Genomic DNA, 56,993 nt, shown 5'->3' on the forward strand with positions numbered 1-56,993 from the left:
CTCCTCTCTCCTGCGCTAAGGCTCTTCCCAAACAGGAAAAGCCTTCTCTGCTGTCTTTTCTTCTTTCCTTCCCTTAAACTGTCAAATAACGACTTTATAAAAACACAGTTTTTACTGCTTAAGATTCATAAAAACACCGCTTTGTTTTCAAAGGGTGAGATAGACTATACTGTTCTAAAAAAATATTGTCAATAGCTAAAATTAAAAAAAATAATTTTTTTTCCAGGAAAATTTCGGCCCCGCTAATTTTCTTCGTAATCTCCTTCGTCAGCCTCTTCGTAGTCCCCGCTGTCATAAACATCATCGCTTGGAAGCTCAACTATCTGAGCACTTAATGCCTTTTGAATTTCATCATCCGACAACGCATCGACAAGATCCTTTGCCTGAGCCCTAGTGAAATACAGAAGATTTCCGCCGTATTCAATCTGGACATCACCTTTTTTCTGGGATGATTTTGTAGAAGGTATTTTTATACAGAAATAAGGCGATTTTCCAACAAAAACATAGCCCATTGAAATTTTTGGATCAGCATAGGAAGAAAACTGAAATGGCCCCCATTCAACTTTGGCGCGGGCATATTCGTATATAGCCTTGTATTTATTCTGTTTTCTGTCTAATTTTTTTTCCTCAAAGTCCTTCAAATATGCATTATATGAATTTATAACAGCCTTCCGCGCATCCTTGTCCAGGAGCAGCCTCTCTTTATTCGGAGTGTTTTTATACACAATTCCCGCTGTGCCGTTTTTCGGATAGAGCATCACGGAAAAATCCTTGGCCTCAAGTTCGTTTTTAAGAATTTTTTTCAGCCTGAATGTTCCGGAGCCAAGCTCAACGGGATCAAATTTTCCCATTTTTACAGTTTCGATTTCATCCTTCACGCGCGGAGTTCTCGCAGCAAACAAAGAAGAAGCCGCAGCTCCAAGCATTACAAAAAGAATCAGTTTTTTCATTTTTAATTTCCCCCTAAAGCCAAATCAAAGATCCTGCATTTCATTTAAAAGATTTTTAAGAGCAGAAAGCTCTTCCTTTGTGAAAGTCACACCTTTTCCCATTTTCTGATGGTCGGAATCCCAGGAGCGTATGTCATATTTTGCCGGTCGGCCGCCCCAGGATACAAAATTCAACTCAAGATTCCAGCCGGACTTTGAAGTGGAAAGCACGCCTATGCTTTTCTGTATATCCGGCGGAGAAAATCCTTCAGACATTGCCATAAAATCCTCCGTAAAAACCTGCAATTCTGCCTTTGTTATAGAAAACAACAGAACACGCAATAAAAAGTTACAGCGGGAAGTCCCGAAAAACCTCAGCTGTTCGAGGAAATCCCGGCAAATTCCAGCATAACCAAGATTTCAATAAAATAAATATTAACCGCGATTCAGTTTTTTGTCATGCAAAACATCTGCGGAAAATACGATTTTTAACAAACCGCTCTTTTACCTGCCGCTTTTATTGCCGAAATATAATTAGTAGTATATATTTATATTATATTCTATCAATAGGGAATCTCAAAAAACTGTGTTTTTCCGAGATGGCCTTTACTTTTATTACGGAGGAAAGATGATTAAAAGTAAACTTGTATTGGCTGCGGCGATTGCAGTCATACCTTTCGCATTAACCTCATGCGGCTCAACACCAAAAGAAGAGCCTGAGATTACAGAAGAGATTATTCAACAGGATACAGAGGAAACACAGACCAAGGACGTGGAATCTTCTGAGGATATTTCAGAACTGAACAAGTCCACGTTCAGCAAAATTGAAGCTTCTCGCCAGGATGCAATAAATGCAGGCGCAAAGGAAAAATGCCCGGATGCATTCAATGCGGCGGAAGAAGAATTTTCCGCTGTAAAATCAGCAATGGATTCAGGAGAAGATGTTTCGGCAAGACTGAAAGATCTTCTGGCGCGCTACCAGGCTTTAAAAGCTTATGCAGATGCAGTTTCAAAGAAAGCAAAAATCGATGAGAACGGCTTTGCATCTTATGCACAGAACACATACAACGAGGGAGCTTCCCTTATTGAAGAGCTTGCAGGTTCCAAGGATTACGGAAGCGAATGGAACAGCAAGGCACTGTCTGCGGATGAAAAAATGACTCTGGTGCTCAAGGCCGCATACAAGTCGCTTGCACAGGCAGAGCGCGTAGAGGCTTTCAAGGCAAAGAAAAATGCTGACAGCATAAAGTGCTCTGTTTCCAGAAAAGCTGAATATGATAAATTTGTCGGAAACTTCAAAACTGGAGATCAGAACTACGTCACAGGAAATCCTGAAGGCTCTCTTGAAAATTACAAGAAAGCAAAGGAAGGATTCACAAATCTCTACACTCAGGTTCTGGAAGCGCGCTCGCAGGCACAGGCTGCTATTGATGAGGCAAAAAAGCGTGTTGCGGAAAGCGAGACAAACGCACAATTAGCAGATAAGGAAAAACCTCTTGGAAACGAGCCAGTGGAAGGAATCGAGGAAGAGGACACAAAGCTTCTTGAGGAAGATGATTTCACAAAGGCAGAAAATTCACAGGTTGAAATCGAAGAAACAATTGAAGAGCTTGCACAGGAGGCCGAATAATGAAAAAGTTACTTGCCTGCACAATCGCATCTTTCCTTGGAATTTCAGTTTTTGCCGCCAGCTATACAAACAATACTTACCAGAAACTTGCAAAAGAGTACACACAGAAGGCTGAAAGAGCCCTGGACGCAGGAGAATATGTTCTTGCTGAAGAGTATGCCGCAAAGGCAAAGGAAAATGCAGAGCTTTCCGACTCATACATACAGCACATGCTTGCAAGGGAAAATGCAGAGAAAAATCTTGCTCTTGCAAAAAACAGGCTCGCTTACGTTGAAAGCATTCACGGAAAAGAAAATTTCCCGATTGCATATAACAGCGCGCAGAAATTTTTTGCACAGGCGGAAGATGCATTTGCAAAGGAAGACTGGAATGCAACATCAAGCTATGCAAAACAGGTTATTGATGCACTGGCAGAAATAAAGGAAATAACACCGCTCCCAAAATACTACATTGTAAGACCATGGGATTCAAACAGAGACTGCTTCTGGAATATTTCAGGCAGACCTTATGTTTACAACAATCCTTACCTGTGGGAAAATCTCTATGAAGCAAACAAGAATTCACTTCCAAACCCAAAGAATCCCAACTTGATTCTTCCAGGAATGAAGATGGAAATTCCTTCGATTTCAGGAGAATACCGCGACGGAATCTACAGCCCGGACAAGGAATACGAGCCTTTCCAGAAACACTAAATTTTCGCCGCCATATAAAGGGCAGCTGCGGAAGCCATCAGCGCATGGCAATATTCCCAGCTGCCTATTTTTTTCAGCACTTCAGATTTCAGCACCGGCATATAGTTCACATATTCATCTTCATCCAAATCCTGTTTTCCTGAAAATTTCAAATCCTCGGCAAGAAAAACATGCACATGATTGGAAAAAAGAGCCGGATTTGGATTCATAGAGCCAAGAAAAGTCAGCTTTCCCGCAGATGCTCCTGTTTCCTCCATAAGCTCCCTTTTGGCGGCCTCAAGCGGAGCTTCCCCTTTGTCTATTACACCGCCGGGAAATTCAATGCTCAGGGCTTTTTCGCCATGCCGCCACTGCCGCACCATGAGGAAAGTTTCGCCTGTGTCAGGAATTACAATCACCCAGTCCGGCGCTTCATTCACAATATAAATTCCCCGCCGTCCGTCAGGGCTTTCAGAAGTCCGCTCTGTAACAGTAAAAACCGGTGTCCGGAAAACTTCAGTCCGGGACTTTTCATGCCATATAAGTTCGCTGTCATTCATGTAAACTATAGTAAAAATATTCTGATTTTTTATCAATGAGCCAGCGTCCGGAACACCCGCATTTTCCACGCTCCGAAGGCTGAATTTTCCGTATATTCCCTTATATAAAAATTGCAAATTTAATGAAAGGGCTTTATAATAAAACCATACAAGGGCATTTATAAAAAAATTATTTTCAGTGATTTTTTGTGGATGTCCGCAGGTTTTAAGCGTTCCAACACCGCGCCTTAAAACATCGCACTTTTAGGAAAACACTGAAAATAAAATCGATTTTTCAGTGCTAATAACAATAAATTTCCTTGAGAAAAATTTTTCAGGGTTCATAAAAATTGCATGCTGGAAAAGCTTCGGCTTTAGAAAATTAGGATTTACAATTCAATAAAAAAAGTTTGCACAGCAAGCTTTAAGTTAAAAATAGGAGGTGCATTATGGCAATTGTTGCAATTTCAAGACAGGTGGCTGCCCTTGGTGATGAGATAGCTTCTGAAATATCAGAAAAGCTCGGCTATACTTTTTGCTCCCGCAAGCAAATAGAAAACAGAATCATAGAACTTGGATTTCCAAGGGAAAAAATGGAAAAATACGACGAACGGAGACCAGGATTTTTCGCGAGCCTGGCCAAAGGACGTGACGAATATCTTAATTATCTGCAATATGCAGTTCTTGAAGCGGCAAGCAAGGAAAACTGCATTCTGATAGGACGGGGCGCATTTGTAATACTTGAAGATATTCCGAATTTGATTTCAATCAGATTCGTCGCAAAGGAATCCATAAGGATTCAGCGGCTTCAGAAAGAATTCAACTGGACTGAAAAACAGGCTCTCGCACGGATAACAGAAAGCGACACCAACAGGCAGGGATTCCACAAAAGCTTCTTCAATGTGAATAACGAAGATGCAAGCCACTATCTGCTTACAATAAACACAGGACTTCTTGATAAGACAGAGGTTGCAAATCAGATTGTGGGCTGCGTAAAGCATTTTTCAACTCCTGAAAAAGAAGCCAGGGGAAAAAAGCGCATTGAAAATTTACTGAAGGCACAGGATTTGACGAACAAGCTGCTTTTTGAATACAAGCTGAACATAAATTTCCTGCGCGCTATCATCAACGACGAGGGCACTTCTATAACATTGCAGGGAGTGGCAGACTCACGGGCTGTAGTAGACAGAGCAATTACTCTTTCTGCAAAAATTCTTCCGAGCCTCAGCATAAAGTCTGCAATAAACATTGTACAGGATTTTAAAGCCTGCCAGTAATACACCGGCGAAATTTAGTTTTCCGCTGATAAAAAATCCGTCTGCAAAGCAGACGGATTTTTTTTATTCAACTGTGACAGATTTTGCAAGATTGCGGGGCTTGTCCGGATTGTTTCCGCGGTGGACAGCGCAGTAATATGCAAAAAGCTGGGCTGGAACTATTGAAAGCATCGGCTCAAAGAAATCTTCTGTGGATGGAATCCGCACAATTTCATCTGCGGCAGATTTGAAAGCATCGCTTTTGTCCTGTGTAATAACAAAAGTTGCTGCGCCGCGGCTTTTCACTTCAATGATATTGCTCGCAAGCTTTTCATAAAGCTCCGGGGCGGTGGCTATTGCAACAACAAGCGTATCTGTGTCAATAAGAGCAATAGGACCGTGCTTGAGCTCTCCGGCTGCAAAAGCTTCGCTGTGCATATAGCTTACTTCTTTCAGCTTGAGGGCACATTCCAGGCTGGTTGCGCTGTCATGCTGGCGGCCGACAAAAAACACTTTCTGCTTATTATAATTTTTGGAAACAAATCTCTGAATAGAAACTTTATCTTCAAGAATCTGCTGGAGTTTTTCAGGGACAGAATTCAGTTCAGAAAGGAAATGTCTGTAATCAGACACGGATATAGTTTCCTTTACGGCGGCAGTTTTCAGGGCAAGCAGAAAAAGACACATAAGCTGCGCCGTATAAGCCTTTGTTGAGGCAACTGCAATTTCTGGACCGGCCCAGGTGTAAATCACATCATCAGCCTCGCGGCTCACTGTAGAGCCGACACAGTTTGTAATTGCTGTAACGCGGACACCCCGCTGCTTGGCAAGACGCATTGCCGCCAAAGTATCAGCAGTTTCCCCTGACTGACTTATTACAATAAAAACATCATCCTTGCAAAGGATAGGATTTCTATAGCGGAATTCACTTGCCACATCCACAGAAACCGGAATACGGGCAAGCTGCTCAAATGCATATTTTGCAACCATTCCTGCATAGTATGCCGTTCCGCAGGCAACAATCACAATACGCTTTGCATCCTTCCAGTTTTTATCAAAGCAAATTTCATCAAATTTTATATCAGCTGGAACTCCATCTTCATAAACAAGGCGGGGGCGCATAGTGTCTGTAAGAACTTTTGGCTGCTCATGAATTTCCTTAAGCATAAAATGCTCATATCCGCCTTTTTCCGCGGAAGAAATATCCCAGTCAACATGAAACGGCTGTCTTATTATGCGGCTTCCATTTTCATCGAACAAATCAACATGATCCTTGTACAAAACCGCAATTTCATTCTGCTCAAGGAAACAGACATTGCGGGTATGCTCAAGAACAGCCGGAACATCGCTTGCAATGAAATTTTCATTTTCGCCGAGCCCCACAATAAGCGGACATTCCTTGCGGGCGGCAACAATTCTGTCAGGAAAATCCTTGCATATAACACCAAGCGCATAGCTTCCCTCAAGACGGTTCACTGCGGATTTTACAGCCTCAAAAATATCGAGCGACTCATTGTAATAGTAATTCACAAGATGAGCCACAACTTCACTGTCAGTTTCGCTTTTAAACACAATGCCTTCGCCCTGAAGCCAGTTCTTGAGCTTTATGTAATTCTCAATGATTCCATTATGAACCACTGCGATAGTTCCATTTTCATTCAGGTGCGGATGGGCATTTATGTCGCTAGGCTCTCCGTGTGTCGCCCACCTTGTATGGCCTATTCCCAGCGAGCCTTCTATTGTTTCGTCTGCTATTTTCTCTTCAAGAATTTTAAGAGCGCCTTTCACTTTGCGGACTAAAATATCCTGACCAGTAAAAACGGCAATTCCCGCGCTGTCATACCCACGGTACTCAAGCTTTTTCAGTGCATTCACCAAAACAGGTGTCGCATTCTTATTACCGATATATCCTACAATTCCACACATAGAGCCATTTTAATAAATTTCATATAAAATAAAAAGTAGAACATATAAAATTCGTAAAAATGCTGTATAGCACAAAGCTTTTATAATGCGTTATAATTATTTTTTTAGGAAAGCCGGATAAAATGAAAAAATTCCTTGTCTTTTTTGCAGTGCTAGTTTTCTCAGCAGCAATTTTTGCCGCCACATTAAAGGATGCGCAGGACAGAATTTCAGTTATCGAGGAATTCAAGACCGGCATTTCAAATGCGAGCGCAGACGGATTTTTTTCAGATGAAGAAAACCAGACTTTAAATCTTCTTTATCAGATTCTTGAGGGGGAAGAATACACTGCCACATCGCTTGACGGAGAAATCTCACTGCACATAGGCGAGTACAGTCTTCTTGAAACAAAATGGCCTGCCGAACTTGAAGGAAGCTTTTTCGACGGAAAAATAACTTACGAAAGAAGCATCGATATACTGTATTCCGATGCAATGGAAAAAAAATACATCCCCGAATCCGAGATGACCGAATACCAGCGGCGCAACTACGAATATTACATAAACGACTATGAAAGCCGGCTGCGCGCAGGGGAAAAATTTTTCTATGCGGAGCTCACATTCAAAGTGTCGCACTGGCAGGGGCCGGCGGAATACAGATTTGAACCTGTTGCGCTGAAAATATACAAGAATTCAAAAAGACCGCGCCCTATAATCACACTTGACGAAACCGACAGCAAGGAAATTTTCCAGGTTTCTGAAAGAAGGGAATTCAGAACAGCAAAACAGCTTGCAGAAAATTCCGCGCAGATAAAAAAAATCCTTAAAAACGAAAGCAAATCCGCCTCCCAGGAAAAAGAAAAAAAGAGAGCGAATTCTGAAAAGCAAAAAGGCCGCCGCGCATTTTATATAAGCGCAGAAACAGCAGCAGACAACCTGAATTTTTCTTTTTCAGAGCTGACTTCATATACAATAGAAAACATGTACGGAACGCTCTCCCTGGGGCTTGGAAAATTTATTTTTGCCGGAGTTTCCGCAGGAATTTCCCTTCCTTCTATCGGGGACGAAGAGCCTGCCATTTATTCGTTCGGAGGAAGCCTCGGGGCGAATTTCAACATCAAGGGTTTTCTGCGGCCATACGCGCATGTCGCCGCTCATGCACAGACAGATGACAGCGTTATCCTGAAGGCAGGAACCGGCATAGACCTGATACTTGGAAAATTCATGATGAACCTTGAATACAACTACAACCACAGAAACAACGTCCAGGCTTCGGAAGACGATTCACCTGAAAATTTCAGCTCATACACTGCTGGAATAGGATTCACTTGGTAGGCGGAAGAATTTCATTATGAAGGCACAAATCGCTTATGGGGCAATCCGCGCACCGGGGATTTCTTGCCGTGCAGACATAGCGGCCGTGGAGAATAAGCCAGTGATGGGCGTGCATCATAAATTCGGAAGGAATTCTCTCAAGCAGAGAACGCTCAACTTCAAGCGGAGTAGAGCCTTCCGCAAGACCGATTTTAGGACAGATTCTCAGAAGATGCGTGTCTACAGGCATGGTCGGCTGGTGATACACTACATTCAAAACAACATTTGCAGTTTTTCTTCCCACACCCGGCAAAGACTCCAGAACTTCCCTGGTGTCAGGAATTTCGGAGTTGAATTTTTCAACAAGAATCCGGCTCAGCTCAACAACGTGCCTTGCCTTGTTTCTGTATAGCCCGATTGACTTTATAAAATCCCGTATTTTTTCTTCCCCAAGCGAAAGCATCTGCTCCGGAGTGGAAGCCACCTTGTACAAAGGAGCCGTCGCCTTGTTGACAGCCTTGTCTGTTGTCTGGGCAGAAAGCACAACGCTGACTAAAAGACAAAAGGAATTCGGCGCAACAAGTTCAGAGGCAGGCGACGGATTATTCTTCTGGAAGCGGAGAAAAACTTCTGAAATCTTCTCCGCAGATAAAAGCTTCAAAGCTAGAATTCTCTTTTAAGCAGGCTTGCCTTGTCTGTCTGCTCCCACGGAAATTCTGAATTGCCAAAATGTCCGTATGAAGCTGTCCTGGAATAAATAGGCCGCTTAAGGTTGAAAGTTTTTGTTATTCCAGCAGGAGTGCAGTCAAAGACTTTTTTCACGGCTTGTGCAATCCGGGAATCTGGAACAATTCCGGTTCCAAACGTTTCCACCAGAATAGAAACAGGGAAAGGAACTCCAATAGCATAGGCAAGCTGAACTTCGCAACGCTCCGCCAAATCCGCGGCTACAATATTTTTTGCAATATACCTTGCCATATATGCGCCGGAACGGTCAACTTTGCTGGGATCCTTTCCGCTGAAGGCGCCGCCGCCGTGACGTCCCATTCCGCCGTATGTATCAACAATTATTTTCCGCCCGGTAAGTCCTGTGTCCCCGACAGGCCCGCCTATAACAAACTGTCCAGTAGGATTTATAAAATATTTTGTATCTGAATCCAAAAGCCCGGAAGAATCAAGCGTCGGCTTTATTATTTTTTCCATTACAGTTGATTTTATCTCTTCATGGCTTATACCCGCATCATGCTGCTGGCTTATAACAACAGTATCAATTCTGACCGGACGATGGCCTTCGTATTCAACTGTAACCTGGCTCTTTGAATCAGGGCGCATCCATGCAACCTCTCCGCTTTTTCTAAGCTCTGCTGAACGGCGCATGAGCCTGTGAGCAAACATAATCGGAGCCGGCATAAGCTCAGGAGTTTCCTTGCAGGCAAATCCGAACATCATTCCCTGATCTCCGGCTCCCTGCTGTCCCTTGAATTCCTCCAGGCCCTTTCCTATAACACCCTGGTTTATATCCGCTGACTGGGAATGTATCATATTAAGCACGGCCATTGAATTGCAGTCCAGACCATAATCCGGATTTGTGTAGCCGATTCTCTTTACAACATCATAGGCGACTTTCTGAACGTCTACATAGGCATTTGTGGAAAGTTCGCCGCCAATAAGGATAAGCGCCTGAGATGCAAAAGTTTCACACGCCACGTGGCTTTCCGGATCCTGACGAAGACATTCATCAAGAATTCCGTCTGAAATCTGGTCGCAAACTTTATCTGGATGGCCTTCGCCAACAGATTCCGAAGTAAAAAGACTGTGTTCTTTTAAGACAGCGCTCATGCAGAGCCTCCTGTTTAGCATGTTTCAGTTTCATATCGAAACTGTTTCCGCCTGCAATTTGGATAAATCAGCGGATACATAGATTTGACAAAGCCCCAAAAACGAATGTTCCCAAAGCTTTTTTTACACAGCGAAAAAGCCTTAGGCTTTCAGGCTGGATAATTCGTCCGTGCGAACGAACAGTTTTATAGAAAACTTTCCCTTAATATAATCAAAAGGAAAAAAACAAGCAATATACAGAAAACTGAATTTTCGCCGCAAAAAAAGTCATTGGAAACAGATTTCCAGAGATTTCTAAAAGTGAAACGTTTCACTTTTTCGTGTAAATAACCTTATTTTAACCAAATATTATTGAATTCATCTTAAATATTATATAATATATTTATATTGAAAAAAGAAAAAAAAGCATGTATGTGCGTTTTTTTCATCAGTGAAAATTATAGAAACTTTGGAAAACTTCAGTTCTCCGGGGCGCTTCTAAAAATGCGGTGTTTTAAGCTGTGTTGTTACAACCTCTTAAAATCCGCAGGAAAGTCTAAAAAATCATTTAAAATGAATTTTTAGATATTACCCTTGTATTTTTTTATAATAATTCCTTATTTTATTTAGGAGATTTGAAATGTCATTGAAAAAATCTTATTCAAAAGACAAAAAAATTTGCAACGTAACATTCTCTGTTTCCCAGGAAGCAGCACACGGCGCAGAAAAAGTTTCAATCGCAGGAGACTTCAATAGCTGGAGCAGCACTGAAACTCCGTTAAAGAAAGGCAAGGATGGCTCTTTCTCTGTAAAGATTCCGCTTGAAGCAGGAAAAGAATATCAGTTCCGTTATCTTCTTGACGGCAAGCACTGGGAAAATGACTGGGCCGCTGACAAGTATATTCCAGCTCCTTTCTCTCATACAGACAATTCTGTTGTAATCTGCTAAGCCGGCTGATTTTTTACAGAACTCACAAACTCCGCCTGGAATAAAAATTCGGGCGGAGTTTTTTATCCGCAATTCAAAAGAAACTTACACAGCGGCAAGGACAATAATTCCAAGACAAAACTGTGAGCGGGGCAACTTTATTGCCTTGAGGTTTTGCCAGCTATTTTTTATCTAACTCGAAATCAGGAGCATATAATTTTATACATCGGAGACTGCCCCGGAAGCAGCTCAAGTATATTTTTTTCGCAGGCAAGAACTTCAGAAGGCTCATGGGTTACATGAAGAAGAGTTGTTGTTCCCGTTTCCGCAATAGTTTCCAAAAGCCCCAGGATTTTTTCCCGGAAATTTTCATCCAGACCATGGCAAGGCTCATCAAGTATAAGCAGATGCGGAGATTTTACAGCAGCCCTAAGAATCAGAACAGCGCGCTGCTCTCCATAGCTCAGCGAAGCGAATGTTTCATTTTCACGCCCGGAAAAACCTGCAAGCCTGAGCCACGCTTTTGCCGCCGCAAGCTCAAAATCACTGGCAGGCTCATAAAGCCCGATGCTGTCCTTGAATCCGCTCACAATGACATTCTGAAGGCTCGTGCCTCCAACCATTCTGTACTCAACATGAAGCCTGTAGCTTACAATTCCAAGATGCTTTTTTATATCCCAGATTGATTCCCCCGAGCCGCGCCGCTTTCCGAACAAAAAAATTTTCTCGCGGAAAACCTGCATATTGTCGCCCGTTATAAGCTCCATTATAGTTGTCTTTCCTGAACCGTTGGGGCCGCGCACAAGAAAATGCTGGCCTTTTTTCACTTCCCAGCTGAGATTTTCAAGAACATTGATTCCGTCCCAGCCCACATTCACATCCTCAAAGCGCACAAGACTTTCAGGAACACAGGATAACGGGCTTGAATCAAGAGCCGCGCTGTTTTCTGCCCTGATACGCTTCAGCTCGCAAAGAAATTCCTCCATTTCCTTTTTGCGCACAGCATTTTTTTCTTCAGCCTGAAGTGAAAGCCGCTTTTCATAATCACTGCGCGTTCCCTGAAAGGAAATTCGCCTGCCGGAAAATTCAAGCACCCTGTTTATCTGCTCCGGAATTTCGCTGAAACGCTCCATGCACAAAATTATGCCGGGAAATTCTCCGCCGGAATTTTCCGACTGCCGTTTCAAGAGCATATTGAAAAATTCCATTAGAATATTCCTTGAAACGGAATCAAGCCCCGCAAACGGATCGCTGAGAATAATCAGCTTGGCTCCAGACAAAAGCGAGCGGCATAAAAGAGTGCGCCGGATTTCTCCAGTCGACATAAAGCGAAGTCCCCGGTCAAGAATTTTTTCAACGCCGCACAGCTTGACCTGCGCAAAAGATTCAAGACGGTATGCATCCTTTGGAAGAGGATCTGACTTTTTTTTGGGGCCGCCGATTACTTCATATATATATTCACGGCCGGTTCTTCCGATGTCTATCTTGTCCATGTACTCGCTTTCATCCCGGGCGCGCTCCTCCTCTATGAGCCTTGCAGCTTCCTCAAGGGAAACAACCGCCGTTCTGCCTGAAAATTCAGAATGAAATTTTCCTTCCTGTCCCGGACAAATTTCAAGCGAGCCTGACATTGCCTTTATAAAATCTTCTTTTCCGCTGCCGTTAGAACCTATAACAAGCCATGTTTCTGAACTCTTCATTGTCCAGTCAAGACCTGAAAGAAGCACATCCTGGCCTTTTTTTACCTGACAGCCGCGCATACAAATCAAATCTTTTTCCATAAACATCTCCTGTCAATACAAGTTTTAGTGTTTTTCTGGCTGAAAGCGAAGCCGCCGTCAGTGAAAAACTTTGTACCCTGAAGACTGAAGAATCCTGTCGACTGCAAGCCGCATCCTTCTTGCAGCTCCAGCCGCCGGAACCTTCGCCTTTTGTATAAATCCAATATCGTAGAACCCAAGAGCATTTCCTGCGCTGTGGGAAACAAAGCCTTCCCTGTACGGCCCGTTTTCAAGGACAATCTGGGGAACAAGCCCTATTCCAAGTCCAAGGGCGGCAAGAGCCATCACGGCTTCATTTCCTTCCGTTTCTGCGGCAATTTCGGGGCGGACATTCCGGCTCTTTATCCATGAGTCAAACCTGCGGCGCGCAAGACCGGCTTTGGGCAGAATAAGAGGCACCGTGGAAACAATATCCTGCGGACTTCCCTGCACATCAACATACGGACTGTTCACGGCGGCGGCAAAAACCAGCGGACTTCTACAGACAGAAATACAGTTAAAAAACATCGAGCGGTTATCAGGGATAGCTGCGACTGCAATTTCCGCGCGCCCTTCCCGAACCGCACAGACAGCTCCAGCCGGATCGCCTGTTTCAACGGAAAGATGAACCAGAGGATATTCCGCGGAAAGACGCTTTATAAACGGAGGCATTATCGTGTAGCAGGCCGTAACACTCGCATAGACATGGAGCGTTCCGCAAACAGTATCAGTGCAGCTTGAAAATTCATTCTCAAGATTTTCTTTTTCCTTTATGCACCTTGAAGCAAAGGCGAGAAAGGCTTTTCCCTTTTCAGTAAGAAGAACCTCTTTTCTGCTCCTGTCAAAAAGCTCAGCTCCGGCTTCATCTTCAAGCCGCGAAATAAGTCTGCTGAGAGCTGACGGGCTTAAATTTATCTCGCTGGCAGCCTGTGAAAAATGAAGATTCCTTGCAACAGAAACAAATGCCTTGAGCTCAAAAAAATCCATTTATTCACTATAAAAATTTTTTGTTTTTTAGTCGATAATTTTAAGGAATAAATTTGGAAAATCTTTAAGAAGCTTTAAGGATTATGGAATTTTTAGAGTTATTTCGGAAACTTCTGTTTTTCGGGATTTCCTTATCACAATCAAAACCGTCTGCGGATTCAATGCGGACGGAGGCACTGAAATATTCTTGGGTGCCATTGCAAATCTTTGGGGGATTTTATGAAAAAAACTGTCTTTTTTGCGGCGGCTGTTCTTGCAGCTTTTCCAGCTTTTTCCAAAGCGGAGTCAACAGGATTCATTCCGGCTGGAAATGTCAGCTCGTACACAAAGACAATTTATTCTGTAACTTCAAAATTCGGAGATTATTTCCGCTCCGTTTCAGAAAAGGAAGTGCACACATTCAAAAACGGCAGGGAAACAGAATACAGCCTTTTCAATGCAAAAGATGAGCTTACAACAAAAATCACATTTTCCTATGACGGAAAAAAAATTGCAGAAATGATTTATTCCGACACCGCAACTTCCTCCGAGCTGAAAACCACATTTGAATACGGAGAAGATTCAAAGCTCAAGTCTGAAACCGTAAAAGATGCCGGCGGAAATCTTGACTCAAAGACAATCTACAAATATGACGGCGAAAAATGCACCGAAAGCTATTATGACAAAGACGGAAAACTGTTCATGCGCACAATCCAAACAATCAAAGTCGGCGGCAACGGAATTCCAGAGGAAGAAATCCAGTACAACGGAGACGGAACATTCGCTCTTGCCCGCAAATACACATATTCAGACACAGGAAAAATTGCCGAAGTAAAAACTCTGGACGAAAATGAAAACTGCCAGAAGAAAATTGTATTCCGCTATGACACCAGCGATTTCCTTACAGAAATTCAGGTGTACAATGAAAACGGAAAAATCACCGAGCGCAGAATTTACAAGAACGACTCCCTTGGAAACCCTGTAAGAATAAGCTACTATGATGTTGCGGAAAAATTCGGAACAACAGTAAACGAGCTTTCGCGCATCGAAGACTTTTCATACAGCAACTAGACAGAAAGTGCCGGAAAAACAAACCGCTGCGAAACAAGTTTTAAACAGCGAGCCTTTGAAAAAATTAAAGCGTGTTTTCAGAGGCTCCCTTTAATTTTCGCAGCTACATTCACCGCCGCAACCGCAACCGCAGCCTTCATCCGAACAATCTCCGCCACAGCCGCCGCAATTTCCACCGCAGCCGCAAGAAGGCGGATTCAGTTCTTCCTCTGTCGCATTGCGGACAGCCACAACCTGAACATCAAAATGGAGCTTTTCACCGGCAAGCTCATGGTTTGCATCAACAGTTACCTTGTCGCCGTTTATGGCTGTGACACGCACAATTCTAGGGCCGGCCGCTGTCATTGCCTGAAATGCCATTCCGATTTCCACAGGCGCGCCGTCTTCAAAATTCGAGCGGTCAACTTCAGCAACAAGCTCTTTTCTGTATTCTCCGTATCCCTCAGAAGGCTCAATCACAGCACTGAATTTGTCGCCGGGATTTTTTCCTTCAAGGCATTTTTCAAGACCTGAAATAAGATAGCCGCGGCCGTGAACATAGTCCAGCGTTTCTTCCATGGAAGAATCAAGAATTTCGCCCTTGTCATTTTTCAGCGTGTAATATATAGAAACATATTTATTGTTTTCAACAGTCATCGCCTAGTCCTGCACAACTTCTGATATTTCCGGACAGGTTTCCTTAAGATACCGCTCGATTCCCATTTTCAAAGTCATTGTTGCCATAGGGCATGAACCGCAGGCTCCTGTAAGCTTCAAGTGAACTTTGTTTTCATCATCAATCTGAATAAATTCCATATCGCCTCCGTCTGCATTAAGCTGCGGGCGAAACGCATCAAGTGTTTCCTTCACTTTTTCAACAAGAGCTTCGTCTGCCATTTTCAACCTCTGAAAATATGATTTTGCTAAAGGGAATCCCGAAAAATCGTCACAAGCGAATCTCCGAGAACGTCCTAAAGATACAAAATTTAAAAGAAATATTCAATGACACCCAGAAATAAGGCTTTTGAAAAAATTCCGCTGAATACAAAATTCATTACGCCATACATTCAAGCTTGCTGTTGATTTCAAAAATCTTCATGTGAAGATAATGATCCGCGGCGATTTTTTCCATGACACCAAGCGGAATTCCCTCCGAGTCCACAATCGGAATTGAATCAGTGTCCATGTCGCTGAATTTCTTATAAACATCAGGGAGAAAATCCTCCGGGCGGCATGTGCAGACGGGCTTGTCCATTATGTCGACCGCAAGAAGCGTATCTGCAAATTCGCCTATGACAAGCGTTTCCTTAAGATGCTCAAGCGTTATTATCCCCGCAAGTTTTCCTGTTTCAGAGGAGGAAACCGCAAACGACTGGTTATGGTGCGTTTCAAATTTTGTGAGGATGCTGCATATTTTTTCAGTGTCTTTTACAACTGCAAAGCTTTCACGGCTGCACAGCTTTTCGCTTCCCCATGAAACTTCATCCACGCGCGAGGACTTTAAAATATCTTCTTCGGTTACGGCAAGACCCACTTCACCGGCTTTTGTAACTCCATGCTTTACGCACACAGGCCCGACAAGCTGGACTATGAAAGTTGTGGCTGTAATTATAAGCACAATCGAAGGGCCTATGGAATTTTCAAAGTCACTGCTGGCCGCAATGCTCAGACCGATTGCAACACCGGCCTGGCTTAAAAGACACCACGGCAGAAAATCATGCACTGTCTTGGGAGCCTTCGTTATTCTGGCGCCAAGCCTGGCTCCAAAAGTTTTTCCTATTGTTCTTCCGGCAACATAGATAACCGCAAGAATTCCAAGAACGGGGGTAACAACCCAGATATTAAGCTTTGCGCCCACAAGCACAAAAAACAGAACATAAATCGGCGGCGTGAATTTTTCCACAAGAGTGAATATCGGGCGGGTTTTTACAGGCGCGAAATTCACCATAAAAAAGCCCAGCGACATTGCGGCAAGAATATTGTCCAGCCCAAGAATCACACAGACCCCGGTGGAAAGAAAAATGCCGCCAAGCCCGAACGAAAGCACACGGCCTTCGTCCTTCATTAAATTTCTTACGGAAAAAGCTACAACTGCGCCAAAGACACCGCCTATAAGCACAGAGCCGAATATATCCTTTGCAATACACAGCATCTGCGCGCCAAAAGACTGCCCCTGTCCACCGAGCAGCGGAGAAACCACAGTCGATGCAACCGCATACAAAATCAGGGCAACAGCATCGTCCATCGCGACAATTCCAAGAGTTGTAGTGGTAAGAGGACCGCGCGTTCTGTATTCCTTGAGCACATCGGTTGTTGCGGCCGGAGCTGTGGCAGCGCAAATCGCACCCAGAACCAGCCCGAACGAAACCGCAGTCTTAAAGTCCTTCATAAAAGTATATGCGACAAAAGAAACAAGAAAAAAAACCACAAAAAACGGAGTTATTGATTCGCCTATCAAAATGCCGACAAACTGCCTGCCGTATTTTTTTATGCTGTCTATCTTCAGCTCCGCACCAATTAAAAAGCCGATAAGAGAAAGAGCCACCGTATTCACAGGGCTGAGGGCAATTATTGTTTCAAGACGAAGAATCTGAAAGCCGGAAGAACCTATCAGAATTCCCATGACGATATAGCCGACCACCTGCGGAATTTTCAGCTTCTGGAAAATGCGTCCTCCGAGCGCGCCGAAAAACATAATGATTCCAAGCAGAAGCACAAACTGCGTTCCCTGCAGCCGTGAAAAATGAAATACCTGCGGAAGAACCTGGGCAAGCGGGTCAGACATAATATTATCTCCGTCTTAAAGCTATCTAAATTACAGACATTCTAGTTTTATTTCATGATTTCTTCAACAACCTCTGCTATGCTCAAATCGTAGTAAAGATATCCGTACATTGCCGCCGCGGAAACAACCTTCCTGCCATATTCCCTTGTTTCTGAAAAAGGAATCGCCTCCAGAAATAAATCGCTCGGAAGGGAAGAAGTGCCAAATTCAAGAGCTGCGCTTTTTACCCATGAGCGGACTCTTGAAATTCCGCCGTTATAAGAAAAAACCGCAAGCATGGAAGAACCGTCAAGCCGCCGCCGTAGCTCCTCAAGATAAAAAGACCCGAACCTTATGCTGGTAGCCGCATCCGTCAAATCATACTGCGCCACCTTGAGCTTGCGCGCAACATCCGCGGCTGTTCCGTCCATAAGCTGCGTAAGCCCCTTTGCGCCTGCGCTGCTTTTTGCCTCAGGATAAAAAAAACTTTCGCTTCTTATAAGGGCATACAAAAGATACTCAGGCTGGGAAAAATCCCTGCACGACTTTTCAACATCTTCACGGAAATACCGCGGAAATGCAAGCTCCAGAAGGCTTGTGCTAAAATCCCTGTCCCGGGAAAAAAGCCGGCGGGATGCGATGCGAATGCTCTGCTGTTCTTTTCCGCACCGGCTCAGGAAATCCGCGATTTTTTCCGCGCAGTCCATTCCGATTTTATCCTGAAGCCTCTGATATTCTGAATACAAATTTTCCTTCAGCCCGAATTCCGCATAGCCAAGCAAAAGCCTTTCAGCCTCTGGATCTGGAGCAAAAGAATTTTTGTTTCCCGCTGAAAAAACAGCCGCCGCTTCGCCAGAACTGTCCAGCCCAAGACTTTTTACAGCAAGAAAACGGTAGTAAATATCGCTTCCGCCGTGCAATGCCCGCTCGAACATTTTTCTTTCTTCCGCCGAAGAATCAGAAAGCTTTATGAATTTTTCCTGTATGAGCCGCGCTGAAATATACGAAAACTTGGCGCAGATTTCAGGGCTTGCTTTTCCGTAAATCAAATCCGCGGTTTTAAAAAAATCATCCCAGGCATGCAGGGAAAGCAGGCGCACTGAAAGCGTTTCAAAAAAATCATCGAAGTACGAAGGATTTTTCCAGGAATCTCTGTAATTCCCGATGGCATCTATTGTCCGGGGAATTGAAATTTTCATCTGGCAGTTAAGGTAATACCAAAGCGCATTGTCAAACTGACCGTCAGCAGAAGCTTCCTGCATCGCAGATTCAAACCGGGAAAGCGCGCGTATTCTGTATCTGTCGGCCTTATCATAAAGCCTCCCAGAATAAAAATCAGCATAAAAGCGACATTCAGCCGGCAGAGAATTCCTCAGGGAATCAAGATATGCCGCATCTGAAAAAAAATCAGGCGAGCTGTACAGAAAAGCCTTTCCCGTGTCGCTCATCACCTGCGGCAAAAAAAAGTCCCTGTTTTTTAAAACAGCCTTTGCCACAGAATATGCGGCGGCATAGTTTTTATTGAAGACATCCGCTCTCAGCTGAAGAACATGGGCCTTGTCTGTTTCAGCGGGCGAAAATGTCTCGCAGAAAAGCCTGTAATGAAAATTCTGAAAACTCCGGGAAGTGCACCACTCAAAAAATTCAGAGTCAAACCTGGAATCATTTTTTTTATGCATGGAAAAAAGCCTGTAGTACACGCTTTCATTCGGAGAAGTTTTTACATCGATTTTATCTGTTAGCCGGACAATGCGCGCATATTCTCCGCCGCGGAAAAGTTCACGCAGAGCCGCAAGAAGACTCTCGTCATCGGGAAACTTCTGGTAGAGGGCGCAGCTTCTGGCTATTCGCTCCTGGACATTTCCAATTCCGCACAAGGCTTCCATTGCACGCCGGGAAACCAGCGGAGAAGCTTTTTTTTCCGCCTGCTGCAAAAGAAATTCTGCCCGGCGCTCATTTTTGCTTTCAAGGGAAAGAAGCCCCATAAAGTACGCAGAGTCATGCCCGTATTTTTTCTGAAGGGAATTTCCTTGTGCGCAGCTGAATCCCGCAAGCCCGGCAAGAGCCACAAGAAAGCCAGCAAACGCAAAGCGGCGCAGAAAATTTCCCCTTCCCTTTTCCGAAGAAAAAAAACAGGAAGCGGAATTTTCAGCGCAAATAGAAAGATCATTTTTTTTCATCAATAATATAAAAAACCAGGATGCAAAAAATTACTCAGAAGGAATAAGAATCCACTTTCCTGAAATAATCCGGTCAGGATTCCGTATGCCGTTGTAGTCCGCAATACGCTTATATTTCCACGGAGTTTTATAGTAAGCTGTTGAAATATCCCAGAGTGTATCGCCCCAAACAATCTTGTAGCGGATATCTTTCACCGGCTCGGGAGAAGGAGCTGGCGGCTCGGGAATAACAGCGGCAGGAGTTTCCGCCACAACAATTTCGTCCTCTTTTGCAGGAAGCGGCTCCGGGAAAATTTCCACAGGCGGCTCCTGTGACACAGGCTCTTCATCAACCGGGAATTCCTGCTCCTGAAGCTCATTTTCAGCGTGCTGGCTTGCCAGAATATTCAGCCTGGACGGAATCACAAAAAGCACAAGCAATGCCGCAATGACACAGATAATAGCGCAGACTACGCAGATTATAACAGGCGCCTTGGTTTTTCTTTTTATTTCATCTTCCTCGCTGTACGAAGACAAAGTGCCGTCCATTGTTTCCTTGTCATAAAGGTTGCTGAACATGCTTGTGTTCGGCTGAAACGTAGGGTCCTTGGGCTGCTCATCAATTTCAGGGGTAGAATCCTCAGGGAAAGAAAAATCCTCATCGGAAGAAAGGCTTTCTGTTTCCGTGCTGTCAAAATCAGGAATTTCAAAATCAGTGTCATCAAAGGAGGGCGTTTCATTTTCTTCCACAGAAAGCGAGGCGGTGTCAAAATTCAAATCGTCCGTATCAGCCACTGATTCCGTTTCATCAAAATCAGGAAGCCCCGTTATTTCATCTGGCTGAGTGTCAGAAATTTCCGGCTGAATTTCCGCGTCCGTTTCCGGCATCTGCTCCGGCACATCGGTTTCGAAGGCTGAAAAATCATCTGAAGCCTGCTCGGTGTTTTCTTCGGCGGCAAACTCCGGAAGCTTCAGGCTGTCCTCTCCGAAAATTTCCTTGTCAGCATCCGGCTCTTCCTCCTGAGTTTTTTCTGCGGAAGGGCTGTTCAAATCATCAAAATGAAAATCGTCGTCCGCAGATTTTTTTGCCTGGGCCGAAACAAAATCCTCCAGGCCTGCATTGGCAAGATCTTCATCTGAAATAGTAACGGGAATATCAGAGTCAGCTTCGTCCAGATGCGTCCGGGAAGCAAGCTTGACCTGAATTTCACTTTTTTTGCCTGTTTCAAGGTCGCGAATTTCAGCGGAAAGCTCATTGTTTTCATCCACATCGATTGCAAGGCAAAGTGTCGGCTCGCCATTCTGATGAGGATTCAGGTTTTCAATTTCAAGTGTATCAACGTACTCTGCGCCTTCGAGTGATCCGGTTTCTGTTCTATATACATCCACCTGCACTTTTGTCTGGTTGTCCATGACCGTTGTCAAGTCAATCGTTTTCTTTTCAGGATTGCCTTCCTCCAAAAGCGGATAGAAAGTTCCGTCTGCAAGCTTTATTCCAATAGACTTCATAATTCGCCCTCTACGTAAAAAAATTCCCTTTCTTGAATTTCGGAAGAAATCAGGCGGATGTTTAGAAAAACACTGAGCGAGCCGGATTTCAAAAGCCAAAGTTTTTTCAGCCTCCATGTTTTTCTCATTGTAAAATTCGGCAAATCATGTTACTGTAAAAAGATACAAAAGGGAACACGCGGGCGAACTGCAAATTCCCCGGGGAAGCTGTGAGCTTTCCTAGTTTTCGGAGTTACAATGTCAAAAAAAATGGTCATGGGCAACGAAGCCATTGCGCTGGGTGCATTGTGCGCTGGAGTCAATGTGATTTCAGGCTATCCCGGAACGCCTTCGTCAGAGATAATAGAATTCGCCGCCAGACACGCAAAGCAGACGGGCGCATACATAGAATGGTCGGTAAATGAAAAGGCAGCTCTTGAAGTTGCCGCCGGAGCTTCTTTTGCAGGAGCGCGCACGCTGGTTACAATGAAGCAGGTTGGCCTGAATGTGGCAGGAGATCCCGCGATGTGTCTGTCCTATGTTGGCGTAAAGGGCGGAATGGTGATTGTAAGCGCAGACGACCCCGGCCCGATCAGCTCGCAGACAGAGCAGGATTCCCGGATGTACGGTTCGTTTTCAAAAATTCCCGTGCTTGACCCTAGCACCCCGGAAGAAGCTTTTGAGATGATTCAGGCGGCTTTTGAGCTTTCCGAAAAATACACCACTCCGGTTCTTCTCCGCCCGACAACAAGAGTTGACCACGGATATGCCAGCATGGAATTCCCGGAGCTTCCGAAGGCAAGAAAAATCGAGGGCTTTCAAAAAGACACCGCCAGATGGGTTATTTTTCCGCGCACATCGTTTATGAACCACCGCCGGATTTTTGAGCGCAACGAATTCATTCTTCCAAAGGAATTTTCAAAGAGCACATTCAACCGCATAGAAAATAAAATTCAGGGCGCAAAAAAAGGAATTGCGGCAGGCGGCGTGAGCTGGTGCTATGTAAAGGAAGCTCTGAAAATTCTCGGGGCAGAAAATATTCCCCTGCTGAAAATCGGTACGCCTTATCCGTTCCCTGCTGACATTGCGCAGGAATTTTTGGAAGCCGCAGAGGAAATTCTTGTCATTGAAGAGCTTGACCCTGTTATTGAAAGCGAGCTTGAGAAACTCTGCGGAAAAAAACATCTTCCAAACAAAATCACCGGAAAATTCGCAAAAAAAGTTCCAGAGGCAGGAGAATTTTCCGTGGAAATCACAAAAAAATGCATTGCGGAATTTCTGGATCTTGAGCTGGAGGAAGACACAGTTTCGCCTCCCCAGCTTCCGGTGCGCCCTCCTGTTTTATGCGCCGGCTGTCCTCACCGCGCAAGCTTCTATGCAGTAAAGCAGGCAACAAAAAAACTTAAGACCGTCTACTGCGGAGACATCGGCTGCTACACGCTCGGAAACGCCAAGCCGCTTGATATGTGCGACACCTGTCTTTGCATGGGAGCGGACATAACCATGGCGCAGGGTTTTTTCCACGCGGAAAACGACAGGCACTGCTTTTCGTTTATCGGGGATTCCACTTTCTTTGCCTCAGGAATTCCGGGAGTTGTCAATGCGGTTTATAATCAGGCAAAGCAGACTATCTGTATTCTGGACAACTCTACAACAGCAATGACAGGACACCAGCCGCACCCCGGCACAGGCATTACCATGATGGGAGAAATCTGCGGAAAAATCAGCATAGAAAAAATTCTTTCCGCCATAGGAGTTGAGCCTGTAATCACGGTAAATCCGTTCGACCTGAAGCAAAGCATAGAGGCAATAAAAAAATGCGACGAACACGAAGGAGTCAGCGCAGTGATTTTCAAGTCGCCGTGCATTGCCCTTCTGCACAAGGAAGAATTCAAGGAATTCAGAAAGCCAGCTCTCTGCGTTGAAAACACCAAATGCATAGGATGCAGAAAATGTCTGAATGAAATCGGATGTCCTGCGCTCGCCTTTAAAGACGGAAAGGCTGCAATCGACTCTTCGCTTTGCACGGGCTGCTCGCTGTGCTCCCAGATATGTCCGGTGGCGGCAATTCAACAGGGCGCCTGATTCCAAAAACAACAGGGTAAAAAAATGAGTATAAATATTTTGATATGCGGAATAGGAGGACAGGGAACTGTTCTTGCGGCAAAGCTTCTTGACCAGGCCGCGCTTCTTGGAGGGCTTACCGTACATTCGGCGGAAACAATCGGAATGGCGCAGCGCGGAGGCTCGGTTGTAAGCCATGTGAGAATCGGGGAAGACTGCTGGTCGCCGCTGATTCCATTCGGACAGGCAGACATGATTATCGCCTTTGAAATGACAGAGGCCGCAAGAAATATCCGCTACCTGAAAAAAAACGGCACGATGATAGTAAACAGCCATATTGCGACAGGAGCAGAAAATTCAGGCGGCTTAGACATTCTGGAATTTCTTGAAAAAAACTGCGCCTCGCTTCACATAGTGGACTCAAAGAAAATATGCGCGGAGCTGGGCACTCCTAAGGTTGCAAACACAGTGCTTTTGGGAGCGGCACTTTCGCACGGAATAGAAGGAATAAACATGCAGAGCGCAATCGAAGCTGTAAGAACTACAGTAAAGCCTGCGCTGGCAGAAATAAACATAAAGGCCCTGGAAAAAGGCTTTGGAGGAAAATCATGAAACTAAACGAACAGCAGCTGGCTCAGGTGGACAGGCAGATAAAACGGCTTGTGGCAGGCGAAAGCTATTACGGAAAAATTCTAAGAGAGCACAACATCAGCGGAGTATCAAGCCAGGAGGAATTCGAAGCCCTGCCTTTTTCCAGCAAGGATGACTTGCGCAATGCATATCCCCTTGGAATTCAGGCCGTTCCTGACGAAGAAATTGTAAGGATACACTCATCCTCAGGAACAACAGGAAAGCCCGTCATCATTCCCTACACTGCAAAGGATGTTGACGACTGGGCGATTATGTTTGCCCGCTGCTATGAAACCGCAGGAATCACAAAGAGCGACAGAATTCAAATTACACCGGGCTACGGACTATGGACAGCCGGAATAGGATTTCAGGCAGGCTGCGAAAAGCTCGGGGCAATGGCAATTCCAATGGGGCCAGGAAACACAGAAAAGCAGCTTCAGATGATGCAGGACTTGAAGTCAACAGTCATCACGGCTACTTCATCCTATGCGCTTCTTCTCGCCGAAGAAATCAACAGGCGCGGACTGAAAGACAAAATACATCTCAAAAAAGGCATCTTTGGATCAGAGCGGTGGTCGCAGAAAATGCGCGCATACATCAAGGAAGAGCTTGGAATAGAACTTTATGATATTTACGGGCTTACTGAAATTTACGGCCCCGGAATCGGAATCAGCTGCGGAAAGGAAGGCGGAATTCATTACTGGGACGACTACATTTATATAGAAATAATCGACCCCAAAACAGGAAAAAATGTGCCGGACGGAGAAGAGGGCGAAATCGTAATCACAACACTCGTAAAGGAAGGCGCTCCGCTTTTACGCTTCCGGACGCATGACATTTCAAGAATCATACCTGAGCCGTGCAGCTGCAAAAGCCGCTACCCGAGAATCGACATGATAAAAGGCAGAAGCGACGATATGTTCAAGGTTCACGGCGTGAATATGTTCCCGAGCCAGGTTGAAGAGCTGCTCCAAAATGTAGACGGCGTTTCAAGCGAATATTCCATAGCCATTGCGCATGATGACGGAGCAAACAAGGATGTCATGATTCTGACTGCGGAAGCGGAAGGACGGGTCAGCTTTGAAGACACCGCAAAAAAAATCGGCGAGCTGTTCAAGTCAAAAATCGGTGTAACACCAAAAATCACAATAGTGCCGGTTGGAACTCTTCCACGAAGCGAAAAGAAAACGAAGCGTGTGACAGACTACCGTGACAACTGAGCCAAATTTGCAACAAGTTGAATAAACTGCTAAAATGAGGGGCACTCTGAAAAGCGAAAATTTTCAGAGGTTCCCAAAAAAATTATTCTGGAGAAATTATGAGCGACAAAAAAGATTTATGTCCGTGCGGCTCAGGAAAAACATACGCTGACTGCTGCGAAAAAATCATCAAGGGAATTGAAAAGGCAAAAACAGCGGAACAGCTTATGAGGGCGCGCTACACTTCCTATGTCAAGCACGAAATTGACTTTATTATCAACAGCTGCGAGAAAAACGAAAAAATAGCGGAAATTGACCGCAAGGCAACAGAAGACTGGAGCAACAAAAGCACCTGGCACGGTCTAAAAATTTTGCGCACCGAAAAGGGAACTGAAAGCGACACAGAAGGCATAGTGGAATTTGAGGCGGAATACACATCCAACGGAATGCATGATATCCACCATGAAATCGGCGGCTTCAAAAAAATCAACGACGAATGGTTCTACAGCGAAGGACTTTTGCGCCCCACAACTGTAGTCCGCGAGGGAAGAAAAATCGGACGCAACGAGCCATGCCCCTGCGGAAGCGGAAAAAAATATAAAAACTGCTGCGGAAAAAACTAAGGCTTTCTGAGTTATGAGGCTGTAAAATTCATACAGCCCCGTTCCCTAAAGCCGCATAAAAACAGGATTCTATGTCAAAAGCTATATATACAGGCTTCCATGCCGTGGAAGAAAAAATCCGGCTGTACTCAGATTCAAAGCCAAAGGAAATCAGTCTTCAGGTTTACTACTCAAAGCCAGGGCCAAGAGTAAAAAAAATACTTTCACTTGCAAAGGAAGCCGGGTTTGAGACATTTTCCGTGGATGAAAAAAAACTTGACTCAATGACAGCTCAGCTTCCTGAATCCGCCCGAAGCCACCGTGGAATTGTCCTTTTGGTTGAAGGCGAAACAGAAAGCTCAGACTGCCATGTCCAGCTGGAGCAGTGGATTTCAGAATGTCCAGGCCGCGCTGTTGTAATTGTCCTTGACAGCATCACAGATCCGCACAATGTGGGGGCAATCATCCGCTCATGCGATCAGTTCGGGGCAAGCCTCATGGTGATTCCAGACCACAGAAGCGCGGATATTGGCTCCAACGAAACAATCGCGCGAACCAGCGCAGGGGCGGTTTCCTGGGTCAAAGTTGCAAAAGTTCCGAATCTTGTCAGAGCCGTGCAGATTTTAAAGGCATCGGGCTTCTGGATTTACGGAGCAGACGCCGGCGGTGAAAGCATTTCAAAAATCCGTTTCCCGGAAAAAACATGCATCATCATGGGCAGCGAAGGAAGCGGAATCGCAAGGCTCCTGGGAGAACAGTGCGACTCCATTGTTTCTATTCCAACGTGCGGAAAAATAGACAGCCTCAATGTTTCAGTTGCCGCAGGTGTGCTGCTCTATGAAGTGCACAGGCAAAGCATAGAATCCCTGTAGCCTAAGCCAGCATCACAAGCCCTCTGCCTCTCATAAAGCGGAGGATTTTCATTGCGCCGGGGTTTTCCCTCAGAAAATTTTCCATGCGCTCGCTGCTGAATTCCAAGGGTGAAAGCATAGAAAGCGCCTGGCAGAATTCAGACTTCTCCCGGGAAGAAAAATCCGTCTGAACAGAATAGTCCTCCTGCATGTAATTCCACATCAAAGTGCCGTCCGAAAACACAGTTTTTCCTGCAAGCCAGAATAATTTTTTTATATCAAGCGGAAGATTCCATTCCTGGTTTCTCCGGCGCTCGTAACGCTCAATCGATTTTTCAATCAGATTCCGGGGAATGTCAGGATGGGGAACTTTAAAATCAAACCATTTTTCCACCGGAACTTCTATTTTTTCTCCGCGCATCCAGCACTGGACAGCCGAATTCAATCCCTGCCCGAATTTGGCAGACTTTTCCTCTCCCTCAAAATGAAGACCGTTCTGCGCAAACATTCCGGAATTTTCCAGGGCAGAAGGTTTCAGGCTGCGGTGTTCTCCGTTTTTCCATTCGCTGTAAATTCTTGAATGTCTTGTCAAAACAAACTTGTGCCAGAAGCAGGAATCCAAAAGCCCGGCGGAAAAAAACTGCCGCAGAGTTTCCATTGAATTCAGAGTGTCCTGATCATTTTCCCCAAAGTAACCGTAAATCATGTAGGCATGAACCAGAACGCCGGCTTCCTTAAAAGCACAGCACGCGCTCACAATCGAATCAAGATCAGTTCCCTTGCTTATGCTGTCAAGCCCTGAGCCGGTCGCAATTTCTATTCCGGCTGAAACACCGATAAGTCCGCCGTAAGAAAGAAATTCCGCCATATCGCGCGAGTAGAGCTTTTCAAAACGCACATTTCCCCAGTAGGAAAATCCCGCGGAAGATTTTATGTTCAGCCTTGAAAATTCCACCATTGCAGAAGGCGGCATCGCTTCATCCACAAAATGAATTCCACGGACACCTGTTTTTTCAGATTGAATTTTAAGACCGCTGAAAAGCCTGGCTGTCTGAACCGGACGGAAAGCTGCCACATAGTCAAGGGACACATCGCAAAATGCGCACTTGTGCCAGTAGCATCCGTGCGCAAGATAAGCCTTCATCCATGCGCCGTCCGACCACAAACGCTGCATTGGATTGCTGTCATCGGAAACTCTCGGGTAGGCTGAAAAGTCCGTTTCTGAATAATCGGGAACAGTCAGGGCGGTCTGCTCGTTTTCAAATTTCTCATAAAGCTCGGAAGACAGAAGCGGCTCGATTACTTTTGAGCCTGTAAAAATTCTCATCTTATAAATTTTGTCTTCCCCTGAAAAATCTCCGCCGGAAAATCTGTCAAAAAAATTCTTGTACGAGCCGTAGCCCCTGTCATAGCTTATTGCATCCGCATACCTGGAAAAATCAGGATTTCTGAATTCCCTGAGCTCCGTGTTCACAAAGCCGCCGCCAAGACAGATAAAAACTTTTCCGCCGTATTTTTTTTTGAGAAATCTGGCTGTAAAAAGCGCCGGCACAAAAGTTCCGCCAAAAGGAACTGAAATGCAAACGAGCGTTTTGCTGTTTTTTTCAATGCCGGTTTCTGAAATCGAATTTTCCAGGACATCAAGATAAAAATGCTCAAGAACAGGAGAATCAAGCCCGGCTTCAATCTGCGCAAAAGAAGCCCCCTCGGCCGAAATGCTTTCCGCATAGCGAACAAGCGAAAAATTGCTATCGAACACAACCGAAATATAATCCGCCAAATCCTCGAGCGCAAGGCTTGCAAGATTTCTGGCATGGTCGGCTGTCAGGAATTCACCGAGATTGTCGATGTAATTTTCCATGCGGTTTCCGCGCGGCGCATAGGGGCTTAAAACAAAACGGTGGCAAAGCTCACGAGTGCTGGGATTCTGCTTTCCGCACAGAAGCGAAACTATAAAATCTATCCACTCAATCCACAGTCCGCTTTGAAAAATATATCGCCTGAGATTTCTTGCAGTTTCAAAGTCGCCTTTTTTTTCCGAAGAAGCGGCAAGCTCCAGAGCTTTTTTTTCAGAAAGCGAAAAAAGTTTTTGCAGCCCCTTCCTTGAAAAAATTGAATGTACTAGCTGAATGCTCAAATCAAGCCAGAGCGCATTATGGCCATTGCCGGAAAAAAACGACTTCAGATAAGCCCCGGAAGGATAAGGAGAATTGAGCTGAACCAACGGAGGCTGAATTATAACTACATCCATTCCCTGCATTTTAATTGCATAAAAAGGCTGTGTCAAATCAACATTCGCACGAGCCGGAAGTGCACGGGCAACTTGAAAAATTTTTAAAAAAATTTCTTAAAAATTATTTATTCAACGGGTGAAATTTGCTAGTATCAGCTACCGTTGGAAAAAACTTCTGCCTTGAGGAAATTCCGAAAAGCGAAGAATTTTCTTCATTCCGTTTTATGGGAGTTTGCAATGTTTAATCGTAAAGATTATGTTAGTGACAAGGACTGGGCGCGTTTTCTGGAGTTTTCAAAGGATCTTGAAACTCCGAATGTTGTCATCAATCTGAATACGGTAAAAAGAAGTTTTATAAGCCTGAAAAATTCTTTTCCGTATGCAAGAATTTATTATGCCATAAAGGCAAATCCCGGCGAGCCTGTGCTGAAAATGCTTTCCGAGATGGGTTCGTGCTTTGACATTGCCTCCCGGTATGAGCTTGACCTGATTTCAAAGTTCAATGTTGCGCCGGAGCGTCTTTCTTACGGAAACACGATAAAAAAAGCGGCGGACATAAAATATTTTTTTGAAAAAGGCGTGCGTATGTTCGCCACGGACAGCAAGGACGACTTGAAGAATATTGCAGAATTTGCTCCGGGAAGCCGGATTTACGTCCGCATTCTTGTGGAAAATTCTGCTACGGCGGACTGGCCTCTTTCCAGAAAATTCGGATGTCACCCGGATATGGCGTATGACCTGCTTGTGATGGCGCGTGATCTGGGGCTTACACCTTACGGAATAAGTTTTCACGTGGGAAGCCAGCAGCGCGACATCGGTCAGTGGAATGATGCGATTGCAAAGGCGAAGTATCTTTTTAATTCCCTTGAGGAAGAAGAAAACATCCGTCTTTCTATGATAAATATGGGCGGCGGTTTTCCTGCATCGTACATTGACCCGACGAACGAGCTTAGCGTTTATGCCTCCGAAATTACGCGCTATCTTCACGACGATTTTGGAGACGACATTCCAGAGATTATTCTTGAGCCGGGGCGCTCTCTTGTGGGAAACAGCGGAATTCTTACGAGCGAGGTAATCCTTACTTCACGAAAGAACAATACTGCCCTTGCGCGGTGGGTTTATCTTGACGCGGGAAAATTCAACGGACTTATAGAAACTCTTGACGAGTCAATAAAATATCCTGTTGTCACAAGCAAGGATGCGCCCGGCGAAAAAGAGGGCGAAGTGATTATTGCCGGACCTACCTGCGACAGTATGGACATTATGTATGAAAATGCAAAGTACAAGCTGCCTGTTTCGCTTAAAGCCGGCGACAAGGTGTACTGGCTTTCTACCGGCGCGTACACTTCCACGTATGCATCTGTCGCGTTCAACGGTTTTCCGCCGATAAAAACGTATTTTATGTAAAAGTACGGGGAAATCCAAAATACAACGTGCCGAGGCATTAAACCCTCCGCGCGAATAAAAGCCATTACGAAAGCAACCGGAGATTTTATGAAATATCTAATCTGTTCTGACATTCACGGTTCGGAAAGTGCCGCGAGGAAAATCCTGTCGTTTTTTCAGTCGATGGAATGTGACAGGTTAATCAATTTGGGCGACACGCTTTATCACGGTCCAAGAAATCCGCTTCCGGAGGGGCATAATCCAAAAGGCGCAGCAGATGCGCTGAACGGTATTGCAGGGAAGATTTTTTCGTGCAGGGGAAACTGCGATGCGGAAGTTGACCAGATGGTGCTTGATTTTCCTACGACAGGCGATTATGTGCAGATTGTTGACGGCGGAATTACGCTTTTCTGTACGCACGGGCACGTATATGCGCCTTTTGTAGGCGGAACGGCGGTTGTGCCGGGAGCAGCGAAGCCTTTGGTGGAGGCGCCGGCAGTGATTTTCTACGGTCATACGCACGTAAGCACGCTTGAAAAGACGGGAGATGGAATTATCGTGTGTAATCCGGGGTCTGCCGCACTGCCTAAAGGCGGAACGGAAGCAGGATTTGCCGTATATGAAAACGGCGAAGTAACGCTTTTTTCTATGGGCGGTAAAAAAATCGAGAGCCTTCACTTTTAAAAATCTGCTTCAAGGCTGACCGTGCCGGGTAAAAAAGCAGGGGTTGGGAGCGGTGTGTTTTTCAATCACCCGTCTTTTTTCCCACTTTTTCGCTTGGTTGAGAAATGATTGTGAAAAACGTAACCGCCGTTCCAATGGTAAAAGCCATAATAACTTTGTTCATTAAACCGTGCATCTGTTTATCCTCCGTTAGATATTGATTTATGTATTATTGTATAACTCCGGTTGTAAATACCGGGGTTATACCAAACAGGAGAATTTTTTGATTTTTTTTAAGTTTTGCAGGGATTTATATTTTATTATGCAACAAAAATGCTTTCTATTTCTGCTATGTACATAATATGCCAGTCGTTGTCGGCATAAAAAGTTTGTGGGAGATTTTTTCCTTCTTTTGTAAAACAGTCTGCCTGCATTTGCTGGGCATAAAGTTTTTTACAGTTAATGACAAGGCGGCTTTCTTTGAAAAACGGCACTCCGTTTTTATGTTCAACGGTAAATCCGCATTTTGCAATTTTATCTTCATCACGACCGCTCACTTTACCGCAATATGCAAGTTCTTTCCGGTAAGTTTCTGGTAAAACACACAAAGAAAAACGATCTTCGCCGTCAACAAATTCTTTTGTATAGCGTGAATTGCGAATATAAACGGTAACGACATTTTTATTCCAGATAACGCCTGTACCGCCCCAACTTGCCGTCATAGTATTAACTTTATCATCTTTTTGTGCGGTTATTAAAAGCCAGTCTTTTCCAATAAGTTTAAAAGGGTTTTCGTTGAATTCTTCGATTGTAATTTCTTTCATTTGTCTGCATCTGTCATAGTTTTTTGTAAATTATATCATTTATTTTTTATTTTTCAATCGCAACTTGAAGTTGCATTTTTGGCAGAGAAAGCAGGTATAAATTGTTAGTGTTTATCATACTTCTATGATATAGTTAAACACACTATAAAACATTGCGTAAAACAGCAATAAATTAAAGGGAGAAGATATGGATTTTGGTAAAAACCTTCAATATTTAAGACGTTTAAGCAAAAATCTTACACAGGAAGATCTGGCGGAAAAACTGAATGTGAGCCGGCAGACTGTTTCTAAATGGGAAACCGGCGAAGCATTGCCCGAAATGGACAAGGCTCTGGAACTGTGCAAAATTTTCAACTGTTCTCTGGATAATCTTTTTAGGGATGTAATGCCTGTTTCTGATAAAATGTATTCAAATTTACGGCTAGAAAAAGTCAAGGCTTTTCGTTACATAATGCATACTGTTTTAAGTTCTTGCCCGGAAGATGATGCACTGAACAGGATTTTTACTTATGCAAAAAAGTTTGGAATTGAAAACCCAAAAGTAATCGGCTGGGATTTTCCTTTTCTTTCGCAGGAACAGAAAAATGTTTATCATATGCATGGTTACACAGCGGCGTTGATTTTGCCTGATGAAATTAAAATAGAGTGCAAGGAACTTCCAATATATCAGCAGGAAGAACATAACTATGCCGCAATTCACATTGAACATCCGTTCGACAATCCTTTTTCTACAATTCCCGGAGCGTACAGGACTTTGAATGATTTTATGAAAGTTAACGGCTGGGAACACGAAGATAAAAATATTATTCCATGCTTTGAAACTGCCGGCGAAACAATGGATGTGTATATTGCTTGTAAATAGAGCTGCCCGCTTGCGAGCTTACAGCGTGAGGGATAGTAAGGGCGGCGGAGCCGTTGCGAAGCAATGGAGCGATAGCGGAACCCTGAATAGCCCGACCCGCCGAAGGCGGGGCACGCCCGAAAAATTATTATGAAAATTTTGCTGTTATTTGAGTTTTGACAGACGATTTTTAGAAAAATATAGAAAAAACTATCCTGTTACGGTAAAATGAGGCAACGAACGGTTAAATTTTAACCTGATTTTTTTTCCTGGGGTAATTATGAAAATCGAAACAAAATGTTTACATTCCGGCTATAGTCCTAAAAACGGAGAACCGCGCGTTGTGCCTATCGTTCAGAGTACGACATACCGCTTTGATTCCTGCGATCACGTTGCAGCCCTTTTTGACAAGCCTACTGAATTTATGTATTCGCGCTTTGCAAATCCTACGTGCGATGCCGTCGAGAAAAAAATTGCCGATATGGAAGGCGGCGTTGGCTGTATGCTTACCTCAAGCGGTCAGGCGGCTACGCTCTGTTCAATTTTAAATCTTTGTTCTGCCGGCGACAGTTTTATTGCTTCGTCATCAATTTACGGCGGAACAATAAATCTTTTTGGTTTTACGCTTAAAAAACTTGGAATAGAATGTATCTGGGTTGACGTAAACGCAAGCTACGACGAAATTGTAAAGGCGTTCAAGCCGAATACAAAATGTGTTTTTGGCGAAACGATTGCAAATCCGGCGCTTACGGTGTTCGATTTTGAAAAATGGGCAAAGGCGGCGCACGCAAACAACGTTCCGCTTATTGTGGACAACACTTTTGCAACTCCTGTTCTGTGCCGTCCGTTTGAGTGGGGCGCAGACATCGTAATTCATTCAACGACAAAATATATGGACGGACACGCTGTTCAGGGCGGCGGTGCGATTGTTGACAGCGGAAATTTTGACTGGGAAGATGCGTACAAAAAAACGCATAAATTTGCCGATATGGTCGAACCTGACGAAAGCTATCACGGACTTTGCTATGTAAAGGATTTTGGAAAGGCGGCGTACATCGTAAAGGCACGCACTCAGCTGATGAGGGATTTCGGCTGTTATCCGGCTGCCCAGAGCGCGTTCTATCTGAATATGGGACTTGAAACGCTTGCCGTAAGAATGCCGCGCTACTGCCAGAACGCAAGGACAGTCGCTGAATATTTTAAAAAGTCTGACAAAATTGCTTCCGTTTCGTATCCGGGACTTCCGGGCGACCGCTACTATGACCTTGCACAGAAATATCTTCCCGACGGAACAAGCGGCGTAATTTCAATCAGCATAAAGGGCGGACGGAGTGCCGCAGTGCGTTTTATGGACGCACTCCAGCTTGCAAGCGATGAAGTTCACGTTGCGGACATTCGTACCTGCGTCCTTCACCCCGCAAGCGCAACTCACCGCCAGCTTACAGACGAACAGCTTGTAAAAGCCGGAATTGACGGCGGAATGGTACGGTTCAGCTGCGGCCTTGAAAATGTGGACGACATCATCGCCGACATAGACCGCGGACTTGCGGCGATTTAACGAAAAAAGTTTTTCTGCAATATAAAAGCCGTCCTTTCTGCACTTCACTTTGCAAAAGAAGATTGGACGGCTTTGTATAAGTTGTGGTGATAAAGAAAAGATTCTTATGCATTATAAAAAACAAACTTATTCTGATTCCAAACCAGTTGATGTTTTTGAATCTGATTTTTTAGATGCTTTCTGCTGCAAGGCAAGTGTATTTCTTTCCCAGAAAACACCGTCAGAATATCCCTGTATTGTTTTATCAGAGTCGGCCAGCTCAAGGCGTTTTTCGGCCCACAGGCAATATTCTTCATTCAGCTCAATTCCGCAATATTTTCTTCCAAGTTTTTTTGCAACAACGCTTGCTGTTCCGCTTCCTAAAAAAGGGTCGAAAACAATATCACCTTTTTTTGAAGAAGCTAAAATAAGTTTAGCATAAAGCTTTTCACTTTTTTGAGTGGGGTGGTCTGTGTTTTCCGGCATTGACCAGAATGGAATAGAAATATCATCCCAGAAATTCGACGGATAGGTTAATCTGAAATTTCCGTCCTCGTTTTCAGTCCAGTCTTTCGGTTTTCCGTCAAGCTTATAAGGCGCCAGAACTTTCCGCTTTATCATAACTGATTCAACATCAAAATAATAATCATTTGGATTTTTTACAGCGAACCAAATATCCTCCATTCCATTTTTCCAGTTTGATTTTGCGCCGCGGCCTTTTTCCCTTTGCCATGTGATTCTGTTTAGAATAGTCAATTCTTTTTCTATTGCCCGCTGCAAGGAGGAAGTGCAGTTCCAGTCGCCGCACATATACAAAGAGCCGTCCGGCTTTAACTTTTTGCAAACTTCAGGAAACCACCTTGCCAGATATTCATCGTAGCTGTCGTTTGAACGAGAATTAAATTTCATTCCATTAAAATTTTTTGACAGATTATAAGGCGGATCAATGATTATTAAATCTGCGAATTCGTCTGGAATATATTTCAGCATGCTCAGGACATTGCCATTTAAAGTTTTATTAACAACATCTGTATTTACTGTGATATTTTTTTCAGTCAGCAGTTTTTTCCGCAGAGGCTCGATTTCTTCATTTGCCAATGTCAATGTGCGGTTGTTTTCAGCGCGCTCTTTCTTTTCCATAAAAAAAATTCCTCAGTAAATATTGTCGAACAGTATAATTTTTTTACACTAAAATATCCATTGCTGCAATTTCAACTTTTGAGTAAAATCTCTTTTTCTACATAACACGCAGCGCCGTCCTCGTTGTTCGTTTTTGTTATGCCGTCGGCGGCTTCCTTTACCTGCGGAATTGCGTTTCCCATTGCAATTCCTTTTCCGCAGAGCTTTAACATTCCGATGTCGTTGAAGTCGTCGCCAAAAGCAAGAATTTCCTGCGGTGAAATGCCCAGGTTTTGACAGAGAATTAAAATGGCGTTTTCTTTTGTCGCACTTGCCGGTGAAAATTTGTACCAGGGAATGTCGGAAAACGGCAGAAAGTCGCAGGCTGTAACGCTTTGCGCAATTTCCTTTGCTTTTTTGGGGTCGTCAGTCTGAACGCAGATTTTCATTGCCGGCTGAACAAAATTCTCAAAATCATCGTAAATTGAATTATCCGCATAGTCAGTTGATTTGTCCTTTTGCCTGTTCCAGAAAATTCTGTCGATTGTGTCAACCGTAATTTCGCAGTCGGCGCCGCATACTGTTCCGGCAGTTTTCAAAAGTGCGCGCGTTTCTTCGATTGAAAATGAAGTGGCGTGGAGCAGATTTCCGTTGCGGTAAATGCTTGCGCCTCCGTTACAGATGCAGATGTCGGGATTGATTTTCTTTTCAAACGGAATGATGTTCGGTTTGCCGCGTGATGTGCAGAAGCCTACAAGAATTCCTCGCTGTCTGCATTGTTCAAAAATTTGCGCTGAATAGTCAGAAATCGTTTTGTCTGAGTGGAGCAGAGTTTCGTCAAGGTCTGATAAGATGAGTTTTGTTTCCATAAATTAGTTTAACTTGAAATGAAAAATCGGGCAAGGGGCTGGCAGTTACAAGTTTTTTCTCTGTAGAGAAAAAACTTGTAAAAAACAGCGAGTTTTTATTCTATAGAGAAAAAAGTTGTAAAAAATTACAAGTTTTTATTCTGTAGAGAAAAAACTTGACAGAAAACACTGATAGTTGTAGTCTGTAGATGTGGAAGAAAACGTAATCACTCGCGAAACATATATAAATCATCTTGAAAAATGGCGTGAAAAAAAAGTCATTAAAGTCATAACCGGAATACGCCGTGCCGGAAAATCATCTTTGTTTACGATGTTCATCGCTCATCTTAAAAATACGGGAGTTCAGGAAAATCAGATTGTTTATTTAAATCTTGAAGATATGGCTCATTCGGCGCTTCTTGATTCTAGCGAGTTGTATAACTATATCAGCGCCCGTCTTGTTCAAAATAAATATACATATATTTTTATTGATGAAGTTCAGAATTGTGCAGGTTTTGAAAAGGCAATAAACAGTCTTTCGTTAAAGCCGTCTGTCGATATATATTTGACAGGCAGTAATGCTTATTTTCTTTCCGGCGAACTTGCAACGCTGCTTTCGGGGCGTTACATAACGATAGAGGTTTTGCCGCTTTCGTTCAAGGAATACTTGAAATTTAAAAACGCTGACAGTTCATCGCTTTCGCCTGACAGTAAAAAAAGTTTTTTCAGTACATATATGAATTGCGGTCAGCTTCCGTATCTGGCGTTTATAAATGATGATATGCAGCTTGTCAGGGATTATCTTGAAGGAATTTTGAACACAATCATTATAAAAGATGTTGCCGTCCGTGAAAAAATAAATGAAATTCTTTTGCTTCAAAAAATTATAAAATGTATCTGTGATTCAGTCGGAAGTCAGGTGTCGGTAAAAAAAATCTCGGATACGCTCATTTCAAGCGGCAGGAAAGTTTCTGTAAATACTGTGGAACAGTATGTCCGCGCTCTCTGTGACAGTTTTATTTTTTATCAGGTGGCGCGCTTTGATATTCGCGGCAGGCAGGTTTTAAAGACGCTGGAAAAATATTATATTGCAGATACAGGGCTTAGGAATATAATGACAAATGCGCAGTCAAATGATTTTGGGCATCTTGTTGAAAATATTGTCTATCTTGAACTTCGACGCCGTTATTCAACTGTAATGATTGGAAAATCAGACAGGGAAGAAATTGATTTTGTCGTAAAAAATGGTCAGGACTTTATGTACATACAGGTTTCAGTGACAGTTCTTGACAGTGCCGTACTTGAACGCGAATTAAAGCCGTTGCGGCATATCAAAGACAATTATCCAAAACTTCTTCTTACGCTCGATGATTTTATCCCTGAGGCAAGCTATGACGGAATCATTCACAAAAATATAATCAACTGGCTTTTAGAACCGCAGGCAGAATAAACAGACTGGCAATTACCCTTTCTGATTTAGCCGAAAAAAGAAAATAAGCCAGTTAAATTGCAGTTCATAATTTCAAAACAAAAGAGGAAGGAGCCCCTCCCTGCAGCAAGCACTGAAAGAACAATGTTACGCATTACCGCACGACGAACGCCCCCGAAGGCTTATGTCCGTGCATCCTATTTTTTATTATTGGATTTTCATCATAAGCTTTCTTTAATTTCATAAAATCTGAGTCTGTCTCAACCATGTTCTTTTTATTTTTTGTATAGAAATCCAATAATTTTTCTGCCTTTTTATTCTTAATTGGATATTCTTCAGAAAACTTATTTTTATGAATATAATCCAATACTTTCTTCCAGTCTTTGGTTGATAAAGAGTCTTTGCATTTTTCATATGCATTCCACCAACTGGAAGTAGACCAACTACAAATATCATCAGAACCTAATATTTTTACTGCAGCATTATGACCTTCTTCTTGTCCGAGCCAATCAAAAAAGAATCTATAAATAATCATAGTTTCTGGCATGTCTAATAATTTATGAAATTCGTTTAAACTGCTGCCAAATGCTTTATTAAAATATGAGCGTCCTCGGCCTATTTTTCCTTTTGTACTATTTAATATGGATTGAATTGCTCTTATATATTTTCTATTCCAATGTTTACCAATGTAATCACGATTATGAGAATAATCCTGATCCATATCATCTGTCTTTTTTATTGGATGATATTTCATAGGGAAAGAATAAATACTAACTCCTAATTCATCACATAACTGAACATTAATTTTTAATTGTCTATATAAATCATCAGGATGGTCATTGAAATTGTATAGTAAGTAATTTGAAAAATCAGTAATTCCCGCTTCAACACTCATCTTAACGGCTTTCTCATATGAATCTTTTGTCTTTAAATCATCAAACGCAATTCGTAATGGGTGAATAGCAATTGAGCTTAAAAGTTTTGCTTTTTCTGGAGTAAATAATCGTGCATCTACACCTTGATTAAAATCCACATAGCGTCTAGAACCATTTCCTGGTTTGAAGTGTAAATTGTATGAATTTTTTATTTCTTCATAAGCTGCTAACACATTTTCTTTTCTTAGAGTCATCGGACTAATTAAGTAATACTTTTCAAGAATACAAAATATTCTAAATGATTCTTCCTTATCTGTAAGATTTTTATAAAACTCATACATCAATTTCCAGCTTTTCTTAATGTATGCTCTATCATTAAGTCCGTCTCTTAAATTTTGTATAGCTATGTTCAATAGATTTTGTTTCTTAAACGTTGCACCTTTCTCAAAACCACATTCTTTGATTTCATTAATTATTTTTGCAAAATCTTTTGATGCTAAAATATTATTGTCCATTAAGAGAAGATCTTTTTGTTCTCCATATAATCTAGCAACTCGTTCAAGTCTTGTTTTCAATGGAATATACGAACAGAAAACAGGTTCAAGAGTAGTTACTGCACAAAATGGACATTTTCTAATACATCCTCGAGTAGTGTATCTATAATATGCATTTGTCATAGGATATTCATAATCAATTTCATCTAAAATCGAGTAATCTAATTCTAGTTCATCGATTATTTGTGTATCACCTTCATCTAAATCGCCAGGATGATTTAATAATCCTACATGAGGTCTAATCCCAGTTGCAGCTTCGATTTCATCTGGTTGGATGGAAGCAAGAACACCACCAACCATTAAATCTTTTGTATTTTTTACCATTTTTTTTGCAAAATTAATGGTATCTACTGTTATATCCCAATAAAAAGTAAAAAGAGTCGTGATACCTATTCTATCCCATTCAGGTTCAGATTCCCATTTACCTTTCCAATAAAAATCTTTTGCCTCTTGAATTGCAGTTTCAATAAAATATGCTGATTCAGAATCCTTTATTGGTAAAGAATCTAAATAAACAGATTTTCTTGTTTTTAAATAATTAAATAACAATTCTCGATGGTAAAACCAATCAATTTTTCCAGTCTCTACAGCATTAAGCTGTTTAATTAATTTATCTGTAATACGCTCAATTACAAATAATTTTAAATCACCCTTATAGAAAACTACTTCCCAATTTCCAAGATTCCTATAGTATGTTGCCAGTTTCATTAATGCAACTGGTGGAAATTTATTATTATAATTTGGTTCTATTAAGAGTACTTTTTTCTTTCCTTGTTGTCCCATGTTATTTTTTAAGCTCACTTAATATCTTTCGTTTTACAGGATCCACAACTCTCTTATAGGCATCAGTATAAAAATGTACATCAATTATTTCGAAAATTTTTTCAATCATTTTCATTTCATCTTCATTATACTTCGACCTAAGTTCTGCAAATATATCTTTTTTCTCGCTGGTATTTTCTTCTGTTTTTGGAGAATCTATATCTTCAGTTGTCTCTGGAGTCTTAAAAGGAGGTAGAGCATCATGATCTGAAGAATCTGAAATTTGTTTTGCTCTTTGTTTATAGATATCAAGAACAGCTTTTTCGCCTTCTGTTTTTCCTTCTTTATCTATTACGCGTTTTTGAAGGTCATCACGTATTCTTATTGTTTTCTTTTGAGCAGTTGAAATCTCTTTTTCTTTGTCTTCTTTCGTATAATCTGTTGTAATTGGTTTTTCTTGAATTTTATTTAATTCTTGTACAGATTTTTCATAATTTTGTATTGCAGTTTTTGCGGCATTTGCATTTCGATATACAGGTCCTAATTCTGTAATACAAAAATCGTGAATTTTTCGTTTTAATAACTGACCTTCTGTAGTTGGTTGAATATCAGAACGGTCTGAAGTAGGTTTTATGTTTTGGTTTAAAACATGTATTTCACCATTAAAGAATTTATTTCCTCTTGGTTCCTTAAAATATTCAGTTCCGTCAAAGAAACTTTCAGAACCAATTTGAATATTCTTAATTCTTAATCTCAAACCTCTTGTAAGACTTGAAGTATTTGTTTCTGCAATCTGAGTAGAGAAAGGAGTTACTGCATACCATCCCCAAGCTAAATCACCATATTTTGGTTCATCAATCATAAAGAATCGTATTTCTTTGATCTTATCATCTGTTCCTTCAATCTTTAAACCATAATCTTTTCGTATATCTACATTTTTGTTTAATGTTAATTTCACGAAGCGAAGGTCTTTTACAATGTTTTGAATTTTTTCATCGTTTTTATCTAAGCTTGAATAAAATAAACTCGTTTTAAAAGGAGCTTTAAAATCAATCGGAGCTATTTGAACTAAATAGTCTTTTATTAATTCTTCGGATAATAAAAGATTTACATATTCAGGTCTAATTTGAGATAAAATTACTTCGAAGAAATGTTCATCTATTTTATCTTTCTTTTCAGTAGAAAAAACAGTACATGTATCTATAACTTCGTTTGGTGACATATTTATTGATGGATCATCAAGAATCTGTCTGATTTTAATTACATCAAAAGTTAAAACTGAAATAACATTTTCGCCCTTTGTTGTAGTTCTGAAAGTCATTTGTTGACAATAACCTGCACCTACAAATTTTCCTATTCCAAAATATCCAGCAGTATAATCTTTATCTCTTTTAGTGCTTACAGAAATATCTTTAAGAATTGTCTCTGCATCGTTTTGAGGCAAACCTTTTCCATTATCCCAAATTTTTACTTCTTGCTTATTTTCATTAATATCTACAGTAATATGTCCTTCATTTGGGGGGGGGTAATATGCCTGATAATTCAGCTTCAAAAATAGAGTCAGTCGCATTTTGAATATATTCTCTATAAATCGTTTTTGGTTCCGGATATAAAGAGAACATCAATTGATCAAGTAAATGTTTATCAGTCTTAGATTTTGCCATTTTTATTACCCATTAGGAAATTGTTTATATGTATTGTAAGGGAATTTTACTTTTACCAAAGACCTCAAAGCAGGATTTGAAATAATATATTCTCCTGCAGGAAGTCTGGTCATCATGTTTTGATAAACCTTTGGAATATATCTATAATCTGCTTTTGAAACTTCAATTGCATTAGTTCTACCATACGCAGCTGTTGCACAATTTCCTTTTACTCTGTCGTGAATTGCACTTCTAAATTGTTCAACGGAGAATAAAATAATACCAAGAGAACGACCACGTTCCGTAATATCTAGGAGTTGATGCAGAATAGGAGAATTCTTAGGAGTATCATTAGAGGCATACTTGTTTAATTCGTCTACAAACATAACAACCTTCTTTGGTACATCATCACGTTCAGTATCAAACTTCATTTCCCATATAGCACGTGCAACACTACCAAAAACAAAACTTTGTGTATTTTCGTCTAATAATGTGATATCAATCATCATTACTTGACCACCCTTAAGATTTTCTTTTATTTCAGTAGTAATATCTTTTTCACCATTGTTTGTATCAAGGTTATCATTAAAAATACCCTGTGTTTTTACCACTTTATTTATTATGCGGGAAAACTTTCTCCAAGAAGTTGGTAAAATTTCATTTTTTTGTGCAGTTCCATTTTTATCAGCATAATCCTTTACTGTATCAATCAAAGTTTCCCAAGTTTCAACGCCTCTAAATTCTCCCTGCTTGTTTATAATATAATTAACACAACTTTCCATTGTTCCTGAAGTATCATCTTCATTTGCTAATAATAAATCCAATTTATCAAGGTAGTTTTCACAAGGCATTTTATAAATAAATGCTTTATTTTCTGCTTGCTGTCTTTTTAGGTCAGATGGGTCAACATTTGAAGCAACCTTTTTGTTATTGGTATCAAATGGATAAAAATATTTGACATTCTTAAATGGTTCTGGCTTCATTCCTAATTCTTCATATAATTTTTTATCAGTGTCTTTAAGCTCTGTATTTGGTTCATCTATAGCTAATAAGTCTCTTCCTTTTACATTAAAGAAAACAAAAGCTACATCATTACGATTATCTTTGTCATATTTCTGCTGTAATGCATTTAATAAGAACATAGAGTATGAAGTCTTTGCCGCCAGACCAGAAATACCAGAAACATTAAGGTGAGCACCTTCTGGCCCAATCAAGAAATTTTCATTTAAGGAAACAGGTATCTTTAACGAATCTTTTCCTTTATACATATTAAGATAGCCGCAAATAATTGGGTTTTTTACATCTTTAAGTCCAAGCGCAATCAAAATATCTTCCTCATTGCATAATGAAACTTGTCTTCCATCAAGAACAGGAGTATAAACATTTCCAGTGTTACAAATTACGCTTGCTTTTACATAGTTCATACCCAGACGGTTCATATTACCAATTCCATCTGCAATATCACCAAAGTCGCTTGAAATATAACTGGTAAAGTGACTTGGTGCGTCAGTAATATGATTTATTTCCTGAACCTCAGCATAAGTAATAGAATCTTGAAGATGATTAACTTTTACAATATCAAATGGACTCAAGACTTCACTTTTGTCTGTCCAAAAATAAAACTCTTCTGTTGTAGAAGGACATTTTTCTGTAGCTGATACTTTACCAATAATTTTTTCCATAGTTAGAACAACCCCAAAAATATATTTTTATCTATGTATTGTGCTTTACAAAATGATTCTGTTAAATAAACTGGATATAAGTGATTTGCCCATCTTGAATCGGAACAAAAGCAAACAGGATAAGCCTCTCTTATAATATTTGCACTTAGCCAGTCAATTGATTCTGTTTCAAAAGGCTCTGTTTCATTCGTCATTAAAAGCTCACATTTTACTACATCTGAAAAATTGTTTTGTCTAAAATCAGATTTTCTTAATCTTACATACCAAATTGCAAAATATTGATTATTTGATTGTTCAGATTTATATCGATAAGCCTTAGTCCTATGAAATGGTTTTAATTCAGCAATAATCTTTGCAATGTTTGGATTAAGATCATGAAGTAAAGTTGGATCAAATGATTTTGACACACCAATTACATGTTTATAATTGGCTCTCATATTATTCCATTTTGCAAAATCATGTTTCCATTGTGAATAACTAGGATTGTATTGTATAGAACCATCTTTTATCAAATATGATGTATCAGAAAGTTTCTTTCCTTCACATAAATCTTGTACCATAAGTTGTTCTGCATCGGTCATTGCATTTTGTATTTGTGCAATTCCACTATTCATAAATCTATTTTTATCTGTCTTATCAGCTACAGCAGCTCCGTCAGTATCATAAAAAAGAATTTTAGAAATAGAAAGATTATGCTCTTTTGCATATCTGTTGTGTTCTCTTAAATAAACAGTTAAATCCTCTGCATATTTTCTAGCATAATCATCTCGTTTACCATTTTTATTTGAGCAGAAGTTTTTTGGAAGTGAAATTAAAATCTCAGTCTTAAGCATTGCCTTTTTAAATGAATCTCTACTTTCTCTATGACAACATCCCACAACTGTTTGACCGGCAATAATAGGAAAGATTTTCTGTCCAATTGCAATATCATCAACTTTAAATGTATGTCTTGAACCATCTAAAAAGTATTTTATATTATTATTATAAGTTGAATTGATAAGATCTAAATCGATAGGTACAGAATCAACAATTTTTCCATCTGATTCTGCATATTTTTTTCCTTTTATATCAATAGAAACATCATCTCTATCATAAGTTTCGCGAGTAAAAAGTTCATTGTAATTTTCATCAAGAGAAATTTTTCTTGTATTATAACAATGGTAATTTCCAGGATTATTTGAATCTATATAAGTTAATATTTGTCCCATTTCAAAACCTCAACATCAGATTTAATCATAAAAATGATATTGGTTTATCTTCTAGTTATACCATAAAAAATAAGATATTGAAATAATTTTATTATTTTAAACCGATTTCGCCAACCCCGAAGGGAGGTAGTGGGCGTATGCGAACGGACGACCGAAGGGGAACGCCCTGAATAAAAATAAAAAATCTAAGGAAACACTGAATAAATCCTATTGAGGATTTTTCAGTGTTAACCTTGAATGTAGCTAATTGTCCGTAAGTCAAAGACTTACGGCAATTTGACGGGAAGTGCTGAGTAATCGCTTCAAAGTGTTAATCAGCACTTCCCTAATACCCGTACCGTTTTTTTTCTGCAAGAAGAAAAATCACTGTGACGGCAAAAGACAGAAATTCTGCGGCAACTACGGCGAACCAGATTCCGTTCAGTCCGAAAATGGCTGGCAGTACGAGCACTGTAACAATTTGAAAAACAAGTGTGCGCAAAAATGAGATGACGGCAGAAATAAGTCCGTTGTTGAGCGATGTAAAAAACGCCGAACCCCAGATGTTAATTCCTGCAAAAAGATAGCTTAAAATAAAAATGCGGAAGCCGTAAACTGTCATCTGTGTAAGTGCGCTGTCGTACCCTGTAAAAAAACGGACAAGAGGGGCGGCAAAAATCTGTGCTGAAAAAATCATCGCAATTCCGCCGGCTGTCATAAGAGTAAGCCCCTTGCGGTACATATTTTTAAGTTCCCCGAAATTTTCTGCACCGTAGTGATAGCTTACAATCAGACTGCTTCCTATCGAATAGCCTAAGAAAACTGCCGCAAAGACAAATCCTGCATACATCATAACTCCGTAAGCTGCAACTCCGTTTTCTCCGGCGTATTTCATAAGCTGAATATTGTAAAAAGTTCCGGCGATTGATGTTGAAAGATTTGATACCATTTCTGACGAGCCGTTTGCACAGGCTTTTGCAAAAATTTTTCCATACCAGTGCGTTTTTGTCAGTCTCAGGCGGCTTGAGTTATTCTTTCGTGCAAAGTAAATTAGCGGGACGACTGCTCCAATTGCGTAACCGATTGCCGTTGCATAAGCTGCTCCTTTTAATCCCATTTTAAATACTGCAATAAAAACAAAATCCAGAACCATATTTGCAAGTCCTGAGGCGATGCACACTTTAAGGCTGTATGAAGGTTTTTCTGCGGCAACAAAAAAACTCTGGAACATTACCTGCAGAATAAAAAGCGGAATAAAAGTAAAAATTATTTTTCCGTATACAGTACAGTCTTCAAGCAGTGCACCTTCTGCTCCCAAAATATGAGAAACCGGGCGTATAAGGACAAATCCCAGTACAGCAAAAAAAATTCCGAGGACGGCTGTTGCATAAACAAAAAGCGAAAAATACCTGTCTGCAAGTTCCTTGTTTTTTTGCCCCAGCGTCATTGAAACGATTGCACTTCCACCTGTGCCAATCATAAAGCCGACTGTGCTTATTCCCATTATAAGCGGCATTAAAAGATTGACGGCGGCAAAAGGCGTTTTACCGACAAACCGCGAAACAAAAAATCCGTCTACGATGCTGTAAAGAGATGTAAAAATCATCATTAAAATAGAAGAAATTACAAATCTGAACAGTTTTCTGTATGTAAAATGTTCTGAAAGTTGAATTTTCATATTTTCCCTTTGTCTTTCTTTTAATTTTTCTTATCTTTTCATTTTATCGAAACAAGCTTTTTCTTAAAACTCCAGTTCAAAAGCTTTTGTGTAGCCCGGATAGTCTGGAATGTAGGAAAGCCTGCCTTTTTGTTTTTCCATTATGCGCTGGGCAATTGCAAGACCAAGACCGCTTCCGTTTTTTGACTGGCGTGATTCATCTCCGGAAATGAACGGACAGAACAGGTGATTTTCAATTTCCGGCGGAACTGGTTTTCCGCTGTCGGCAATGACAAGTTTTCTGTCATCAGTCAGCTTTACGAGAACGGCGATTTTTTCAGGATTGTGCACGAGAATGTTGTTCAGGAGATTTGAAATTACTCTTTCAGTTTCAAGCCTGTCAATCGTGCACATAATTTTTCTGTCAGGAATTTCCATCAAAAGGTGAATCTGCCTTTCTTCAAATTCCGTATACAGGTTTGCAATCGCCGTCCTCACTTCCTCTGCAAGATCTGCTTCCTCAAGATGCAGAATATGCTCCGGGTTTTCAAGCTTTACATATTCAAAAAGCCTGTCTACAAGATGGTTCATGAGATGTGCCTTTTTCTGAATCATCTTTACATATTCAATTTCTTTTTCACGGCTGTCATACATTCCGTCAAGAATTGCCTGCGAAAATCCCTGAACAGTCGTTATCGGCGTTTTTAAATCGTGAGCCATATTCGCAAACAAAAGAGTCCTTTCTTTTGTATTTTTTTCATTCTGAATTTCAGCCTTCTGAAGTTTTTCGCCCATGGAATTAAATGCCGAATAAATTTCATCAAATTCATTTCCCGTTATCTTGTTCAGGCGGCACTCGTAATTCCCTAAAGAAATTTCTTTAAGACCATAAATCAAATACTGAACAGGATTGTCAATTTTCCTTACAAGATAATGCAGAAACGGAATGATGAACACAACCAGAAGAACGGCGCAGAAAACAGTATCTAAAAGCGAAAAAAGTTTTGTTTCCAAAAACGGATTGTCGCCAAAAATTCTGTACAGAACTTCAAACAGAAAAAGCGTCGTCAAAAACCACAGCACCAGGTCTATTGCAATGAACGCAAAAAGCTGAAATCGGATTTTATTTTTTTCATCTTCCTGAATATTTTTATCGTTTTCATTCCTGCAAATCTCCATTCTGTAACCTACATTTAAGGTTAACACTGAAAAATCCTCAATAGGATTTATTCAGTGTTTCCCTAAGCCCCGTATGTTTTTAATGCTTATGCCGCCAAAAGACTTTGACTTCTCTCCAAGTTTTGAACGGAGCTTACTTAACACAACCATTATGCTGTTGTCATCAACAAACTGCTCGTCTTTCCAGCCTGCATTTTTAAGCGGATCAAAAGGCTTGGTAACGTAATCATCCGCCCCAATATCCAGCCCCAAAACTTTGTCCGCCTGACTTACACGAGCCGTAAGCATTATTACAGGCACCGTCTTGTCCTTTGCGCGGATTCTCTTTACAAGCTGAAAACCGTTCAACTCCGGCATCATCACATCAAGCAGAATGCAGTCAAGTTTTTCCGTTCCGATTATCCACGAGCGCACTCATTCCGTCATTCACCCCGATAACAGAAAATCCTTCCTTTTCAAGATAAAGCCTGAGCATTTCTATAACTTCATTTTCATCGTCTGCAATTAAAATTTTACCACTCATTCTTTTTACTATACCCTAAAAATTGAAATTAAGTCTTTTAATTTTAATCTTTTAATATTATAGAAGAATTTTTTTTATTCGGGCGGCTTTTTGTTCCGCTTCACTATCGTTTCGCTGCACAAAAATCAGGCTATCCGCCCTTCGCCGTCTTGCGCGGCTCATCCCTCCGCTTCGCTCCGGGACTGCTTCGCAGGGGCTCCTATCCTTGCCGCAAAAAATCGCCGGTTAAAATAAAAAAACAGCCCCAAGTGCAAAAATCAGCAATAAATTTTTATTTTTTAAATACACTGCCACAAAGATTCCTCCATCTTCATTTTTGAACCACTTTACGGCACCACTCTTTTTTGATTATTAGAAAAGCCTTTCTTAAACCTTAAATTTTCGAAAAAATTATAGAATCCGCTGGCAGTCGAGCAGGTTTGACCTTTGTTTTTCATAGTGAAAAATGAAACGTAATTTTTATTTTTCTCCCGATATCGTGAGTTTTTATTGAAAACTTCAGAAAGCCATGGTAAATTTTATATCTGAGATTGCTATGACGACAGTGCTTGTAAAAGATACAGAAATATAAGGGAAGTGCTGATTAACACTTGAAGCGATTACTCAGCACTTCCCGTCAAATTGCCGTAAGTCTTTGACTTACGGACAATTAGCTACATTCAAGGTTAACACTGAAAAATCCTCAATAGGATTTATTCAGTGTTTCCTAAGAAATCGATTTGACTCTTTCTAAGCCGAACAAGGATTTTGAGGGATTGGAGCACCGCCGGAGGCGTTCCAAAAACAATGGACTACCCACCCAACAGGGGAAATTTTCCCCGTAACGCCCCCTGTTTTATACAAATTTCAAAATCTCTTTTCTATATTCTTCTGTAAGTTTTTCGGTCGGCCAGGCTGCCTGGTTTGCGGGGCTTGTTGACGGAAGGTAGGAAAACGGCATGCTGTATTTTTGGGAGCAGTACTTTTTGTAAAGGTTGAAGGCTGTTTTTCCTGTGCAGAAGATATGGGTGATTTTTGATGCGGCAAGTATTTTTGAAAAATCGTTTGGAAGTTCCTTATTAATAGAAGAATCTGATGCGCCGGAAATTTCACATTCAGAAAGGACGTCCCAAAGCGCGATGTTGTGGCGTTTTAGAAAGGCGATGCGTTCGGCAATTGCTGCATTTTTATCTTTGTCATTGTTTTTGTGCAAAAACTCTTCGCCGAAAATCCGTGCCATCACCGGCCAGAATCTGTTCTGTGCGTGCATATAAAAAAATCCTACCTCGCGCGAAGCAGGAGAAGGCATAGTTCCCAAAATCAAAATGCGGCTTTCCGAGTTCCAGACCGGCGCGATTGTGTGCGTTACGAACTTTCTATTTTTCGATTTATCTTCATCCGGCATTCTTTAATTCCATCTACCATTTTATCCCAAAATAATACAGCGCAACTTTCATCTCATTAGAAGAGGTGGCTTCCCCTGCCCTCTCTGCAAACGCCGTCAGCAATCATCACTAAGATATACCCTGCTTTTGCGCGTTCCAAATTTTTACCGCAGTTCTTTTTGAAATACTTTTCACCACTTTACTATAAAATTTTTTTTAAGTAAATTAGGCTGATTTTTCCGTTCAAAACTGCTGCCTGTTTCATCAAGACAAATTGCAAACCAATTCCCTGCAATTATGTAGGTGCAAAGCCGTACAAGCTTTTTATTTTTTCAAAAATCTCGTTGCTGTCGTAATAGATGCAAATCGGAATGTGCTCGCTTTCTGCTTGTATTCTTTTTTTGAAGCGCATTATTTTCTGCCCCCCGTCATTGAATTTGTGCTGAACGATGTTTTTTTGTTGTGCGGCTTGCTTTTAAAAACTTCATCTTCAATATCAGATTAAATTACCACCGGCAGAGCCGGTGGCTTTGATTCGCCATAAATGGCCTGCCACAAACTGCGGCAAGCCGCGTAGCAGCGCATTTCACTTCAGCCTCTAGCAACCGTCTGCTATGCGGTCAGCATTTTCCTGATTCTTGATATACTGTCGTATCACGGATTCGTTTATTCCGACTGTACTGACATAATATCCGCGTGCCCAAAACGTTTTGTCACGTCCTGTCTTACGTCTCCATTCCGGATGCCGGTCGAAGAGCATCATCGCTGACTTGCCCTTCAGCATCCCCGTCACCTTCGATACTGCGTATTTTGGCGGTATCCTTATGCTGATATGTATATGATCTGCACATACAGCTCCCTCAACCAGTTCCAATTTGTACATCTCAAGCAACCGCTTTATGATATCCCTGATTTCTGCGCGGCATTCTCCGTACAAGACTTTTCTGCGATATTTTGGTATAAATACTATATGGTATGTGCATTCCCATTTTGTATGTGCCAAACTTTCTTCTTGCATTTTTTGCCTCCTGTGTTTTTGTATGAGATGCGTTGCTACCGCTTCTCTACTTTATCACAGGAGGCTTTTATTTTTCTTCACTAATGTCCGTGTAAAACTCTTTACCGCACCACAGGCAGAGCCTGTGGATTTCTTATGGTATTAATGTTTTGCGTAAAGTGCAATATTATCATAGACAGAACAGAACAAACAGAAAACACTGCCAAAATATCTGCGATTGCAAGAAGCGGGAAATACCTTGAATTAAACTGCCTGTCACTTATGTGCAACAGATGATTCCAGATAAAATACCGTCCAAAAGCAGAATCGTGAATTAAATATACTCCGAATGTTGCAGAAGCAATTTTATTTATAACGGAATTCTCTCTAACATTCAAAGACATAAAAACCTTAAAAAAGAGAAACACAAACAACGGAAGTGAAATACAGACATTTAGAATAGAATATATTCTGTTTAATATAACATCGGAAATACTTGATGACTTCAATTCCTGAATATCTACGGAAGTTTTATAACAGCAGAAACTCATAATGCACCACAGGACAGCACACACAAAAAGTGCAGACATAATTTTTGGAGTATTGAATTTTTTATCTGAATGAAGTTTTATGAATGCACCCAACGAATAAAAGAAAAACGCCCTAATTAACGAAAAATAGTTATTTCCCAAAACACTACTTGCTGAATACAAAAAAGCCCAGGAAATAAAAAGAAAAAGAACAAAAGTTCGTCTGGAAATTTGAAGTATATACTTGTTAATTATAGGACAGCACAATATCAATATGACGTATGCAGAAACAAACCAACAGTTTGTAGAAACCGGCTGAAAAAAACATTTTAGAATATAGAGGATTTTATTTACGCCCGGAAACTCAGGAAACTTATACCCCCCCCCATATTCCGAATTTTGAAAGTACAAGCGAACATATAAAAAGGACTCCGGTTAAAATGGAATAAAATACAGCCTGAACAACAACTTTCTTTACAGAAGAATTTTCTTTCCTGCACATAAAAAATCCTGTTATCATAAAGAAAAGTGCAACGCCAATTCCGCCGCCAGCAGGCAAAAAGCAGGTAAAAAGCTGATTTACAAAAGAGCCGCCAGTGTATGCCAGGTACTTTGAATCAAGCAGTACTTGCTGAACTCCATGCACGGCAAGATGACTAGCAACTATCATAACCATTGCAAAAATCCGAAGCAGTTCAAAATTACTTTGCCGGGTTTTAATAACTTTGTTTTCCATAAATATTCTCCCAATAAAAACGTTTTTTAATTATAGCATAGAATAACACACTTTTCTATTTATATTTATCACTGCAAAAATTCGGATGTACGGATTGCCACAGAAAACCACTTTGCAGTTGCAAAAAAAATTCTGTATACTGTAAAAAAATCACACTGCAAGGAGTTGCCCAATGAACATTCAGGAACAGTTTAACGCAGTTGCAAAGGAATACGACGAGAACCGGAAAAAATTTATTCCGTGCTTTGAGGACTATTATGTTTCGACTACGGACTTTGCGGCAAAATTGCTTGCAAAAAAGCCGGCGCTTGTCTTTGACCTTGGAAGCGGAACTGGGCTTCTTCCGTCGTTCTGGTATCCGCATTTTCCTGACGCGGAATATGTGCTTTCGGACATTGCGGAAGAAATGCTTGCCGTTGCAAAAAAGCGCTTTGAGAATGTTCCGAACATAAAATACGAAATTTCCGACTACTCAAAAAAACTGCCGGAAGGAACGCCGGATTTAGTTCTTTCTGCGCTTTCAATTCATCATCTGGAGCACGAGCAGAAAAAATCACTTTTCAAGATGATATACGCCTCGCTTTCGGAAGGCGGAACTTTTATAAACTACGACCAGTTCTGCCACGAAACTGAAGATGCAAACCGAAAAACCGAAGAATACTGGATTAAGGGAATAAAAGACTCCGGGCTTTCGCAAAAAGAATACGACCGCTGGCTTGAACGCAAAAAACTCGACAGGGAATGTACCGTAGCACAGGAAATCGCCTGGCTTAAGGAAGCCGGTTTTAAGAACGCAGAGTGCATTTACCTTATGGGCAAATTCGCAGTGATTTCGGTGGAAAAGTAAGGGAAGCGTTCTGAAATTCCTTTGCGCATTGCATTTATTTCAGCGGCTGGCGATTATTCGGCATCGTCCAAAATTCTGACACGGCAGACAATCGGAAGATGATCGCTGTAGCCGCTTCCATTCCAAAGGGAATATTTTTGTGGAATAAAATCTGAACTGCACCAAGAGCCGTCTACCGCCGGAAAAAAAGATTGCATCTGTATTTTCCCGGCATAAAAAATACAGTCTATGCGCGACCATTCATCCTTAAAATAATAGCTGCCCGGATACACAAGATTTCCCGCCGCATCAAACCAGGGGCAGGCTGCCAAAACTCCTTCGCCGTCCAAGAGCCTTCCATGCCAAAATCTAAGCAAAAAAGAGCCTCCTTCTGCACGGCAAAAATCATGTATATCTCTGTTAAAATCCCCGATGGCAAAAACAGCCGCTCCTTCGTTCAGTGCGCAGTTCATAAAAAAGGCAAGCACGCCTTCTTCGCGGTTTCTCCATTTTTCTGTTTTTTCAGCACCGCCGCTCTTGCTTTTCCAATGGTTCACAAAAATTCTGAGCGGCCCTGCGGAAGTATTCACTTCAATTTCTGCAACAGGCCTTGTCCGCGGCATTTTTTCCTGCTCCGTTCTTACATCGATTGAATGAAGCCTCATCCATTCCAGGGGAACTTTTGAAATCACGCCGCAGCCAATAGAGCCGCCGTCAGATTTGGCAAAACAGGCGTATCTATACACGTTCCCGGAATTCCATTCCCCCGAAAGAAAATTGCCTATATCCTGAAGAACCGCAGCGTTTTCAATTTCTTCCATAACAAAAATATCCGCATTGATTTTTCTGATAACAGAGCAAAGCCTTTCAAGCCGGCATCTGTATGATTCCGCTCCCCAGGTTTTGCTTTTCAGAAACTCGGAATATTCTGTGCCTTCCGCATTCGCATCAAAAAAAGTCTGGACATTCCAGCTGGCAATTTTAAGTTCATTTTTTTTACCGTCCAAAAGACAGCCGGAAAACATTGAGCAGCCCAGGCACAAAACAGCGCAAAAAATCATCGCATTTCTTTTTCCCATAAAATTCCTCTAAAAATATATATCCGATTATTTACAAAAAATGCATTAAACTGATAAACTTCTTGCACAGATGAAAGATATTCCACTGCCCACAAAACGGCGGCTTGTTCTTCTGGAGCGGCTGCTTTCTGTATACAAGGAAAAAAATATAACCTCGCAGAAAATTCAGGAGCTCACCGGCTGGACTTCCGCAGTCATAAGGCGTGATATTTCGGCGCTCAGGCTCAACTGCGGCGCGGCGAACGGCTACAAGGTCGAAGAGCTTAAAATGCATCTTGAAAGAATGTTCGGCGAAAAAAAAGAAAACCTGCGCTGCTGCATTGTAGGGCTAGGCAGAATGGGACAGGCTCTTCTGGACACATCCGAGCTTTATGACTCGCCCTTTAAAATTGTGGCGGGCTTTGATTCCAGCGTGAATAAAACTGAAGTCCTGAGCTCATCGTTTCCGCTCCACCCTACAACGCTCATGAAAAAAATTATCCATGAGGAAGAAATTTCCTATGCGATTCTCACAGTGGACACAGACGAAGCCCAGCCGCTCGCGGATCTTCTGGTTGACTGCGGAATAAACGGAATTGTGAACTACACGCCATGTGTTTTAAAAGTGCCCAGGAACATTTCCGTAGAAAACGTAAGCCTTTTAACCGCCCTTGAAACGCTTGCGATAAACTAAATCTGTGTGCTTCAGCAGCCCGTCATTTAAGAAAATTTCACAGCAATCCTATTGACATTCTAATAGAAATTCTGCTAGTATATTTTCACATTCATGGAGCGATGTCTGAGTGGTCGAAAGTACCTGTCTTGAAAACAGGCGTGCCGAAAGGTACCGGGGGTTCGAATCCCTCTCGCTCCGTCCTAAACAAAGTTTTAGGGAATTGGAGGCGTTGTAGAGCGGTTAATACAACGGTTTGCTAAACCGTCGGTTCCCTAAAGGGCCGGGCAGGTTCGACTCCTGTCGCCTCCGCTACTAAACAGGTTTTACTTGATTTAGCGGCAGAGAAAAGGTCTGTTTATGAGATTGTAGCTCAGCTGGATTAGAGCACCACCCTGCGGAGGTGGGGGTCGCACGTTCGAATCGTGTCAGTCTCAATTATTGTTAGTTTTCAAATAGAAAGGATTCAGCAAAAATGAATCCTTTTTTTGTTGCTACACAAGGAAAGATGTCCGAGTGGTTTAAGGTACACCCTTGGAAGGGGTGCGTAGCAGAAATGTTACCGGGGGTTCGAATCCCCCTCTTTCCGATTTGAGCCTAGATGCTCTGCACATTGCGGCTGGAAAACCCCGCCAGAGCGGGAACGCAGCAACGGTATTCAGTTTGCAATGGTGCCGGAGATTATCTAGGCTCTTTTTTTACATTGAAAAATCCTTTCCAAGATAAATTTCGCGGGCTTCCCTGGATTTCAAGATATCTTCTTTTCCCCCTGAAACAAGAATTGTTCCTGTGGAAATAATAATAGCCCGGTCGGTTATCTCCAGCGTGTCACGCACATTGTGGTCTGTTATCAGAACTCCTATTCCTCTTTTTGCAAGCATCCTGATAATTCCCTTTATATCAGCCACTGCGATAGGATCTATGCCGGCAAAAGGCTCGTCCAAAAGAAGAAATTTCGGCTCGATTGCAAGGGAACGGGCAATTTCAGTTCTGCGCCGCTCTCCGCCGGAAAGAGTATAGGCCGGCTGTTTTCTTATGCGCCCGATATTGAATTCATCTATCAGAAGCTCAAGCTGCTTTTTTTTCTCAAGGCGCGTCAGGTCTTTTCTGGTTTCAAGGATTGCCCAGATATTTTCCTCCACAGTGAGCTTCCTGAACACCGAAGGCTCCTGCGGAAGATAGGAAATTCCCAGGCGTGCGCGCTTGTACATTGGAAGCCGCGTTATGCAGTTTCCATCAAGAAAAACATCCCCGGCAGAAGGCCTGTAAAATCCTACAATCATATAGAATGTTGTGGTTTTTCCGGCTCCATTCGGCCCCAGAAGCCCAAGAACTTCTCCGGTATGCATTGAAAAATCAACTCCCTTTACAACAGCTTTTCGCCCGAACGACTTATACAAGGAGGATACACGCAAAACACTCAGCGCTTCATTCTGATTTTCCATCCTGCTCCTCCGCAACATCCTGTTTATCATCGTCATTCTGCGCAGTGCCGGAAGACGATTCTGAGCTAGTTGAAACAGAGCCTTTCACTCTTCCAGTAAGCGAGATTTCCTGTGTGTTCATATCAAGAAGAATAACCTGGGCACGGAATGTGTCATCGTTCTGGACAATCTTGGGATTTCCGCTCATCTCCAGAGTCTGCTCGCGCCTCCTGTAAATCGCATAGGCGGAAGTGCAAACATTCTGCTTCTGCACAAGCTTTACCTGTATCTGCATAACGGCCGTTTCCTTTTTCTGGTCATACTCAATCAGCCCGGCCTCAGCCTCCACCTCGTTTTCCACATCCGAAAGAGAAACTTCGCGCTCAAAAACTGAAATTTCTGTCTGGCGGTCGTAGCGGAGGCTTTCGCATCTGAATTCCATTTTGCTTTCAGAATTTCTGCCTGTGACATTTCCATAGGCCTTTATCCTGCGGAAATTCTTGCCGGAAAGCTCTATCATATCGGCGGAAATCTCCATGTTCTCCGTCCTGACAAAAGCGTTTCCCCTGAGCACAGTTGTGCTGTTCTTGTTCCCGGCAGTTCCTGTCATGGACTCCGCGCTGAAAGTTATCGTTTCCGCACAGGAAATAAAAATGCACAAAAATTCAAATAGAAAAAAGAAAATTCTAGTTTTCATTGGAATCCGCCCCGTCTGAATCTTCCGCGCTGTCATCTGTTTCAATTACACCCGACACAGGATTTTCAAAAACAAAATCCCGGGTAACACCGTCCGCTGAAAATCCGCTGCCCTGAATCTTAGCGCCGTCCCTGGCAAGACTCACAGAGCCATTCTGCGTGGACATCATCCGGCGGGATTTTCCATTCCACTTTAGGCTGTCCGCCTCTATCCTGAAATTCTGCTCAAAGTTGTCTATGATAATTCCATTGAAAAGCGTATACACTTCTGCGGAAGAATCAGCCTCAATGAGCGAGCAGTTTCCCTCCGACACAAGCCCGCCTGTGGAATTCCACATACTGAAGTGAACATTTTTTCCATAGGCCTTGTTGTCCTTGTACTGCTCAAGAATTTCCGCCTGCACAAGGGTGGAAAGAGATGAATCCTCGTACTTTCTATAATCCGCCGCCCTGAATTCCAGCTCAGGGGAAACATCCTGCACAGCTGAGTTTTCCTCATATTTCAGCGAGCAGGAAAAAAATAAAGCAGCCAGAAACAAAAAAAACAATCCGCGCATTTTTTCAGCCTAAAGCACTTCGACTATTTCAGGTTTTCCGGGAATAGGAATTTTACGGGTGAATATAAAAACCGCCGCAGATGACAAAAACAGAAACAGCAGAACAAACACAGCCCTGCCGTCCTCGGAAACAGTCCTGTTAAAAGCCTCCGCAATGGGAGAAGCCAGAAAATACCCAAGAAAGGCGCATAAAAACGGAATCAGCAGAGAAACAATTCCCTGGAGCGCCATAATTTTTTTATTGGCACCGATTATTACAATGGAGCCGGCCTCGACTTTTATGCCGTTGGGATTTAAAACTTCAAATGCGCGGCCATTTTTTGCACAGCCGGCAGAGCAGGTTGAACACTTGTCCTTTTCAAGGCGCGAAACGAGTATTTTTTCATTTTCAACTGAAACTACAAGGGCTTTTTCGGTCATTTTTTCCTTCCAAACAAGAATTTGCAGATTTCCATTTCCTATATTTCCGGCTTGAAATTTTTAGAAATCTCATCAATCATCCGGCTACATTCCTGAACTCCAGTTTTATTCTGAAGCTCTTCATAGGTGTCGCGCAGATTGAACAGCGCATCATAGTAATGCGGACTGAGAGAAACAGCATGCTCAAAAAGTTCAACCGCCGCCGCAAAATCTCCCTGGTTGAACCTGACGACTCCGCTGGTATTCCA

The 56,993-nt window shown here is 42.0% G+C and carries 54 protein-coding genes, 4 tRNA genes and 1 other RNA gene (1 of these 59 running past the window's edge); 24 read left to right on the top strand and 35 right to left on the bottom strand.

What is annotated here, in order from left to right; all coding sequences use genetic code 11:
* Positions 1 to 195, top strand: a 195-nt coding sequence (locus ACI4L0_RS06645; RefSeq protein WP_439799388.1) for a hypothetical protein, incomplete at its 5' end; no start/stop codon positions are given.
* A 47-nt stretch (positions 196 to 242) separates the two neighbouring features.
* Here the strand turns inward: ACI4L0_RS06645 and ACI4L0_RS06650 are convergent.
* Entirely contained in the window at positions 243 to 950 is a 708-nt protein-coding gene (locus tag ACI4L0_RS06650; protein ID WP_439799389.1) for a hypothetical protein, read from the bottom strand.
* A gap of 24 nt (positions 951 to 974) precedes the next feature.
* Positions 975 to 1,211: a YdbC family protein gene (locus tag ACI4L0_RS06655; RefSeq protein ID WP_439799390.1), complete on the bottom strand. Its 237-nt coding sequence runs from the start codon at positions 1,209 to 1,211 to the stop codon at positions 975 to 977.
* A 346-nt stretch (positions 1,212 to 1,557) separates the two neighbouring features.
* On the opposite strand from ACI4L0_RS06655, the gene ACI4L0_RS06660 reads away from it, so the two are divergent.
* Entirely contained in the window at positions 1,558 to 2,559 is a 1,002-nt protein-coding gene (locus ACI4L0_RS06660; protein ID WP_439799391.1) for a hypothetical protein, read from the top strand.
* A complete protein-coding gene (locus tag ACI4L0_RS06665) occupies positions 2,559 to 3,251 on the top strand; it encodes a LysM peptidoglycan-binding domain-containing protein (RefSeq protein ID WP_439799392.1) in 693 nt (230 codons plus the stop codon). The genes ACI4L0_RS06660 and ACI4L0_RS06665 overlap by 1 nt, the downstream gene beginning before the upstream one ends.
* Here the strand turns inward: ACI4L0_RS06665 and ACI4L0_RS06670 are convergent.
* Positions 3,248 to 3,790, bottom strand: a complete 543-nt coding sequence (locus ACI4L0_RS06670; protein ID WP_439799393.1) for an NUDIX hydrolase — start codon at positions 3,788 to 3,790, stop codon at positions 3,248 to 3,250. The two genes, ACI4L0_RS06665 and ACI4L0_RS06670, sit on opposite strands and share 4 nt — an antisense overlap.
* Positions 3,791 to 4,218: 428 nt before the next feature.
* On the opposite strand from ACI4L0_RS06670, the gene ACI4L0_RS06675 reads away from it, so the two are divergent.
* Positions 4,219 to 5,046, top strand: coding sequence for an AAA family ATPase (locus ACI4L0_RS06675; RefSeq protein WP_439799394.1), 828 nt, complete (start codon positions 4,219 to 4,221; stop codon positions 5,044 to 5,046).
* 63 nt (positions 5,047 to 5,109) lie between these two features.
* On the opposite strand, the gene glmS is transcribed toward ACI4L0_RS06675, so the two are convergent.
* Entirely contained in the window at positions 5,110 to 6,951 is a 1,842-nt protein-coding gene (gene glmS, locus ACI4L0_RS06680) for a glutamine--fructose-6-phosphate transaminase (isomerizing) (RefSeq protein ID WP_439799395.1), read from the bottom strand.
* Between the two features lie 122 nt (positions 6,952 to 7,073).
* Between glmS and ACI4L0_RS06685 the strand changes: the two genes are divergently transcribed.
* A complete protein-coding gene (locus ACI4L0_RS06685) occupies positions 7,074 to 8,264 on the top strand; it encodes a hypothetical protein (protein WP_439799396.1) in 1,191 nt (396 codons plus the stop codon).
* On the opposite strand, the gene nth is transcribed toward ACI4L0_RS06685, so the two are convergent.
* Complete coding sequence (gene nth / locus ACI4L0_RS06690; RefSeq protein WP_439799397.1) at positions 8,254 to 8,904, bottom strand: endonuclease III; 651 nt, start codon at positions 8,902 to 8,904, stop codon at positions 8,254 to 8,256. The two genes, ACI4L0_RS06685 and nth, sit on opposite strands and share 11 nt — an antisense overlap.
* A gap of 2 nt (positions 8,905 to 8,906) precedes the next feature.
* A complete protein-coding gene (gene metK, locus ACI4L0_RS06695) occupies positions 8,907 to 10,082 on the bottom strand; it encodes a methionine adenosyltransferase (RefSeq protein WP_439799398.1) in 1,176 nt (391 codons plus the stop codon).
* A gap of 619 nt (positions 10,083 to 10,701) precedes the next feature.
* On the opposite strand from metK, the gene ACI4L0_RS06700 reads away from it, so the two are divergent.
* Positions 10,702 to 11,010 carry an isoamylase early set domain-containing protein gene (locus ACI4L0_RS06700; RefSeq protein ID WP_439799399.1) on the top strand — a complete coding sequence of 103 codons (309 nt, stop codon included), beginning with the start codon at positions 10,702 to 10,704 and terminating at the stop codon, positions 11,008 to 11,010.
* 182 nt (positions 11,011 to 11,192) lie between these two features.
* Here ACI4L0_RS06700 and ACI4L0_RS06705 read toward each other — a convergent pair whose 3' ends face one another.
* Both ACI4L0_RS06705 and ACI4L0_RS06710 read right to left on the bottom strand, forming a co-directional pair.
* Positions 11,193 to 12,770: an ATP-binding cassette domain-containing protein gene (locus tag ACI4L0_RS06705; protein ID WP_439799400.1), complete on the bottom strand. Its 1,578-nt coding sequence runs from the start codon at positions 12,768 to 12,770 to the stop codon at positions 11,193 to 11,195.
* Positions 12,771 to 12,827: 57 nt separating this feature from the next.
* Positions 12,828 to 13,736 carry a LysR substrate-binding domain-containing protein gene (locus ACI4L0_RS06710; protein ID WP_439799401.1) on the bottom strand — a complete coding sequence of 303 codons (909 nt, stop codon included), beginning with the start codon at positions 13,734 to 13,736 and terminating at the stop codon, positions 12,828 to 12,830.
* Positions 13,737 to 13,955: 219 nt separating this feature from the next.
* On the opposite strand from ACI4L0_RS06710, the gene ACI4L0_RS06715 reads away from it, so the two are divergent.
* The gene (locus ACI4L0_RS06715) at positions 13,956 to 14,786 is read left to right on the top strand and encodes a hypothetical protein (protein WP_439799402.1); all 831 of its coding nucleotides are present in this window, start codon (positions 13,956 to 13,958) and stop codon (positions 14,784 to 14,786) included.
* 90 nt (positions 14,787 to 14,876) lie between these two features.
* Here ACI4L0_RS06715 and ACI4L0_RS06720 read toward each other — a convergent pair whose 3' ends face one another.
* The 5 genes from ACI4L0_RS06720 to ACI4L0_RS06740 form a co-directional block, all read right to left on the bottom strand.
* Positions 14,877 to 15,422: an FKBP-type peptidyl-prolyl cis-trans isomerase gene (locus ACI4L0_RS06720; RefSeq protein WP_439799403.1), complete on the bottom strand. Its 546-nt coding sequence runs from the start codon at positions 15,420 to 15,422 to the stop codon at positions 14,877 to 14,879.
* Between the two features lie 3 nt (positions 15,423 to 15,425).
* A complete protein-coding gene (locus ACI4L0_RS06725) occupies positions 15,426 to 15,662 on the bottom strand; it encodes a NifU family protein (RefSeq protein WP_439799404.1) in 237 nt (78 codons plus the stop codon).
* A 157-nt stretch (positions 15,663 to 15,819) separates the two neighbouring features.
* A complete protein-coding gene (locus ACI4L0_RS06730) occupies positions 15,820 to 17,550 on the bottom strand; it encodes a cation:proton antiporter domain-containing protein (protein WP_439799405.1) in 1,731 nt (576 codons plus the stop codon).
* 47 nt (positions 17,551 to 17,597) lie between these two features.
* Positions 17,598 to 19,709, bottom strand: coding sequence for a flagellar assembly lytic transglycosylase (locus ACI4L0_RS06735; RefSeq protein ID WP_439799406.1), 2,112 nt, complete (start codon positions 19,707 to 19,709; stop codon positions 17,598 to 17,600).
* Positions 19,710 to 19,739: 30 nt separating this feature from the next.
* The gene (locus tag ACI4L0_RS06740; protein WP_439799407.1) at positions 19,740 to 21,197 is read right to left on the bottom strand and encodes an Hsp70 family protein; all 1,458 of its coding nucleotides are present in this window, start codon (positions 21,195 to 21,197) and stop codon (positions 19,740 to 19,742) included.
* A gap of 237 nt (positions 21,198 to 21,434) precedes the next feature.
* Here ACI4L0_RS06740 and iorA point away from each other — a divergent pair, with 237 nt between their 5' ends.
* The 5 genes from iorA (at position 21,435) to rlmB (ending at position 26,543) form a co-directional block, all read left to right on the top strand.
* Positions 21,435 to 23,261 carry an indolepyruvate ferredoxin oxidoreductase subunit alpha gene (gene iorA, locus ACI4L0_RS06745; protein WP_439799408.1) on the top strand — a complete coding sequence of 609 codons (1,827 nt, stop codon included), beginning with the start codon at positions 21,435 to 21,437 and terminating at the stop codon, positions 23,259 to 23,261.
* Between the two features lie 24 nt (positions 23,262 to 23,285).
* Complete coding sequence (locus ACI4L0_RS06750; protein ID WP_439799409.1) at positions 23,286 to 23,852, top strand: indolepyruvate oxidoreductase subunit beta; 567 nt, start codon at positions 23,286 to 23,288, stop codon at positions 23,850 to 23,852.
* Entirely contained in the window at positions 23,849 to 25,090 is a 1,242-nt protein-coding gene (locus ACI4L0_RS06755) for a phenylacetate--CoA ligase family protein (protein ID WP_439799410.1), read from the top strand. The genes ACI4L0_RS06750 and ACI4L0_RS06755 overlap by 4 nt, the downstream gene beginning before the upstream one ends.
* Before the next feature lie 98 nt (positions 25,091 to 25,188).
* Entirely contained in the window at positions 25,189 to 25,692 is a 504-nt protein-coding gene (locus tag ACI4L0_RS06760; RefSeq protein ID WP_439799411.1) for a YchJ family protein, read from the top strand.
* A 71-nt stretch (positions 25,693 to 25,763) separates the two neighbouring features.
* Positions 25,764 to 26,543 (top strand): 23S rRNA (guanosine(2251)-2'-O)-methyltransferase RlmB, encoded by a 780-nt coding sequence (rlmB, locus tag ACI4L0_RS06765; RefSeq protein WP_439799412.1) that lies wholly within the window; start codon positions 25,764 to 25,766, stop codon positions 26,541 to 26,543.
* Position 26,544: 1 nt separating this feature from the next.
* Here rlmB and ACI4L0_RS06770 read toward each other — a convergent pair whose 3' ends face one another.
* Entirely contained in the window at positions 26,545 to 28,773 is a 2,229-nt protein-coding gene (locus ACI4L0_RS06770; RefSeq protein ID WP_439799413.1) for a radical SAM protein, read from the bottom strand.
* A gap of 219 nt (positions 28,774 to 28,992) precedes the next feature.
* Here ACI4L0_RS06770 and ACI4L0_RS06775 point away from each other — a divergent pair, with 219 nt between their 5' ends.
* A complete protein-coding gene (locus ACI4L0_RS06775) occupies positions 28,993 to 30,162 on the top strand; it encodes a type III PLP-dependent enzyme (protein WP_439799414.1) in 1,170 nt (389 codons plus the stop codon).
* 87 nt (positions 30,163 to 30,249) lie between these two features.
* Positions 30,250 to 30,825, top strand: a complete 576-nt coding sequence (gene yfcE, locus ACI4L0_RS06780; protein ID WP_439799415.1) for a phosphodiesterase — start codon at positions 30,250 to 30,252, stop codon at positions 30,823 to 30,825.
* 299 nt (positions 30,826 to 31,124) lie between these two features.
* On the opposite strand, the gene ACI4L0_RS06785 is transcribed toward yfcE, so the two are convergent.
* On the bottom strand, positions 31,125 to 31,628 hold the full coding sequence (locus tag ACI4L0_RS06785; protein WP_439799416.1) for a flavin reductase family protein: 504 nt from the start codon (positions 31,626 to 31,628) through the stop codon (positions 31,125 to 31,127).
* A gap of 187 nt (positions 31,629 to 31,815) precedes the next feature.
* Between ACI4L0_RS06785 and ACI4L0_RS06790 the strand changes: the two genes are divergently transcribed.
* Positions 31,816 to 32,490 (top strand): helix-turn-helix transcriptional regulator, encoded by a 675-nt coding sequence (locus ACI4L0_RS06790; RefSeq protein ID WP_439799417.1) that lies wholly within the window; start codon positions 31,816 to 31,818, stop codon positions 32,488 to 32,490.
* 259 nt (positions 32,491 to 32,749) lie between these two features.
* A complete protein-coding gene (locus tag ACI4L0_RS06795) occupies positions 32,750 to 34,027 on the top strand; it encodes an O-acetylhomoserine aminocarboxypropyltransferase/cysteine synthase family protein (protein WP_439799418.1) in 1,278 nt (425 codons plus the stop codon).
* A 126-nt stretch (positions 34,028 to 34,153) separates the two neighbouring features.
* Here the strand turns inward: ACI4L0_RS06795 and ACI4L0_RS06800 are convergent, their stop codons facing one another.
* Both ACI4L0_RS06800 and ACI4L0_RS06805 read right to left on the bottom strand, forming a co-directional pair.
* Complete coding sequence (locus tag ACI4L0_RS06800) at positions 34,154 to 35,146, bottom strand: DNA-methyltransferase (RefSeq protein WP_439799419.1); 993 nt, start codon at positions 35,144 to 35,146, stop codon at positions 34,154 to 34,156.
* A gap of 71 nt (positions 35,147 to 35,217) precedes the next feature.
* Positions 35,218 to 35,994, bottom strand: a complete 777-nt coding sequence (locus ACI4L0_RS06805) for a Cof-type HAD-IIB family hydrolase (protein ID WP_439799420.1) — start codon at positions 35,992 to 35,994, stop codon at positions 35,218 to 35,220.
* Positions 35,995 to 36,184: 190 nt separating this feature from the next.
* Between ACI4L0_RS06805 and ACI4L0_RS06810 the strand changes: the two genes are divergently transcribed.
* Complete coding sequence (locus ACI4L0_RS06810; protein ID WP_439799421.1) at positions 36,185 to 37,423, top strand: ATP-binding protein; 1,239 nt, start codon at positions 36,185 to 36,187, stop codon at positions 37,421 to 37,423.
* 133 nt (positions 37,424 to 37,556) lie between these two features.
* Here ACI4L0_RS06810 and ACI4L0_RS06815 read toward each other — a convergent pair whose 3' ends face one another.
* The 12 genes from ACI4L0_RS06815 to ACI4L0_RS06870 form a co-directional block, all read right to left on the bottom strand.
* Positions 37,557 to 39,632 carry a hypothetical protein gene (locus ACI4L0_RS06815; protein WP_439799422.1) on the bottom strand — a complete coding sequence of 692 codons (2,076 nt, stop codon included), beginning with the start codon at positions 39,630 to 39,632 and terminating at the stop codon, positions 37,557 to 37,559.
* Positions 39,616 to 41,163, bottom strand: coding sequence for an ATP-binding protein (locus tag ACI4L0_RS06820; RefSeq protein ID WP_439799423.1), 1,548 nt, complete (start codon positions 41,161 to 41,163; stop codon positions 39,616 to 39,618). The genes ACI4L0_RS06815 and ACI4L0_RS06820 overlap by 17 nt, the downstream gene beginning before the upstream one ends.
* A gap of 99 nt (positions 41,164 to 41,262) precedes the next feature.
* Entirely contained in the window at positions 41,263 to 42,918 is a 1,656-nt protein-coding gene (locus ACI4L0_RS06825; protein ID WP_439799424.1) for an ATP-binding protein, read from the bottom strand.
* A gap of 2 nt (positions 42,919 to 42,920) precedes the next feature.
* Positions 42,921 to 44,126 (bottom strand): hypothetical protein, encoded by a 1,206-nt coding sequence (locus ACI4L0_RS06830; RefSeq protein ID WP_439799425.1) that lies wholly within the window; start codon positions 44,124 to 44,126, stop codon positions 42,921 to 42,923.
* 325 nt (positions 44,127 to 44,451) lie between these two features.
* Positions 44,452 to 45,783, bottom strand: a complete 1,332-nt coding sequence (locus tag ACI4L0_RS06835; protein WP_439799426.1) for an MATE family efflux transporter — start codon at positions 45,781 to 45,783, stop codon at positions 44,452 to 44,454.
* Between the two features lie 63 nt (positions 45,784 to 45,846).
* Positions 45,847 to 46,941, bottom strand: coding sequence for a HAMP domain-containing sensor histidine kinase (locus ACI4L0_RS06840; protein WP_439799427.1), 1,095 nt, complete (start codon positions 46,939 to 46,941; stop codon positions 45,847 to 45,849).
* Between the two features lie 51 nt (positions 46,942 to 46,992).
* Complete coding sequence (locus tag ACI4L0_RS06845; protein ID WP_439799428.1) at positions 46,993 to 47,355, bottom strand: response regulator; 363 nt, start codon at positions 47,353 to 47,355, stop codon at positions 46,993 to 46,995.
* Positions 47,321 to 47,464, bottom strand: coding sequence for a hypothetical protein (locus ACI4L0_RS06850; protein ID WP_439799429.1), 144 nt, complete (start codon positions 47,462 to 47,464; stop codon positions 47,321 to 47,323). The genes ACI4L0_RS06845 and ACI4L0_RS06850 overlap by 35 nt, the downstream gene beginning before the upstream one ends.
* Positions 47,465 to 48,299: 835 nt before the next feature.
* Positions 48,300 to 48,848, bottom strand: a complete 549-nt coding sequence (locus tag ACI4L0_RS06855) for a DNA-deoxyinosine glycosylase (protein WP_439799430.1) — start codon at positions 48,846 to 48,848, stop codon at positions 48,300 to 48,302.
* A 578-nt stretch (positions 48,849 to 49,426) separates the two neighbouring features.
* Positions 49,427 to 49,846 carry an IS200/IS605 family transposase gene (gene tnpA, locus ACI4L0_RS06860; protein ID WP_439799431.1) on the bottom strand — a complete coding sequence of 140 codons (420 nt, stop codon included), beginning with the start codon at positions 49,844 to 49,846 and terminating at the stop codon, positions 49,427 to 49,429.
* A gap of 101 nt (positions 49,847 to 49,947) precedes the next feature.
* Complete coding sequence (locus tag ACI4L0_RS06865; RefSeq protein ID WP_439799432.1) at positions 49,948 to 50,766, bottom strand: acyltransferase family protein; 819 nt, start codon at positions 50,764 to 50,766, stop codon at positions 49,948 to 49,950.
* Positions 50,729 to 51,091, bottom strand: a complete 363-nt coding sequence (locus tag ACI4L0_RS06870) for an acyltransferase family protein (protein WP_439799433.1) — start codon at positions 51,089 to 51,091, stop codon at positions 50,729 to 50,731. Before ACI4L0_RS06870 ends, ACI4L0_RS06865 begins: the two co-directional genes overlap by 38 nt.
* A gap of 172 nt (positions 51,092 to 51,263) precedes the next feature.
* Between ACI4L0_RS06870 and ACI4L0_RS06875 the strand changes: the two genes are divergently transcribed.
* A complete protein-coding gene (locus tag ACI4L0_RS06875) occupies positions 51,264 to 51,938 on the top strand; it encodes a class I SAM-dependent methyltransferase (protein WP_439799434.1) in 675 nt (224 codons plus the stop codon).
* A 53-nt stretch (positions 51,939 to 51,991) separates the two neighbouring features.
* Here ACI4L0_RS06875 and ACI4L0_RS06880 read toward each other — a convergent pair whose 3' ends face one another.
* Positions 51,992 to 52,996, bottom strand: a complete 1,005-nt coding sequence (locus ACI4L0_RS06880; RefSeq protein ID WP_439799435.1) for an endonuclease/exonuclease/phosphatase family protein — start codon at positions 52,994 to 52,996, stop codon at positions 51,992 to 51,994.
* 70 nt (positions 52,997 to 53,066) lie between these two features.
* On the opposite strand from ACI4L0_RS06880, the gene ACI4L0_RS06885 reads away from it, so the two are divergent.
* The 6 genes from ACI4L0_RS06885 to ffs all read left to right on the top strand — a co-directional run bounded on the left by ACI4L0_RS06885 (position 53,067) and on the right by ffs (position 54,342).
* Positions 53,067 to 53,669: a redox-sensing transcriptional repressor Rex gene (locus ACI4L0_RS06885; RefSeq protein ID WP_439799436.1), complete on the top strand. Its 603-nt coding sequence runs from the start codon at positions 53,067 to 53,069 to the stop codon at positions 53,667 to 53,669.
* A gap of 95 nt (positions 53,670 to 53,764) precedes the next feature.
* Positions 53,765 to 53,849 (top strand) — tRNA-Ser (locus tag ACI4L0_RS06890).
* A gap of 24 nt (positions 53,850 to 53,873) precedes the next feature.
* Positions 53,874 to 53,960 (top strand) — tRNA-Ser (locus tag ACI4L0_RS06895).
* Between the two features lie 50 nt (positions 53,961 to 54,010).
* Positions 54,011 to 54,085, top strand: a tRNA-Arg gene (locus ACI4L0_RS06900).
* A gap of 65 nt (positions 54,086 to 54,150) precedes the next feature.
* Positions 54,151 to 54,237: transfer RNA gene (locus tag ACI4L0_RS06905), tRNA-Ser, on the top strand.
* 6 nt (positions 54,238 to 54,243) lie between these two features.
* Positions 54,244 to 54,342: signal recognition particle sRNA small type (gene ffs, locus ACI4L0_RS06910), an RNA gene on the top strand.
* A 4-nt stretch (positions 54,343 to 54,346) separates the two neighbouring features.
* Here ffs and lptB read toward each other — a convergent pair.
* The 5 genes in view from lptB to ACI4L0_RS06935 are tightly spaced (at most 38 nt apart) and all read right to left on the bottom strand, a layout consistent with a single transcriptional unit that may run on beyond the window.
* Positions 54,347 to 55,093: an LPS export ABC transporter ATP-binding protein gene (lptB, locus tag ACI4L0_RS06915; RefSeq protein ID WP_439799437.1), complete on the bottom strand. Its 747-nt coding sequence runs from the start codon at positions 55,091 to 55,093 to the stop codon at positions 54,347 to 54,349.
* Complete coding sequence (locus tag ACI4L0_RS06920) at positions 55,077 to 55,769, bottom strand: LptA/OstA family protein (protein WP_439799438.1); 693 nt, start codon at positions 55,767 to 55,769, stop codon at positions 55,077 to 55,079. The genes lptB and ACI4L0_RS06920 overlap by 17 nt, the downstream gene beginning before the upstream one ends.
* On the bottom strand, positions 55,759 to 56,325 hold the full coding sequence (locus ACI4L0_RS06925) for a hypothetical protein (RefSeq protein ID WP_439799439.1): 567 nt from the start codon (positions 56,323 to 56,325) through the stop codon (positions 55,759 to 55,761). Before ACI4L0_RS06925 ends, ACI4L0_RS06920 begins: the two co-directional genes overlap by 11 nt.
* A gap of 9 nt (positions 56,326 to 56,334) precedes the next feature.
* Positions 56,335 to 56,745 carry a SoxR reducing system RseC family protein gene (locus ACI4L0_RS06930; RefSeq protein ID WP_439799440.1) on the bottom strand — a complete coding sequence of 137 codons (411 nt, stop codon included), beginning with the start codon at positions 56,743 to 56,745 and terminating at the stop codon, positions 56,335 to 56,337.
* Positions 56,746 to 56,783: 38 nt separating this feature from the next.
* Positions 56,784 to 56,993: the 3' portion of a tetratricopeptide repeat protein gene (locus ACI4L0_RS06935; protein ID WP_439799441.1), read on the bottom strand. The gene runs 327 nt beyond the window's last position; only the last 210 of its 537 coding nucleotides appear in the window; its start codon lies beyond the right edge, outside the window; it ends in the stop codon at positions 56,784 to 56,786.

The sequence above is a fragment of the Treponema sp. genome, assembly GCF_051883275.1.
Lineage (GTDB): Bacteria > Spirochaetota > Spirochaetia > Treponematales > Treponemataceae > Treponema_D.

Excerpts from the sequence above, each read along its gene's own strand:
- ACI4L0_RS06650 (WP_439799389.1), bottom strand. The coding sequence starts at position 950 with ATGAAAAAACTGATTCTTTTTGTAATGCTTGGAGCTGCGGCTTCTTCT.
- ACI4L0_RS06750 (WP_439799409.1), top strand. The coding sequence starts at position 23,286 with ATGAGTATAAATATTTTGATATGCGGAATAGGAGGACAGGGAACTGTT.
- ACI4L0_RS06670 (WP_439799393.1), bottom strand. The coding sequence starts at position 3,790 with ATGAATGACAGCGAACTTATATGGCATGAAAAGTCCCGGACTGAAGTT.
- ACI4L0_RS06840 (WP_439799427.1), bottom strand. The coding sequence starts at position 46,941 with ATGGAGATTTGCAGGAATGAAAACGATAAAAATATTCAGGAAGATGAA.
- ACI4L0_RS06775 (WP_439799414.1), top strand. The coding sequence starts at position 28,993 with ATGTTTAATCGTAAAGATTATGTTAGTGACAAGGACTGGGCGCGTTTT.
- ACI4L0_RS06870 (WP_439799433.1), bottom strand. The coding sequence starts at position 51,091 with ATGGAAAACAAAGTTATTAAAACCCGGCAAAGTAATTTTGAACTGCTT.
- metK (WP_439799398.1), bottom strand. The coding sequence starts at position 10,082 with ATGAGCGCTGTCTTAAAAGAACACAGTCTTTTTACTTCGGAATCTGTT.
- ACI4L0_RS06800 (WP_439799419.1), bottom strand. The coding sequence starts at position 35,146 with ATGGAAAAGAAAGAGCGCGCTGAAAACAACCGCACATTGACATTGGCA.
- ACI4L0_RS06665 (WP_439799392.1), top strand. The coding sequence starts at position 2,559 with ATGAAAAAGTTACTTGCCTGCACAATCGCATCTTTCCTTGGAATTTCA.
- tnpA (WP_439799431.1), bottom strand. The coding sequence starts at position 49,846 with ATGCAAGAAGAAAGTTTGGCACATACAAAATGGGAATGCACATACCAT.
- ACI4L0_RS06700 (WP_439799399.1), top strand. The coding sequence starts at position 10,702 with ATGTCATTGAAAAAATCTTATTCAAAAGACAAAAAAATTTGCAACGTA.
- ACI4L0_RS06820 (WP_439799423.1), bottom strand. The coding sequence starts at position 41,163 with ATGCGACTGACTCTATTTTTGAAGCTGAATTATCAGGCATATTACCCC.
- ACI4L0_RS06705 (WP_439799400.1), bottom strand. The coding sequence starts at position 12,770 with ATGGAAAAAGATTTGATTTGTATGCGCGGCTGTCAGGTAAAAAAAGGC.
- ACI4L0_RS06790 (WP_439799417.1), top strand. The coding sequence starts at position 31,816 with ATGGATTTTGGTAAAAACCTTCAATATTTAAGACGTTTAAGCAAAAAT.
- ACI4L0_RS06755 (WP_439799410.1), top strand. The coding sequence starts at position 23,849 with ATGAAACTAAACGAACAGCAGCTGGCTCAGGTGGACAGGCAGATAAAA.
- ACI4L0_RS06920 (WP_439799438.1), bottom strand. The coding sequence starts at position 55,769 with ATGAAAACTAGAATTTTCTTTTTTCTATTTGAATTTTTGTGCATTTTT.
- ACI4L0_RS06850 (WP_439799429.1), bottom strand. The coding sequence starts at position 47,464 with ATGAGTGGTAAAATTTTAATTGCAGACGATGAAAATGAAGTTATAGAA.
- ACI4L0_RS06730 (WP_439799405.1), bottom strand. The coding sequence starts at position 17,550 with ATGTCTGACCCGCTTGCCCAGGTTCTTCCGCAGGTATTTCATTTTTCA.
- ACI4L0_RS06720 (WP_439799403.1), bottom strand. The coding sequence starts at position 15,422 with ATGACTGTTGAAAACAATAAATATGTTTCTATATATTACACGCTGAAA.
- ACI4L0_RS06655 (WP_439799390.1), bottom strand. The coding sequence starts at position 1,211 with ATGGCAATGTCTGAAGGATTTTCTCCGCCGGATATACAGAAAAGCATA.
- ACI4L0_RS06735 (WP_439799406.1), bottom strand. The coding sequence starts at position 19,709 with ATGAAAAAAAATGATCTTTCTATTTGCGCTGAAAATTCCGCTTCCTGT.
- glmS (WP_439799395.1), bottom strand. The coding sequence starts at position 6,951 with ATGTGTGGAATTGTAGGATATATCGGTAATAAGAATGCGACACCTGTT.
- ACI4L0_RS06760 (WP_439799411.1), top strand. The coding sequence starts at position 25,189 with ATGAGCGACAAAAAAGATTTATGTCCGTGCGGCTCAGGAAAAACATAC.
- ACI4L0_RS06925 (WP_439799439.1), bottom strand. The coding sequence starts at position 56,325 with ATGCGCGGATTGTTTTTTTTGTTTCTGGCTGCTTTATTTTTTTCCTGC.
- ACI4L0_RS06675 (WP_439799394.1), top strand. The coding sequence starts at position 4,219 with ATGGCAATTGTTGCAATTTCAAGACAGGTGGCTGCCCTTGGTGATGAG.
- ACI4L0_RS06710 (WP_439799401.1), bottom strand. The coding sequence starts at position 13,736 with ATGGATTTTTTTGAGCTCAAGGCATTTGTTTCTGTTGCAAGGAATCTT.
- ACI4L0_RS06795 (WP_439799418.1), top strand. The coding sequence starts at position 32,750 with ATGAAAATCGAAACAAAATGTTTACATTCCGGCTATAGTCCTAAAAAC.
- lptB (WP_439799437.1), bottom strand. The coding sequence starts at position 55,093 with ATGGAAAATCAGAATGAAGCGCTGAGTGTTTTGCGTGTATCCTCCTTG.
- ACI4L0_RS06740 (WP_439799407.1), bottom strand. The coding sequence starts at position 21,197 with ATGAAGTCTATTGGAATAAAGCTTGCAGACGGAACTTTCTATCCGCTT.
- ACI4L0_RS06785 (WP_439799416.1), bottom strand. The coding sequence starts at position 31,628 with ATGAAAGAAATTACAATCGAAGAATTCAACGAAAACCCTTTTAAACTT.
- iorA (WP_439799408.1), top strand. The coding sequence starts at position 21,435 with ATGTCAAAAAAAATGGTCATGGGCAACGAAGCCATTGCGCTGGGTGCA.
- ACI4L0_RS06855 (WP_439799430.1), bottom strand. The coding sequence starts at position 48,848 with ATGCCGGATGAAGATAAATCGAAAAATAGAAAGTTCGTAACGCACACA.
- ACI4L0_RS06805 (WP_439799420.1), bottom strand. The coding sequence starts at position 35,994 with ATGGAAACAAAACTCATCTTATCAGACCTTGACGAAACTCTGCTCCAC.
- ACI4L0_RS06685 (WP_439799396.1), top strand. The coding sequence starts at position 7,074 with ATGAAAAAATTCCTTGTCTTTTTTGCAGTGCTAGTTTTCTCAGCAGCA.
- ACI4L0_RS06770 (WP_439799413.1), bottom strand. The coding sequence starts at position 28,773 with ATGGATGTAGTTATAATTCAGCCTCCGTTGGTTCAGCTCAATTCTCCT.
- ACI4L0_RS06880 (WP_439799435.1), bottom strand. The coding sequence starts at position 52,996 with ATGGGAAAAAGAAATGCGATGATTTTTTGCGCTGTTTTGTGCCTGGGC.
- ACI4L0_RS06930 (WP_439799440.1), bottom strand. The coding sequence starts at position 56,745 with ATGACCGAAAAAGCCCTTGTAGTTTCAGTTGAAAATGAAAAAATACTC.
- rlmB (WP_439799412.1), top strand. The coding sequence starts at position 25,764 with ATGTCAAAAGCTATATATACAGGCTTCCATGCCGTGGAAGAAAAAATC.
- ACI4L0_RS06825 (WP_439799424.1), bottom strand. The coding sequence starts at position 42,918 with ATGGAAAAAATTATTGGTAAAGTATCAGCTACAGAAAAATGTCCTTCT.
- ACI4L0_RS06660 (WP_439799391.1), top strand. The coding sequence starts at position 1,558 with ATGATTAAAAGTAAACTTGTATTGGCTGCGGCGATTGCAGTCATACCT.
- ACI4L0_RS06875 (WP_439799434.1), top strand. The coding sequence starts at position 51,264 with ATGAACATTCAGGAACAGTTTAACGCAGTTGCAAAGGAATACGACGAG.
- ACI4L0_RS06830 (WP_439799425.1), bottom strand. The coding sequence starts at position 44,126 with ATGGGACAAATATTAACTTATATAGATTCAAATAATCCTGGAAATTAC.
- ACI4L0_RS06835 (WP_439799426.1), bottom strand. The coding sequence starts at position 45,783 with ATGAAAATTCAACTTTCAGAACATTTTACATACAGAAAACTGTTCAGA.
- ACI4L0_RS06715 (WP_439799402.1), top strand. The coding sequence starts at position 13,956 with ATGAAAAAAACTGTCTTTTTTGCGGCGGCTGTTCTTGCAGCTTTTCCA.
- yfcE (WP_439799415.1), top strand. The coding sequence starts at position 30,250 with ATGAAATATCTAATCTGTTCTGACATTCACGGTTCGGAAAGTGCCGCG.
- ACI4L0_RS06885 (WP_439799436.1), top strand. The coding sequence starts at position 53,067 with ATGAAAGATATTCCACTGCCCACAAAACGGCGGCTTGTTCTTCTGGAG.
- ACI4L0_RS06725 (WP_439799404.1), bottom strand. The coding sequence starts at position 15,662 with ATGGCAGACGAAGCTCTTGTTGAAAAAGTGAAGGAAACACTTGATGCG.